52 protein-coding genes and 1 pseudogene (2 of these 53 running past the window's edge) are annotated in these 56342 nt (G+C 71.9%); 28 read left to right on the plus strand and 25 right to left on the minus strand.

The genetic code is table 11. From position 1 onward, the window contains the following. Positions 1 to 1066, plus strand: the 3' portion of a protein-coding gene (locus K2F47_RS10630; RefSeq protein ID WP_242902704.1) for a CocE/NonD family hydrolase. Its footprint begins 548 nt before the window's first position; 1066 of the gene's 1614 nt are visible here — the last part of the coding sequence; its start codon lies beyond the left edge, outside the window; the stop codon is at positions 1064 to 1066. On the opposite strand, the gene def is transcribed toward K2F47_RS10630, so the two are convergent. Beyond that, positions 1043 to 1618, minus strand: coding sequence for a peptide deformylase (gene def, locus K2F47_RS10635; RefSeq protein ID WP_242902705.1), 576 nt, complete (start codon positions 1616 to 1618; stop codon positions 1043 to 1045). The genes K2F47_RS10630 and def overlap by 24 nt on opposite strands. A gap of 583 nt (positions 1619 to 2201) precedes the next feature. Here def and K2F47_RS10640 point away from each other — a divergent pair. From K2F47_RS10640 to K2F47_RS10650, 3 genes are all read left to right on the plus strand, one after another. Beyond that, entirely contained in the window at positions 2202 to 3125 is a 924-nt protein-coding gene (locus K2F47_RS10640; RefSeq protein ID WP_242902706.1) for an alpha/beta hydrolase family protein, read from the plus strand. A gap of 114 nt (positions 3126 to 3239) precedes the next feature. Continuing rightward, positions 3240 to 3503 (plus strand): hypothetical protein, encoded by a 264-nt coding sequence (locus K2F47_RS10645; protein WP_242902707.1) that lies wholly within the window; start codon positions 3240 to 3242, stop codon positions 3501 to 3503. Between the two features lie 10 nt (positions 3504 to 3513). Then, a complete protein-coding gene (locus K2F47_RS10650; protein WP_242902708.1) occupies positions 3514 to 4308 on the plus strand; it encodes a hypothetical protein in 795 nt (264 codons plus the stop codon). Between the two features lie 51 nt (positions 4309 to 4359). Here K2F47_RS10650 and K2F47_RS10655 read toward each other — a convergent pair whose 3' ends face one another. Beyond that, complete coding sequence (locus K2F47_RS10655) at positions 4360 to 4548, minus strand: hypothetical protein (RefSeq protein ID WP_242902709.1); 189 nt, start codon at positions 4546 to 4548, stop codon at positions 4360 to 4362. A 76-nt stretch (positions 4549 to 4624) separates the two neighbouring features. On the opposite strand from K2F47_RS10655, the gene K2F47_RS10660 reads away from it, so the two are divergent. Both K2F47_RS10660 and K2F47_RS10665 read left to right on the plus strand, forming a co-directional pair. After that, a complete protein-coding gene (locus tag K2F47_RS10660; RefSeq protein ID WP_242902710.1) occupies positions 4625 to 4849 on the plus strand; it encodes a hypothetical protein in 225 nt (74 codons plus the stop codon). A 7-nt stretch (positions 4850 to 4856) separates the two neighbouring features. Next, entirely contained in the window at positions 4857 to 5210 is a 354-nt protein-coding gene (locus K2F47_RS10665; RefSeq protein WP_242902711.1) for a DUF488 domain-containing protein, read from the plus strand. Between the two features lie 78 nt (positions 5211 to 5288). On the opposite strand, the gene K2F47_RS10670 is transcribed toward K2F47_RS10665, so the two are convergent. Both K2F47_RS10670 and K2F47_RS10675 read right to left on the minus strand, forming a co-directional pair. Next, positions 5289 to 5723 carry a protein-tyrosine phosphatase family protein gene (locus tag K2F47_RS10670; RefSeq protein WP_242902712.1) on the minus strand — a complete coding sequence of 145 codons (435 nt, stop codon included), beginning with the start codon at positions 5721 to 5723 and terminating at the stop codon, positions 5289 to 5291. Beyond that, on the minus strand, positions 5720 to 6301 hold the full coding sequence (locus K2F47_RS10675; RefSeq protein WP_242902713.1) for a CGNR zinc finger domain-containing protein: 582 nt from the start codon (positions 6299 to 6301) through the stop codon (positions 5720 to 5722). Before K2F47_RS10675 ends, K2F47_RS10670 begins: the two co-directional genes overlap by 4 nt. Before the next feature lie 188 nt (positions 6302 to 6489). Between K2F47_RS10675 and K2F47_RS10680 the strand changes: the two genes are divergently transcribed. Continuing rightward, positions 6490 to 9357: a helix-turn-helix transcriptional regulator gene (locus K2F47_RS10680; RefSeq protein WP_272496873.1), complete on the plus strand. Its 2868-nt coding sequence runs from the start codon at positions 6490 to 6492 to the stop codon at positions 9355 to 9357. A 168-nt stretch (positions 9358 to 9525) separates the two neighbouring features. Continuing rightward, on the plus strand, positions 9526 to 10230 hold the full coding sequence (locus K2F47_RS10690; protein ID WP_242902714.1) for a helix-turn-helix transcriptional regulator: 705 nt from the start codon (positions 9526 to 9528) through the stop codon (positions 10228 to 10230). Positions 10231 to 10411: 181 nt separating this feature from the next. Here K2F47_RS10690 and K2F47_RS10695 read toward each other — a convergent pair whose 3' ends face one another. Continuing rightward, complete coding sequence (locus tag K2F47_RS10695; protein ID WP_242902715.1) at positions 10412 to 11902, minus strand: serine/threonine-protein kinase; 1491 nt, start codon at positions 11900 to 11902, stop codon at positions 10412 to 10414. 106 nt (positions 11903 to 12008) lie between these two features. Beyond that, positions 12009 to 12380, minus strand: coding sequence for a DUF4267 domain-containing protein (locus K2F47_RS10700; protein WP_242902716.1), 372 nt, complete (start codon positions 12378 to 12380; stop codon positions 12009 to 12011). Positions 12381 to 12469: 89 nt separating this feature from the next. Between K2F47_RS10700 and K2F47_RS10705 the strand changes: the two genes are divergently transcribed. Next, the gene (locus tag K2F47_RS10705; RefSeq protein WP_242902717.1) at positions 12470 to 13039 is read left to right on the plus strand and encodes a TetR/AcrR family transcriptional regulator; all 570 of its coding nucleotides are present in this window, start codon (positions 12470 to 12472) and stop codon (positions 13037 to 13039) included. On the opposite strand, the gene K2F47_RS10710 is transcribed toward K2F47_RS10705, so the two are convergent. Then, positions 13026 to 13733 carry a DUF5825 family protein gene (locus tag K2F47_RS10710; RefSeq protein WP_242902718.1) on the minus strand — a complete coding sequence of 236 codons (708 nt, stop codon included), beginning with the start codon at positions 13731 to 13733 and terminating at the stop codon, positions 13026 to 13028. The two genes, K2F47_RS10705 and K2F47_RS10710, sit on opposite strands and share 14 nt — an antisense overlap. Before the next feature lie 46 nt (positions 13734 to 13779). Beyond that, positions 13780 to 15750 (minus strand): RiPP maturation radical SAM C-methyltransferase, encoded by a 1971-nt coding sequence (locus K2F47_RS10715; RefSeq protein ID WP_308198393.1) that lies wholly within the window; start codon positions 15748 to 15750, stop codon positions 13780 to 13782. Positions 15751 to 15991: 241 nt separating this feature from the next. Between K2F47_RS10715 and K2F47_RS10720 the strand changes: the two genes are divergently transcribed. Then, the gene (locus K2F47_RS10720) at positions 15992 to 17242 is read left to right on the plus strand and encodes an MFS transporter (protein ID WP_242902720.1); all 1251 of its coding nucleotides are present in this window, start codon (positions 15992 to 15994) and stop codon (positions 17240 to 17242) included. Between the two features lie 48 nt (positions 17243 to 17290). Here the strand turns inward: K2F47_RS10720 and gdhA are convergent, their stop codons facing one another. Next, positions 17291 to 18667: an NADP-specific glutamate dehydrogenase gene (gene gdhA / locus K2F47_RS10725; protein ID WP_242902721.1), complete on the minus strand. Its 1377-nt coding sequence runs from the start codon at positions 18665 to 18667 to the stop codon at positions 17291 to 17293. A gap of 210 nt (positions 18668 to 18877) precedes the next feature. Between gdhA and K2F47_RS10730 the strand changes: the two genes are divergently transcribed. The 3 genes and pseudogenes from K2F47_RS10730 to K2F47_RS10740 form a co-directional block, all read left to right on the plus strand. Next, positions 18878 to 20104 carry an acyltransferase family protein gene (locus K2F47_RS10730; protein ID WP_242902722.1) on the plus strand — a complete coding sequence of 409 codons (1227 nt, stop codon included), beginning with the start codon at positions 18878 to 18880 and terminating at the stop codon, positions 20102 to 20104. Positions 20105 to 20278: 174 nt separating this feature from the next. Continuing rightward, the gene (locus tag K2F47_RS10735) at positions 20279 to 22345 is read left to right on the plus strand and encodes a bacteriocin-associated integral membrane family protein (RefSeq protein ID WP_242902723.1); all 2067 of its coding nucleotides are present in this window, start codon (positions 20279 to 20281) and stop codon (positions 22343 to 22345) included. A gap of 18 nt (positions 22346 to 22363) precedes the next feature. Further along, positions 22364 to 22972: pseudogene (locus K2F47_RS10740) on the plus strand (ABC transporter ATP-binding protein); the annotation flags it as partial. 18 nt (positions 22973 to 22990) lie between these two features. On the opposite strand, the gene K2F47_RS10745 reads toward K2F47_RS10740, so the two are convergent. Then, on the minus strand, positions 22991 to 24190 hold the full coding sequence (locus K2F47_RS10745) for an MFS transporter (RefSeq protein WP_242902724.1): 1200 nt from the start codon (positions 24188 to 24190) through the stop codon (positions 22991 to 22993). A 228-nt stretch (positions 24191 to 24418) separates the two neighbouring features. Between K2F47_RS10745 and K2F47_RS10750 the strand changes: the two genes are divergently transcribed. Beyond that, positions 24419 to 27172: a hypothetical protein gene (locus K2F47_RS10750; RefSeq protein WP_242902725.1), complete on the plus strand. Its 2754-nt coding sequence runs from the start codon at positions 24419 to 24421 to the stop codon at positions 27170 to 27172. Continuing rightward, entirely contained in the window at positions 27169 to 28947 is a 1779-nt protein-coding gene (locus tag K2F47_RS10755; RefSeq protein ID WP_242902726.1) for a hypothetical protein, read from the plus strand. Before K2F47_RS10750 ends, K2F47_RS10755 begins: the two co-directional genes overlap by 4 nt. Positions 28948 to 28952: 5 nt before the next feature. Here the strand turns inward: K2F47_RS10755 and K2F47_RS10760 are convergent, their stop codons facing one another. Further along, positions 28953 to 30149 (minus strand): FAD-dependent monooxygenase, encoded by a 1197-nt coding sequence (locus K2F47_RS10760; protein ID WP_242902727.1) that lies wholly within the window; start codon positions 30147 to 30149, stop codon positions 28953 to 28955. 93 nt (positions 30150 to 30242) lie between these two features. Between K2F47_RS10760 and K2F47_RS10765 the strand changes: the two genes are divergently transcribed. Beyond that, entirely contained in the window at positions 30243 to 30755 is a 513-nt protein-coding gene (locus tag K2F47_RS10765; protein WP_242902728.1) for a MarR family winged helix-turn-helix transcriptional regulator, read from the plus strand. Between the two features lie 16 nt (positions 30756 to 30771). Here the strand turns inward: K2F47_RS10765 and K2F47_RS10770 are convergent, their stop codons facing one another. After that, positions 30772 to 31536 (minus strand): SDR family oxidoreductase, encoded by a 765-nt coding sequence (locus tag K2F47_RS10770; protein ID WP_242902729.1) that lies wholly within the window; start codon positions 31534 to 31536, stop codon positions 30772 to 30774. A 100-nt stretch (positions 31537 to 31636) separates the two neighbouring features. Between K2F47_RS10770 and K2F47_RS10775 the strand changes: the two genes are divergently transcribed. Then, complete coding sequence (locus K2F47_RS10775) at positions 31637 to 32503, plus strand: helix-turn-helix transcriptional regulator (RefSeq protein ID WP_242902730.1); 867 nt, start codon at positions 31637 to 31639, stop codon at positions 32501 to 32503. Positions 32504 to 32516: 13 nt separating this feature from the next. Here the strand turns inward: K2F47_RS10775 and K2F47_RS10780 are convergent, their stop codons facing one another. Next, positions 32517 to 33347: an SAM-dependent methyltransferase gene (locus K2F47_RS10780; protein ID WP_242902731.1), complete on the minus strand. Its 831-nt coding sequence runs from the start codon at positions 33345 to 33347 to the stop codon at positions 32517 to 32519. 68 nt (positions 33348 to 33415) lie between these two features. Next, positions 33416 to 34417, minus strand: a complete 1002-nt coding sequence (locus K2F47_RS10785; RefSeq protein ID WP_242902732.1) for a DUF5753 domain-containing protein — start codon at positions 34415 to 34417, stop codon at positions 33416 to 33418. Positions 34418 to 34710: 293 nt separating this feature from the next. Here K2F47_RS10785 and K2F47_RS10790 point away from each other — a divergent pair, with 293 nt between their 5' ends. After that, positions 34711 to 35478 (plus strand): hypothetical protein, encoded by a 768-nt coding sequence (locus tag K2F47_RS10790; RefSeq protein ID WP_242902733.1) that lies wholly within the window; start codon positions 34711 to 34713, stop codon positions 35476 to 35478. Here K2F47_RS10790 and K2F47_RS10795 read toward each other — a convergent pair whose 3' ends face one another. The 3 genes from K2F47_RS10795 to K2F47_RS10805 all read right to left on the minus strand — a co-directional run bounded on the left by K2F47_RS10795 (position 35479) and on the right by K2F47_RS10805 (position 39582). Next, a complete protein-coding gene (locus K2F47_RS10795) occupies positions 35479 to 37509 on the minus strand; it encodes a SpoIIE family protein phosphatase (RefSeq protein WP_242902734.1) in 2031 nt (676 codons plus the stop codon). A gap of 70 nt (positions 37510 to 37579) precedes the next feature. Continuing rightward, a complete protein-coding gene (locus K2F47_RS10800) occupies positions 37580 to 38752 on the minus strand; it encodes a cytochrome P450 (RefSeq protein WP_242902735.1) in 1173 nt (390 codons plus the stop codon). Beyond that, positions 38749 to 39582 carry an SAM-dependent methyltransferase gene (locus K2F47_RS10805; RefSeq protein ID WP_242902736.1) on the minus strand — a complete coding sequence of 278 codons (834 nt, stop codon included), beginning with the start codon at positions 39580 to 39582 and terminating at the stop codon, positions 38749 to 38751. The genes K2F47_RS10800 and K2F47_RS10805 overlap by 4 nt, the downstream gene beginning before the upstream one ends. A 325-nt stretch (positions 39583 to 39907) precedes the next feature. On the opposite strand from K2F47_RS10805, the gene K2F47_RS10810 reads away from it, so the two are divergent. After that, on the plus strand, positions 39908 to 40399 hold the full coding sequence (locus K2F47_RS10810; RefSeq protein ID WP_242902737.1) for a DUF2975 domain-containing protein: 492 nt from the start codon (positions 39908 to 39910) through the stop codon (positions 40397 to 40399). Next, a complete protein-coding gene (locus K2F47_RS10815; RefSeq protein WP_242902738.1) occupies positions 40399 to 40620 on the plus strand; it encodes a helix-turn-helix domain-containing protein in 222 nt (73 codons plus the stop codon). The genes K2F47_RS10810 and K2F47_RS10815 overlap by 1 nt, the downstream gene beginning before the upstream one ends. 57 nt (positions 40621 to 40677) lie before the next feature. Here the strand turns inward: K2F47_RS10815 and K2F47_RS10820 are convergent, their stop codons facing one another. After that, positions 40678 to 41055, minus strand: a complete 378-nt coding sequence (locus K2F47_RS10820; protein WP_242902739.1) for a RidA family protein — start codon at positions 41053 to 41055, stop codon at positions 40678 to 40680. Positions 41056 to 41390: 335 nt separating this feature from the next. Here K2F47_RS10820 and K2F47_RS10825 point away from each other — a divergent pair, with 335 nt between their 5' ends. The 4 genes from K2F47_RS10825 (at position 41391) to K2F47_RS10840 (ending at position 43925) form a co-directional block, all read left to right on the plus strand. Continuing rightward, positions 41391 to 41717 (plus strand): hypothetical protein, encoded by a 327-nt coding sequence (locus tag K2F47_RS10825; RefSeq protein WP_242902740.1) that lies wholly within the window; start codon positions 41391 to 41393, stop codon positions 41715 to 41717. 19 nt (positions 41718 to 41736) lie between these two features. Further along, a complete protein-coding gene (locus K2F47_RS10830) occupies positions 41737 to 42648 on the plus strand; it encodes a DUF6895 family protein (RefSeq protein WP_372490842.1) in 912 nt (303 codons plus the stop codon). 197 nt (positions 42649 to 42845) lie between these two features. Beyond that, on the plus strand, positions 42846 to 43217 hold the full coding sequence (locus K2F47_RS10835; RefSeq protein WP_242902742.1) for a hypothetical protein: 372 nt from the start codon (positions 42846 to 42848) through the stop codon (positions 43215 to 43217). Between the two features lie 138 nt (positions 43218 to 43355). Continuing rightward, a complete protein-coding gene (locus tag K2F47_RS10840) occupies positions 43356 to 43925 on the plus strand; it encodes a MauE/DoxX family redox-associated membrane protein (RefSeq protein ID WP_242902743.1) in 570 nt (189 codons plus the stop codon). A 68-nt stretch (positions 43926 to 43993) separates the two neighbouring features. Here K2F47_RS10840 and K2F47_RS10845 read toward each other — a convergent pair whose 3' ends face one another. Then, complete coding sequence (locus K2F47_RS10845; RefSeq protein ID WP_242902744.1) at positions 43994 to 44533, minus strand: 4Fe-4S cluster-binding domain-containing protein; 540 nt, start codon at positions 44531 to 44533, stop codon at positions 43994 to 43996. A gap of 91 nt (positions 44534 to 44624) precedes the next feature. On the opposite strand from K2F47_RS10845, the gene K2F47_RS10850 reads away from it, so the two are divergent. The 3 genes from K2F47_RS10850 to K2F47_RS10860 all read left to right on the plus strand — a co-directional run bounded on the left by K2F47_RS10850 (position 44625) and on the right by K2F47_RS10860 (position 48969). Continuing rightward, complete coding sequence (locus K2F47_RS10850; RefSeq protein ID WP_242902745.1) at positions 44625 to 46664, plus strand: protein kinase domain-containing protein; 2040 nt, start codon at positions 44625 to 44627, stop codon at positions 46662 to 46664. A gap of 21 nt (positions 46665 to 46685) precedes the next feature. After that, entirely contained in the window at positions 46686 to 48056 is a 1371-nt protein-coding gene (locus tag K2F47_RS10855) for a serine/threonine-protein kinase (RefSeq protein WP_242902746.1), read from the plus strand. Positions 48057 to 48138: 82 nt separating this feature from the next. Then, positions 48139 to 48969, plus strand: coding sequence for an FHA domain-containing protein (locus K2F47_RS10860; protein WP_242902747.1), 831 nt, complete (start codon positions 48139 to 48141; stop codon positions 48967 to 48969). Positions 48970 to 48982: 13 nt separating this feature from the next. On the opposite strand, the gene K2F47_RS10865 is transcribed toward K2F47_RS10860, so the two are convergent. Then, positions 48983 to 50911, minus strand: a complete 1929-nt coding sequence (locus K2F47_RS10865; protein ID WP_242902748.1) for a serine/threonine-protein kinase — start codon at positions 50909 to 50911, stop codon at positions 48983 to 48985. Positions 50912 to 51892: 981 nt separating this feature from the next. On the opposite strand from K2F47_RS10865, the gene K2F47_RS10870 reads away from it, so the two are divergent. Next, positions 51893 to 53446, plus strand: coding sequence for an acyl-CoA dehydrogenase family protein (locus tag K2F47_RS10870; protein ID WP_242902749.1), 1554 nt, complete (start codon positions 51893 to 51895; stop codon positions 53444 to 53446). Between the two features lie 27 nt (positions 53447 to 53473). Here K2F47_RS10870 and K2F47_RS10875 read toward each other — a convergent pair whose 3' ends face one another. The 5 genes in view from K2F47_RS10875 to K2F47_RS10895 are tightly spaced (at most 25 nt apart) and all read right to left on the minus strand, a layout consistent with a single transcriptional unit that may run on beyond the window. Beyond that, positions 53474 to 54049 (minus strand): GAF domain-containing protein, encoded by a 576-nt coding sequence (locus tag K2F47_RS10875; RefSeq protein ID WP_242902750.1) that lies wholly within the window; start codon positions 54047 to 54049, stop codon positions 53474 to 53476. 25 nt (positions 54050 to 54074) lie between these two features. After that, positions 54075 to 54662 (minus strand): GTP-binding protein, encoded by a 588-nt coding sequence (locus tag K2F47_RS10880; protein ID WP_242902751.1) that lies wholly within the window; start codon positions 54660 to 54662, stop codon positions 54075 to 54077. Next, positions 54643 to 55032 (minus strand): DUF742 domain-containing protein, encoded by a 390-nt coding sequence (locus tag K2F47_RS10885; protein WP_242902752.1) that lies wholly within the window; start codon positions 55030 to 55032, stop codon positions 54643 to 54645. The genes K2F47_RS10880 and K2F47_RS10885 overlap by 20 nt, the downstream gene beginning before the upstream one ends. Next, positions 55029 to 55487 carry a roadblock/LC7 domain-containing protein gene (locus K2F47_RS10890; protein WP_272496874.1) on the minus strand — a complete coding sequence of 153 codons (459 nt, stop codon included), beginning with the start codon at positions 55485 to 55487 and terminating at the stop codon, positions 55029 to 55031. Before K2F47_RS10890 ends, K2F47_RS10885 begins: the two co-directional genes overlap by 4 nt. Positions 55488 to 55493: 6 nt before the next feature. Then, a protein-coding gene (locus K2F47_RS10895; protein ID WP_242902754.1) for a sensor histidine kinase crosses the window boundary here: on the minus strand, positions 55494 to 56342 show its 3' portion. Its footprint extends 741 nt past the window's final position; 849 of the gene's 1590 nt are visible here — the last part of the coding sequence; its start codon lies beyond the right edge, outside the window; the stop codon is at positions 55494 to 55496.

Consider the following 56342-nt stretch of genomic DNA (forward strand, 5'->3'; position numbering starts at 1 on the left):
GTGGTCGTCGCTGATGGCGACGGGCGACGGGCGGCGGCCGGCGCATGCGAGGCGGGTCAGGCGCGCGATGCGGCACCTTCCGGTCGGCGAGGCCGACACCGCCGCGATCGGACGTCCCGAGCCGTTCTTCCGCGAAGTCACCGCGAACGCCGAGCGGCCCGGATTCTGGGACGCGACCGACCACAGCGCGGCCGTCGCCGCGACGACCGCGCCCGTCAGCATGGTCGCGGGCTGGTGGGACCTGTTCCTGCGCGGGCAGCTCCGCGACTTCGCGGCGTTGCAGGCCGCCGGACGGCAGGCCCGCATCACGATCGGGCCGTGGGGGCACGACCTGAAGGCCCTCCGCGCCGTCCTGCTCGACCAGGTCTCCTGGCTGGAGGCGCACCTGCACGGCGACGCCGCCGCGCTCCGCCGCGCACCCGTCCGGCTGTACCTCCAGGGCGCGGGACGCTGGCTGGACTTCGAACGCTGGCCGCCGCCCGGCACCGAGCCGACCCCGCTGCACCTGTCCCGCGTCCTGACCTGGGGCGATCCGTCCGGCACCGAGCCCGTCGCGTTCACCTACGACGCCCTCGACCCCACGCCCAGCGTCGGCGGCCCGCTCCTCGCGCCGGGACGCGGCGGCCAGCGCGACAACACCCGCCTGGAGCGGCGGCCCGACGTGGCCGTGCTCACGGGTGCCGTCCTCGACCGCCACCTCGACCTGATCGGGCCCGTGTCGGCGACGGTCCACGTCCGGGCGAGCACCGGGCACGGGGACCTGGTCGTCCGGCTCTGCGACGTCGACCCGCGCGGCGTCTCCCGCAACGTCACCGACGGCGTGGTGCGGATCGGCGCGCCGGGCATCGTGCGCGCCGAGGTCGAGATGTCGCCGACCGCGTACCGGTTCCGGCGCGGGCACCGGCTCCGCGTCGTGCTCGCGGGCGGCGCGTTCCCCCGTTTCGCGCGCAACCTCGGCAGGGGCGAGGCGGCGGGGCGGGCCGTCGCGTCCAGGCGCGTCCGGTTCGAGGTGCACCGGGACGCGGACCACCCGTCGTCGCTGCTACTGCCCGTCTGGCGCGGCTGACTCCTCGGCCTCCGCCGCTTCGGCTTCGGCGGCTTCGGCGCGGAGGCGTTCGTACTCCTTCAGCACCTTCTTGCGGGAGCGCGTGGACAGCCGGTCGATGTAGACCTTGCCCTCCAGGTGGTCGGTCTCGTGCTGGAGGCAGCGCGCCAGCAGTCCCGTCCCCTCCACGGTGACGGGGTTGCCCTTGAGGTCGAAGCCGTGCACGGTCGCGCGGTCGGGACGGGCCAGCTTCGCATACGGGCCGGGCACCGACAGGCAGCCCTCGTCGCTGTCGTCCAGGCGCCGCTCGTCCAGCGCGGGAAGCTCCAGGACGGGGTTCACCACGACGCCCTTGTGCGCGACCTCCTCCTTGTCGGGGCAGTCGTAGACGAAGATCCGCAGATCGACCCCGATCTGGTTCCCGGCCAGCCCGACGCCCTTAGCCGCGTACATGCTCGCGAACATGTCGTCGGCCAGCTCCGCCAGCGCCGCGTCGAACTCCTCCACCGGACGGCACGCCTGGTGGAGGACCGGAGTTCCCACCAGCGTGATCGCCCGCACCCGCCCCGCCATGACCCGTTCTCCTCCAGCCCGGCGCACACTCGGCTACCGCGACACCACGATTTTTCCATCTCTGGAGACATCGCCGGTATCCCTGGCACCATCCGCCCGCGCGGAGGAGCGCGGGGCGCGACTCGGGCCCACCCCCCTTACGGTCCGAGGGCACGCCCCGCACATCCGTACCAGAACGCTACGTCGGGCCGCTTACACAGCGCTTACACCGCCGGGACGGTATGAGCCGGACGTCGCGCGCCACCAGGCCGGGCGGCAGCCCGGACGCGCATCGTGTTCCGTTCGTCGCAGACCGTGAACCGTTCGCCGACGCCGGCCCGCGAACCCTCGAACCGGCCGCGCCGGGCTCGCTACGTTCGTCTTGTCCGCCGGATGAACGGCGCGGCCGCTCCCAGCGGAGCGGGCCGCTTCGGGGGGAGCGGCAGGCCACGGCAGAGGGCCCGCGGCCGACCCGGCGGAACGGGGGGTAGAGGGGTCACTTCTTGGGGGGAGTGGCCCCTCCGTCTTTCCCGGGCATGAATGCTGGAGAACCCACGATTCCCTGCCTCTTGACGGAATCGGTCAATGAAGGGCATTCCCCCCAATGAACCACAATTCTGTGAACGCGCTGATAGCGCTGCCCGTGGCGGCCGTCCTCGCCGGATGCGGCGGCAGCACTCCCGCCGCTCCCGCCTCGCAGGCCGCGGCCGCGCCGAACGACCGTCCGGCCCGCCCCGTCCCGGTGGCGCACATGTTCGAGCGCGGCCCCGCGCCGACGGAGCAGAGCGTCACCGCGAAGCGCGGCCCGTTCGACGTCGAGAAGATCGAGGTGCCCGCGGGCAGCGGGCCCGGCTTCAACAGGGGCACGATCTACGCGCCGACCGACACGCGCCAGGGCACGTTCGGCGCCGTCGTCATGTCGCCCGGCTTCGCGTCCCCGCACACCTGGATCGACTGGTACGGGCCGCGCCTCGCGTCCCAGGGCTTCGTCGTCATGATGCTGGAGACCAACACGCTGTTCGACGTCCCGCTGCTGCGCGGACGGCAGATCATCGCGGCGCTCGACTACCTCACCGCCAAGAGCGTCGTGCGGGCGCGGATCGACCCGTCCCGAACCGCCGTGATGGGGCACTCCATGGGCGGCGGCGGGACGCTGGAGGCCGCGCGGCGGCGGCCCGCGCTGAAGGCGGCCATCCCGCTCGCGCCGTGGAACCCCGACTACAACTGGAGCCGGGTCACCGTGCCCACAATGATCATGGGTGCGCAGCGCGACGTGATCGCTCCGGCGGCGTTAATGTCCGAGGCGTACTACAACAGGCTCGCCTCGGCCCCGGAAAAGGCCTACCTGGTGCTCCGGGGCGCCACTCACCTGACGTTCATGTCGCCGAACGCCACCATCGCGAAATACGTCATCGTCTGGATGAAGCGATTCGTCGACAATGACGCCCGCTACGACCGGTTCCTGTGCCCGCCGCCGAAACCGCGCGGCCCGCTCACGATCTACCGGGGAACCTGCCCCACCGGCTGACTTCCCTCCGTTCTTGGGCCGTTATCGGCGGACTGCCGGAGTTCGTTTTCGATCTCTGAAAACTTGACGCGGCGGACGTCGACTTGACCCGCCCGCTGCGCCATGGTCGTCCGCATGGATTCACGAACCGGAGCCGCGCTCACCGGGCCGGCGGGCTGGCTGATCACCTTTCTCGGCGCCCGCGAACGCGGGCTGCGCACGCATCGCGGCCTCGCCGCCGGACCCGCGGAATGGCTGCTGGCCTTCCTCGAGGTCGAGAACGCCGAACTGGAGATCCTGCGCCCGCCCGCGCGGGACCGGCAGCGTCCGACCATGCTCGCGCGGCGCGGCCGGGTCGAGGAGTCCCCCTTCGTGCGGCGACCCGCCCGCAGCGCCTAGAACGGAAATCATGATCATCGAAATGCTGCTCGCCGCCCTGATCGGCGGTGCGATCGGGGTCGCCGAGCTCCTCGCGCGCTACCGCGACAAGCCCGCCGCGGCGCTGCTGTCCCCGGGCGGCCTGCTGTTCGTCTTCATCAACGTCGGCGCGTCGGTCCTCGCGCTGATCGCGGTGACCGCGGCGGGCTGGCGGTTCGGCCTGCCCGCGACGATGCCGGAGCCGAGCCTCGTGGTCGTCCGCGTGCTGGTGGCCGGGATCGGCTCGGCGGCGCTGCTGCGCATGGCGTTCGCGCCAGCCCAGAGCGGTGCGGTCGGCGCCGGGCCGGTCGCCCTGCTCAACGGCGTGCTGCGGCTCGCCGACAGCGAGCTGGAGCGCAAGCGCGCGCTCAGCCGACTGTCGCACAACGACCTGTCCGGCCTGTCGTTCGAGCGCGACCACGCGGCCCTCGCCGAGCTGTGCTGCCACCTGATGCGCGAGTTCGACCTCGCCGAGGCCGAGCGGCTCGGCGGCCTGGCCGCCGACCTCGGCCACCGCGACGACCTCACCGACGCCGACAAGCTGGACTGCTGGGGCCTGGAGCTGACCCGGCTGGTCGGCGAGCGCGCGCTGGGCCAAGCCGCCCGGCGCCTGCGGGACCGGCTGCGCGAGGAGCCGCGCCCCGCCGTCCCGGCCGCCGAGCGTCCCGCGGCCCCGGCCGAGGGGTCGCCCGCCGAGCCCGCGTCGGGCCCGCTGCGCCCGCCCGCCGCCAAGCCGTCCCGCCTCGTCGGCGGCCGGACCGAGCGCACGACCTTCAGCGACGCCTGAGCACGCGTGAGATACCGGTGCGCCGCCCGGCGCGCCGGTTATTTCAGCCGCTCACGATTTCAGGCGGTGGGGCAAGGCGGCCTCGTCCCTTTCTTCGAGGGCAGCCGCGATGCGGTGCAATGCCTCCGCCATCGACACCAGCGCCTGCACCTGGGCGGCCGCCATGAGATTTCCCGGGGACGGATCTGCCGCCTGCGCCTCCGCTGCCGCCTCGCACGCCTGCTGGCTCCACCAATGCACCCGGCGATCCTAGGGGAACCGGCCAATCCATTACCCGCCGCCGCGCGGAAAACACCCCAAAGAAAGGCTGGAGATCGTGAATCCATGGCCGCGGGACGGGCATCCCCGCTGGGCGCTGAAACCGCTGTACGGGCTCACCACGGGAGAACTCGCCGAGGCCCTGGAGTACCTTGAGAAACACCATCCCGACGACGAGGTCCTCGGCCGCGCGCTCGCCGGCGAGTTCGCCCGCCGCACCGCCGCCGAGAGCCGTCCGGCGCGACCTCCGGCCAAGCACGCCCGTCCCGCGTACGAGAGTTAGGGGCACGATGACCGATGTGCGACTGCGCCGCGTGTACGACGACCCCGAGCCGGGCGACGGCGCCCGCGTCCTGGTCGACCGCGTGTGGCCGCGCGGGCTGAGCAAGCAGGACGCCCGGCTGGACGACTGGGAGAAGGACGTCGCGCCGTCCACCGATCTGCGCAAGTGGTACGGCCACGACCCCGAGAGGTTCGAGGAGTTCCGCCGCCGCTACGAGGCCGAGCTGGACGACCCGTCCCGCGCCGCCGCCCTCGACCGCCTCCGCTCCCGCGCGGCCGAGGGGACGCTGACCCTCCTCACCGCCACCAAGGACGCCGAGCGGAGCCAGGCCGCCGTCCTCGCCGGTCTCCTGAACGCCTGAAGGCCTTTCGGCGACGCCGCCGTCAATGGCCGCCGGGCGGGCCATTCGGCGCGGCGGTCATTTCCATTTGAACCGAATTCAGGCGGGAAATCGGACGACCCATCGGCGTTGCCACGGTGTCTCGACGGCGCGGCGGTGATGGTGTTCGCGCGTCCAGGCGACGGCGTCCTTCGGGGGCAGCCCCGACAGGATCGCCAGGCACGCGATGACCGTGCCGGTGCGGCCGACGCCGCCTCCGCAGGCCACCTCGACGGCCTCCCCGGAACGGGCCCGTTCGTGCAGGTCACGGACGCGGCGGACGGCCAGCTCCGAATCGCGCGGCAGCAGGAAGTCGGGCCAGTCGATCCACTCGTGCGGCCAGCTCAGCACCCCCTCGTGCCGGCGGCGGAGGCGGCCCGACCCGAGGTAGAGGCCGAAGCCCGGCGGCGGGCCGTCCGGCGCCGGGTCGCGCAGGCCGCGGCCGCGCACCGGCGTGCCGTCGGGGAGCCGGAGCGCACCGGTCAGCGTGCTCATCGGGTCACGCTCCCGGCCTGGCGGCGGGCCCGGTGGTTGGCGACGTTCAGCCGGTTGCCGCACAGGTCGGGCATGCAGTAGCGGCGGCGTCCGGCGCGGCTGGTGTCGGCGAACACGCCCCGGCAGCCGGGCGCGGCGCAGGCGCGGAACCGCTCGTGGCCGAGCGTCTTCACGGTGCCGAGCAGGCCGATCCCGATCAGCGCGGCCAGCTCGTCGGCGAGGGGTGCGCCCGGAACCGTCGGGACGAACCACTGCCATCCGCCGCCGTCCCGGCGCAGCACCGGGCCCCGGCCCGCGCGTCCGGCCAGGACGGTGCCGCCCGCGACGGCCTGCTCCTCGGTCTCGGTCTCCAGCACGCCGCGCACTTCCCGCCGTAGCAGATGCACCTGGAAGACGTCGGTCTCGTCCGCGCCACCTGCGGCGGCGTCGAGCCGGACGTCGCGCTCCGCCAGGAAGCGGGTCAGCTCGTCCGGGCCCGGGATCGCGTCCCCGGCGGCGCCCCGGACGGTGGGCGACGTGCCGACGAGGTCGTTGCCGACCGCCGCCCCGACCGCGTAGTCGACGATGGGGATCTCCACGCTCCGCCCTCCTCTGTAACCGATGTAGCGAGAGTACAACACTTACCGACGATATCGCGAATACTCCTCGTTTTCCGGGCAATGGGGCGAATTCGGCGAGCGGGAACACTAATGTGAGAGGTCCTCCCACCGATCACGAACCCGCCGAGGAGCGTTCGCGCTCCGTGATGCCGCCCGAAGGGCATTCCATGGACGAATTCGCCGCTCGTTCGACCTCGCTCGTGGGACGCCGGGAAGAACTGCGGGTCCTCGACGAGGCGATCGCGACGGCGGCCGCGGGCGACTTCCGCTTCCTCGCGCTGACCGGGGAACCCGGCGTGGGCAAGACCCGGCTGCTGAACGAGCTGGCCGCGCGCGCCGCTCCGGCGGGGTTCCTCGTGCTCGCGGGGCGGGCCTCGGAGTACGAGCGCGAGGTGCCGTTCGGGGTCCTGGTCGACGCGCTCGGCGACCACGTCCCCGACGTCCTGCCGAAGCTGCCGCCGCGGGTCGGCCCGGCGGCGGTGGCGCGGCTGTCGGGGATCTTCCCCACCGTCGCGGACCGCTGCGAACCGGACCCGGCGACGGCCGAGCCCGGCGCGGAGCTGAACCCCGTCGCCGCACGCCACCGGTTGCACGGGACGCTGCGGCTGGTCGTCCAGACCTTCGCCAAGTCGCGGCCGCTCGCGCTCCTGCTGGACGGGCTGCACTGGGGCGACTCCGCCTCACTCGGCTTCCTCGACTACCTCGTCCGCAACCCGCCGCGCGCGGGGGTGCTGGTCGCGACGGCGTTCCACTACCGTCCGGACGTCCCGAGCCTGGCCCGGCTGATCCAGGCCGACGACGGCCGCCACCTCGACGTCAAGTGCTTCGACCTTGACGAGACGGCGGAGTACCTCGGCCCCGGGTTCAGCCGGGCGCGCCAGCGCGAGCTGCACCGCGTCAGCGGCGGCAACCCGTTCTACCTGGACGCGCTGTCGCGGATGGACGGCGTCGCGTCCCGCGACCCCCAGGCGGAGGTGCCGCTCAGCGTGCAGGCCGCCATCCAGCTCGAACTCGGCGGCCTGTCGGAGTCGGCGCTGCTCGTCGCGCGCGCCGCCGCCGTCGCGGCGGACGCGTTCGAGCCCGGCCTGATCGCCGTCGCGGCCGGCGTGCCCGAGGCCGACGTCGTCGCCGCGCTGGACGAGCTGGTCGTCAGCGGCGTCGTCCAGCCGTCGGGCACGGGACGGTTCCGGTTCCGGCATCCGCTCGTCCGCAACACCGTCTACAGCACCGCCGCCGCGGGCTGGAGGCACGCCGTGCACGCGCGGATCGCCCGCCACCTGGAGCAGGCGGGCGCGCCCGCGACCCTGCTCGCGCACCACGTCGAGAACTCCGCCCGCTACGGCGACGCCGCCGCGATCGACATCCTGCTCCGGGCCGCGCGGGCCGTCGAGTCGCACGCGCCGAGCGCCGCCGCGTTCTGGTTCTCCGGCGCGCTGCGGCGGATGCCCGAGGACCATCCCGAGCGCGTGGCGGTGATGCTGAAGGTGAGCCGCCTGCACGTCGTCGCGGGCGAGCTGGAGCAGGGCGAGCGGGCCGCCGACGAGGTCATGCGGCTGCTGCCGCGCGGCGAGGGCAGCGACCGCGCGCGGGCGGCCCGGTTCAGTGCGATGACCAGGCGGCTGCTCGGGCGGGTGGAGGAGAGCCGCGCCGTCATCATGGACGAGCTGCGCGGGATGCCCGACCGCGAGTCCCCGGCCGCCGTCCACCTGCGGCTGCGGCTGGTCGCCGAGAACCTGCTGCGGATGGACCAGGACGCCGCCCGCGCCCTCCTGGACGACATCCCCGAGCACAGCCCGGCCTGGGACGCGGCGTGCACGATGGCGGTCGCGGCGCTGCGTCCGATGTGCAGCTACGCCGACGGCCAGATCGACCGGGCGCTCGGCGAGCTGGACGCCGCGGGCCACCTCCTCGCGATCACCCCGGACGCGCAGCTCGCCGAGTCGGTGGACTCCCTCACCTGGCTCTGCTGGTCGGAACTGCTGATGGGCCGGCCCGCGGACGCCCTGCGCCACTTCGAGCGGGTGCTGGCCGTGACCCGCGCGACCGGGCAGCACTTCATCGTCTCGGTGGCGATGTGCGGGCTCGCGCGGGCCGAGACCGCCCTCGGCCGGCTCGCCCAGGCCGCCGTGACGGCCGACGAGGCGGTCGAGCTGGCCGAGATGCTGAACGCGCGGCAGCAGATCGTGTTCGGCCTCGCGCAGCGGTCCGTCGTCGAGTACTGGAGGGGCAACGCCGCGGACGCGGTCGACTTCGGGCAGCGGGCCGTGGAGGCGGCGGGCGACCAGGGCGAGTGGTGGAGCAAGCAGGCCGAGCTGGCGCTCGGCCTGGCGCTGGTGGAGACGGGGCAGGCCGAGGCCGGGGGCCGGCGCCTGCTGGAGGCCGCCAACGGGTTCGCCCGCCCCGGGTCCGACATCGTCACGCTCGTCCAGGTCTCCGAGCGGCTCGCCGAGCTGGAGGCCGCGCAGAACCGGCACGGCCCGGCCACCGAGTGGGCGGCCGAGGCGGACCGGCACGCCCACCCGAGCCTGCCCGTCTCGACCGGCCTGGCCGCGCTCGCCCGCGCGCACTCCCTGCTCGGCACCGACCCGGGCGCCGCCGCCGACCACGCCAGGGGCGCCGCCGACGTGCTGGCGAGCAACGAGTTCCCGCTGGACGCCGGGCGGGCGCTGCTCACCGCCGCGACCGGCGCCGCGCGCGCGTCCCACCGCGACACCGCCAAGGCCGACCTGCAACGCGCGGCGGAGGTGTTCGGCGCCTGCGGCGCGGCCTCGTTCCTGCGGCGCGTGGTGCGCGAGCAGCGGCGGCTCGGGATCTACGTCCCGGTGCGCGGCCGCTCCTCCGGCCCGCACGACCTGTCGCGCCGCGAGCTGGAGGTGGCCGAGCTGGTCTCGGCCGGACGCACCAACCAGCAGATCGCCGAGGCGCTGTTCATCAGCGCCCGCACGGTCGAGAGCCACCTCGCGCACATCTTCGCCAAGCTCGGCGTCTCGTCCCGCGCGGGCGTCGTCAGCGCGCTCAAGACCCCCTCCTCCTGAGCCTCCTGGGCCTCCCGGGTTCACGGGACTCGCGCACTACGTAGGACGGGGAATCGGCAATATCAGTGATTCTCCGGATGTGCGTCCGTAACCCCATCGGCGAGCATCGCCGCAGAGGTGATCGGGAGTCGGGAGTCCCGCTCGCCGAGGCGCCGGGAGGTGAGGGACGTGACGTCGATACTGCTGAGCTCAGCCAACGCCGACTGCCGCGACCGGGTGGCGGGCGTCCTCGGTCGGACGCTCGGAGCCCAGGTCAGGCTTGTCGTGCCGGACGGGAGGTCGGTGGCCTCCGCGCTCGTCGCCACCGCGACCGACCTGCTCGTAGTCGACCTGACCCCCTGGCGCGCCGGGCATCGGGAACTGGTCCGGTCGGTGTGCCGGGAGGGGAGCGTGCTCCGCGTCCCGGTCGTGCTGCTCGTGGACCACACCGCGCGGTTCGACGAGCCGGCTGGACGGCCCGAGCTGCTGGGCGCGTTGTGGGCCGGTGTCGCGAGCATCGCCGACCGGCGGGGGCCGGTCGCCGAGGTGACCGCCGCCGCCCGGACGGCCGCCGCCGGTGGCCGCTACCTCTCGCCCGCGTTCGCCCGCTGCCTGCTGGACGACCCCGTCGACGGGCCCGCGCTGCTGGACGAGCTGTTCGAGGCCGACCCGCACCGTCCCGGCGTGCTGACGCCGCGGGAACGGGAGGTGCTGGCCCTGCTGGCGTCCCGGCCGTCCAACGCCTGGATCGCCGAGCGGCTCGCGCTGAGCGAGAAGACCGTGAAGTACCACGTGTCGAACGTCCTCGGGAAGCTCGGGCTGCGCGACCGGGGCGAGGCCGCCGAGCTGGCCGCGGCCATGTCGCCCGACCACTGCGGGACGCTGGCCTCCTAGCTGGTTCATTGAAGTCCCGGCCCACGTCCCTCGCCTGGCGGCTCGGGACGTGACCGTGCCTTTGCGGGCGCGGAATCGCTTCGCGATCTTCGCGGTGGGGCCTCGCCTTCGGCGTCGGCCCCACCGCTCAGCTACGCGCCCGCGTGACGGCTGAGGTCGCTGCGGAGGGCGTCCTAGCCTGTCAGGCGTGGCCGCCCCACCGGGGGCCCGCGTACCGGGCGACGATCTTCTCCATCTCCCGCCGCGAGGTCCGCAGCCGGATCAGCGGGGCGATCACGACCCAGCCGGTGTCCGGTTCGGTGTAGCAGAGCGGGGTGCGCGGGCTCAGGTAGTCGGGCTGCGCGCTCCCGGGGGTCAGGGACACGCACAGCGCTCGCTTCTTCTTGTCGTCGATGCGGCGGAGCACGACCCGTCCGATCTCGTGCCACCCGTAGTAGACGCGGCGTCCGCCGTGCCGCAGGCTGAGCCCGCCGGGACCGATCTCGAACGTCACGGGCCGCGCCAGCGCGATGGCCTGCCAGACGGCGCGCGGAATCGCCCTGAGGCAGTTCACCGCGCCGACTATGGCCACGACGACGCCGATCAGCGTGGCGACGCTGTCTCTGTCGGACGAGGTGCCGCCGAGGGCGAGCCCGGCGCCGAGCAGAAAGATCGCGAGCCAGATTAGCGAGTAGAGGACGGCCGCGGTGAGCGCGATCGCGGCGGGCGTGATCCGCCCGTCGATCCGCACGGCCTGCGGCGCGGGCGGTGCGGTCTGCGCGGGCGGGGCGGTCTGCGGAGGCGGGAGGTGGCGCGTCGGCGTGGGGGCGGGCGCGGGCGGGTGCGCGGTGGGGAAGCGGGTGACCATCTCCTGGACGGGCGGTGGCAGCCAGGCGCCCGCGTCCCCACCCAGGGTCAGGGCGCCGAGCAGGTCGGACGGCGCCGGACGGGCCGCCGGGTCCTTGGCGAGGCAGGCCGCGACCAGGGGGCCGAGCGGCTCCGGCACGCCGCCGAGGTCGGGCTCCCGGTGGACGACCCGGTAGGTCAGCGCCTCCGAGGGCCCCTCGCCGAACGGCCGCACTCCGACCGCGAAGGCGAGCACGGCGCCGAGCGCGAACACGTCGCAGGCGGGGGTGCTCGCCCCGTCCGTGATCAGTTCGGGGGCCATGAAGCCGGGCGTCCCGGCGCGGGTGGTGATCCCGGACGCGTCGACCGCGCGGGCGATGCCGAAGTCGATGACGCGCGGTCCGTCGGCGGCGATCAGCACGTTGGACGGCTTGAGGTCGCGGTGCACGACCCCCGCCCCGTGGACGGCCTCCAGCGCCTCGGCCAGCCCGGCGCCGAGCACCCGGGCCGAAGCCGGGGGGAAGGGCCCGTGCTGGGCGATCGCCGTGGCGAGCGAGGGCCCGGGGACGTAGGCGGTGACCAGCCAGGGCGTGTCAGCGTCGGGGTCGGCGTCCACGACCGGGGCGGTGTGGAAGCCGCCGACCCGCCGGGCCGCCTCCACCTCCCGCTTGAACCGGCGCCGGAACTCGGCGTCGGCGGCGAAACCGGCGTGGACGAGCTTGACGGCGACGGGCCGCCCGCCGGGCGATGACCCGAGGTAGACCTGGCCCATCCCGCCCGCTCCGAGGCGGGCCGTCAGCGTGTACCGGCCGACGGTACGGGGGTCCTCGGGTCGCAGATCGTCCACAGCCGCTCCTTCAGTTGGGACCCTCCGCACAAGATTCAAGCGGTGTGGGGAAGTTTCGGAAAGCCCCTGGACGGCGGCGATCGGGCCGCGCGCAGGCCGCGATCGGTCAGACGGCGAACAGCAGCGCGGCGCTGAGCAGGACGACCAGCGCGGTCGCGAAGTGGATGCCGAACGCGGCGGCCCTCGTCCCGCCGTTGCGGAGCACGATCACGGTGTCGCCGAGCGGGGCGAGCGCGACGACGAGCATGAACCAGGCGGCGGCGTTGGCGTCGGCGAAGGCGAGCAGGGCCAGGCCCAGCAGCCCGTAGCAGGCGTCGCGCACGCCCTTGACGCTCAGGTAGGCGCTGTCGCCGTCCGGCTTGGCGCGGACGCCGTAGCCGTCCGCCGCCAGGCGCGGCTGGAACAGGAACCGCATGCCGATGAACAGGACGAACAGGCTGAGCAGGACGGCCAGGCCGTAGGCGATCGGTGCGAGCATGACGACTCCCGTGGAGCTAGCAGTGCTAGGAACACGATCGACGTTAGCAGAGCATTGGCAGCATGGCTAGCGATGCTAGAATCCGGGGCATGTCGATACAGGCGCGCCGGGAGCGCGAGCGGGCGGAACGGGAGCGGGCGATCGTCACGGCCGCGCGGGAGCTGGCCGAGGCCGAAGGATGGGACGCGGTGACGACGCGGCGGCTCGCGGCCGAGATCGAGTACAGCCAGCCCGTCCTCTACAGCCACTTCTCCGGCAAGGACGCGATCATGGCGGCGGTCGCGCTGGAGGGGTTCGCCGCCCTGACCGCCGAGCTGCGCGCGGCCCGTCCGGACGGCGTGGCGGCGGTCGCGGCGGCCTACGCCGACTTCGGCGAGCGGCGGCCCGCGCTGTACGACGCGATGTTCACGCTCGCCGTCGACCTGGAGTTCGCGAGCCCCGACTCCCCGGCACCGTTGAAGGAGGGGTTCGGCGAACTGCGCGAGACCATGCGCCCCTACGCGAGCGGCGACGACCTGGAGCTGCTCACCGAGACGTTCTGGAGCGGGCTGCACGGCCTGCTCATGCTGATGCGTCACGGCCGCCTGCGCCGCGCCGAGCACGAACGGCGGCTCGCGCTGCTGATCGGGCGGTTCTCGTCCCCGGTCAGAAGTCGATGACGGGCGCGGGCCAGCGGCGCAGCCGGTAGGGGAGCCGCACCGCCACGCCGTCGAGATCGACGGCGAGCCGCGCGTCCAGCAGGTCGCCCAGGTGGGCGCGGTCGTCGTCGCCGAGGTCCGCGACGGCGACCGGGTCGGCGAGGCGGTGGAAGAGCGCGAGCAGGCCCGGTTCGTGGATGACGAAGTGGGCGCCCGGCTGCTCGCGCAGATCCTGGACGGCCACGAACCCGTGGCCGCGCCGCCAGTAGCACTGGCCGTAGCGGTGCGCGGCGCGCCACTTGCCCGCGACCTCGTCGCCGAACGCCGGGGGCGTCAGGTGGAACAGCAGCCCGCACGGCAGGTCCGCGACCGGGCCGCCCCACTCCAGCGGCAGCTGGAACGACGTCACCCGGACGAGGAACGCGATCAGCCAGGGCGCGGGCGGCAGGGCCGGGACGTCCAGCGTCAGGCCGATGACCCCGGCGGCGGGCAGGGCGCCGAGCGCCTCGTCACCGGGCCATACCTCGTCGTCGAGTTCACCCGGCGCCGGGCGGACGCGCAGCCACGTCAGCGGCTCCTGTTTCCCGTGCGGGATCGTCGTGCCGGACGCCAGCTCGGCGAGCGACACCTCCAGCACGCGGACGTCGGCGCGGTCCCGCGCGGCGGCGACCCCGGCGGCGCTGGTCAGGTCGACCGGCGGCAGATCGCGGATCATCGTGCTCCACAGGTGGTCGTGTATCCGCCGGTCGTGTGCCGGCCGGTCATGTGCCCGCGCCGACCATGGCGGGGGTGGGGATGGCCGTGCCGCGGACCGCGGTCGCGTCGTGCCCGGTGGACAGCGTCACCGCGCGTCCCGACTCGCGGTAGACGAGCCCGAGCGCGGCGAGGTCGGCGATGAACGTCGAGGTCCAGGCGGCGTCGACCGGCCATCCATCGGCGGCGAGGTGCCGCGCGAGGCTCTCGGCCGAACGCCCGCGCCCGAGCGCGGTGTAGGCGGCGACCTCGGCCGGGTCGTCCAGGACGTGGTCGGCGGCGCGCCGCCCGGCCCGCCGGTCGTACAGGTGCAGCCGCCCGGCGACGGCCCGGTGGGTGAGCGCCGAGGTCGCGTACGCCTCGCGCCAGGCGTCGAACGCCGCCTTCAGCCCGGCCAGCGTGGCGCCGCCGACGCCCTGGTCGGGCGTCTCGAAGAGGTAGGCGACGTCGTTCAGGTCCGGCTCGCTCAGGTCGGGGAACACGCCCCGGTACCAGGATCGCGGACGGCGCTCGGCAAATCCCAGGCCAGGGTCGTCGAAGTACGGATTGAAACGTTCGAGTGCGATCCGGTGCGCGCCGAGCGGCGGCTGGAGATGGTAGAGGAGGGGGATCTGGTCGATCACCTCGCGATAGCACTCGTCGGTCTCCCCGGGGAAGCCGACGAGATAGTTCCAGAGCACGGTGAGGCTCTGCTCCTGGAGCTCCCGAAGCGTCGCGACGTTGTTCGTACCGGTGACGCCCTTGCGCATCAGCTTCAGCGGCAGCGAATGGAGGTTCTCGATTCCCGGCTGCACTTGGATGACCCCCGCGCCGCGCAACGCGCGGGCCTGCTCCGGCGTGATGTTCGACTTGATCTCATACATCACCCGCAGATCGAGATCGCTCTTCTCCAGGGCCGGGAAAACCGTTTCATAGTAGTTCTTGTCAACGATGTTGTCGGTGGTGAGCACATCGAGCACCTGATGCCTCTCGATGCCCGCGACAAGCTCATCGACGACCCGGTCGGGCGCCTTCGAACGAAACGGCAGAATGAGGTCGGAGAGCCCGCAGAAAGTGCAGTGGTGCCGCTCGCCCCACCAGCATCCGCGCGCCGACTCCATCATCAGCGCGGGCTGGATGTAGTCGGCGACCGGCGATTCCTCCAGCCGGTCGAAATAGGCGGTCTGGTCCATCGGAGGGAAGTCGGCGCCGCCGGGCAGCGCCGCGCCCTCGGGGTTCGCGCGGGACGTCCCGTCCGCGTCGCGCCAGCACAGCCCGGGAATCGCGGCCAGCCGCGCGGTGTCGTCGGCGTCGTCGGCGGCCAGGGCCGCCAGCAAGGAGCGCAGCGGCGCCTCGCCCTCCCGCCGCACCACGAAATCGATCTCTGAGAAGCAGCGGTGCAGCGCGGCGCCCATCGTGTCGTCGCAGTTGGAGCCGCCGAAGACGATCGTGATGCCCGGGTCGAGCGCGCGCAGCCGCCGCGCCACCGCGAGCGCCGGAATGGTCTGCGAGAACGTCGTGGTGAACCCCACGACCTCCGGCCGGCCCGCGACGATCTCCCGCGCGGCCGCGTCGGCGAACGCGGGGGCGAGCGCGAAGATCTGCTCGGCGACGTCCGGGTCGAAGCCGATCGCCTCGCAGGCGGCGGACGCCTCGTCCGGGAACTGTTCATGCCCGTAGAGCGCGCCCGTGAAAAGCCATTCACCTATTCCGCCGGTGAATCCCTCTTCGGCGACGTACATGTACGCCTCGGGCAGCAACCGTGCCCGCGCGGTGCCAGGCTCTGCCTTTTCGGCCTCGCCGAGCATCTGCTCGGCGAAGGAAATGCTGCCGTAGTACGTGGTGACCTCGTGGTCCGGCGCGAGGGCCGCCGCCAGGACGCCGGCCGCGCCGTTCGGCGCGGTCATGAGGTGCCAGGGCATGACCGCGAGGGTCACCCGCACGTGTCGACCTCCGGTGATGGATGGGAAACGAGCACCTGACGAAAACGCGGCGCGCACCCGGAAAGGGGCCCGGCCGCGCTCGGGAGCCGTCAGAACTCGTGCCGCTGGCTGGCCGTCTGCTGCTTACGGATTACCTTTCGCTTCATGCCGACCTCCCTTCTGGGCTGGAAGTTTCACGCACCTTTTCTACCCGCCGCGAGGAGGGCCATCGCACCGCAGTGGCCGATGTCGGCCAAGATCAGGCACTTTTCCGCCAAGCCGTGTGCGGACCGTGCTTACCTGGGTGCTGGAGGTGAAAATGACGGGGCCGGACCGGGGGACGGGAAGCAGCAACTCCTATCGCGCCCTGCTCGCCATTCCGGGCACCGCGCGGCTGTATTTCGGATATCTGCTCGCCCGGATGCCGGTCGGCGTCATCGGGCTCTCCCTGCTGCTGCTCGGCCAGGACACCGGCGGCACCGCCCGCTCCGGGCTGCTGGTCGGCGCGTTCTCCGCCGCGCTCATGATCGCGACGCCGCTGCTCGGCCGCGCGCTCGACACCTATCCCGCCGGTCGGGTGCTGTCGATGGCGGCGAGCGTCCAGTGCGCGGCCCTCTTCCTTCTCGCGCTCTGCTGGTCGGCGCCCCGACCGCCGACCGGCCTGCTCCTCGCGGGCGCCCTGCTCGCGGGCGCGTCGCTGCCCCCGGCCGGGCCGGCGCTGCGGGTCGCGCTCCCGGTCTTCGTCCCCGACGACCTGCTGACCACCGGGTTCACCGCCGAGGCCGTGATCCTGGAGACCGTCTACGTGATCGGCCCGCTGCTGGTCGGCGGGCTCGGCGCGGTCGCGGGCTGGCTGCCGCTCGCGGCGGCGGGCGGCTGCACCGCCGCCGGGGTCGCGGTGATGCTGTCGAGCGGACGGCTCGCCGGCCCCTGCGCCGGCGCCGACACCGCCCCCGCCCGCGCGCTGTGGACGCTGGGCCCGCTCGCCGACGGCGGCGTCCGGCGGCTGCTGCTCGGCGCGTTCCTCTTCCTCCCCGCCCTCGCGGTCGTCGAGGTCGCCGTCGCCGCCGTCGCGGGGGAGCGCGACCGTCCCGAACTGCTCGGCGTCGTGATGGCGTGCTCCGCCGTCGCGAGCCTGGCGGGCGGCCTGCTGTTCGGCATGCGCCGCTGGCCCGGTTCGCCGGCCTCCCACGTGGCGGTGCTCGCGGGCTGGTTCGCGGTGGCGTCCGTCCTCGGCGCGCTGGCCCCCGGGCCCTGGCCGGTCGGCGCGGCGGTCGCCCTGGGCAGCCTCGTCGTCGCCCCCGCGCTCGCGCTGCTGGGCCGGATCGGCGGTGTCGTCGCCCCCGAGGGCCGCGCCGCCGAAACCCATACCTGGCTGTCCACCATGAACAACTGCGGTCAGGCGGCGACGCTCCCGCTGGCCGGGTTCCTCGCCGAGCGGACGGGCCCCGAGGGCGCGTTCCTGCTGGCTGCGGGCCTGGCCGGCGCCGCGGCGCTGTTCCTGCTGAACAACCGCCGCCACCTCACGCCCACCGCCACGTCCCGCCCCAGACAACCCGTGGGAACCTGATCCCACGACGGGACGGGACGCGGCTCGGCTCCTAGATGAGCCCCCGTGCTAGATGAGCCCCTGGGCGAGCATCGCCTCGGCGACGCGCTCGAACCCGGCGATGTTGGCGCCGACGACGTAGTCGCCGGGCGCGCCGTACCGCTCGGCGGTCTCGAAGCACGTGTCGTGGATCGACGTCATGATCGCCGACAGCTCGGACTCGACCCGCTCGAACGTCCAGGAGTCGCGGCCCGCGTTCTGCCGCATCTCCAGCGCGCTCACCGCGACCCCGCCCGCGTTGGCGGCCTTGCCCGGCCCGAACGCGACGCCCGCGTCCTGGAACACGTGCACCGCGCCGGGCGTCGCCGGCATGTTCGCGCCCTCCGACACGGCCTTGACGCCGTTGCGGACGAGCACCGCCGCCGCGTTCTCGTCCAGCTCGTTCTGCGTCGCGGACGGGAGCGCGATGTCGGCGGGCACGTCCCAGACGCTGCCCCCCGCCACGTACCGCGCCGAGGCGCCGCGCTGCTCGGCGTAGTCGGACACCCGGCCCCGGTCGATCTCCTTGACCTTCTTGAGCAGGTCGAGGTCGATGCCCTTCTCGTCCACTACGTAGCCGCCGGAGTCGGAGACCGTGACGACGTTCGCGCCGAGCGCCTGCGCCTTCTCGATCGTGTAGATCGCCACGTTGCCCGAGCCGGACACGACGACCTGCTGGCCGTCGAGGTCCTCCCCGCGCCGCCGCAGCATCTCGGCGGTGAACATGACGTTGCCGTAGCCGGTGGCCTCCGTCCGGCCCGCGGACCCGCCCCACGGCAGCCCCTTGCCGGTCAGCACGCCCGCCTCCCAGCGGTTCGTGACCCGCCGGTACTGCCCGAACAGGTAGCCGATCTCGCGCCCGCCGACCCCGATGTCGCCCGCCGGGACGTCGGTGTGGTCGCCGATGTGCCGTTGCAGCTCGGTCATGAACGACTGGCAGAACCGCATGACCTCGGCGTCGGAGCGGCCGTGCGGGTCGAAGTCGCTGCCGCCCTTGCCGCCGCCGATGCCGAGCCCGGTCAGCGCGTTCTTGAAGATCTGCTCGAAGCCGAGGAACTTCACCACGCCGAGGTTCACGGTCGGGTGGAACCGCAGCCCGCCCTTGTACGGCCCGAGCGCGCTGTTGAACTCGACCCGGAACCCGCGGTTCACGTGGATCTCGCCCGCGTCGTCCTGCCACGGGACGCGGAAGACGATCTGCCGCTCCGGCTCGATGACCCGCTCCACCATCTTCGCCGCCGCGAGCCCGGGACGCGCGGCCAGCACGGGCGGGAGTGACTCCAGCACCTCGTGGACGGCCTGGTGGAACTCAGGCTCGCCCGGGTCGCGGCGCAGGACCCGCTCGTAGGACTCCTCCAGCAGGGCCAGGGTCTCCGGCGCCGCCGGGAGGCGGGGGGACAAGGGCATGGGTGATTCCTTTCGCAGAACAACGACCTTTGTACCTGCCCGGGAGAACCATCCTCGCACCCTGCGATCATCCGCGCGGGCCGAACGCCGCCCCGCCCGCCCTTGACCGCATGATCTGACAACCCGCTCACCCCGCGGCCCAGCGCGCCCTACTCTGTCGGGATGATCCCCAATGCGGTTGAGTCCTCCGCAATCGCCCGACTTGGCTGGTTGGACGCGCTGCGGGGATGGGCGGCGCTCACGGTCGCGCTCCATCACGCGAGCTATGTCTACGTTCCGGACGTGCAGAAGTGGATGGCGGAACACTTCGACCCCGGCCGCTACGGAGTCCTGGTGTTCTTCCTGGTCAGCGGCTATATCGTACCGGCGTCCCTGGAGCGGCGCGGCAGTGTCCGCGGGTTCTGGATCGGACGGTTCTTCCGCATCTACCCCATGCTCGCGCTGTGCTGCCTGGCGGCGGTGCTCCCCTTCCTCTTCGGCGTCCTCGGGCTGCGCGCGGGACTGGAGCGCTACGACCCGGTGACGGCCGTCCTGGCGCATCTGACCATGTTGCAGGATCTGCTCGCCGTCCCCAATGCCATCAACGTCCTGTGGACGCTCACCTACGAGATGGCCTTCTACCTCCTGATCGTCGCGCTGTTCGTCGTCGGGGGGCACCGCCGCTCCGCGCCGGTCGCCTCCGGTTTCGCCCTGGCCGCGCTGCTGGTGGGCGGCCTCATCCCGTCCACGCTCCTGTCCCGCACCGCGGGCGTCGGCCCGCTGGTCATCGCGATCACGCTCGGGCTCGTCATCGCGATCTCCGCCGCCGTGTCGGACCGTCCCGGGCTGCGCGTCTTCGGCGGCGTCCTCGGCGGCCTGCTCGCCCTCGCGCTGGTCGCCGCCAACAGCCGCGTCTACGCCTGGGAGGGCCTGACCTACCCCGCGATCATGTTCACCGGGACGGCGTTCTACCGCGCCGAGCACCGCCAGATCGGCCGCCGCGCCGCCGCCCTCGCGATCGCCGTCGTCCTCACCGGCGTGATCGCCGCCGGGACTGTCCACGCGGGGACGGCCGCCCAGGCCCGGCAGAACCAGCTGACCTGGACGCTTCCGATCGTGCTGGCCTTCGTGACCTTCTTCGGCGCGTGGCTGCTCCGCCGCCGCGGCTTCCCTCGCTGGGCCCTCACGCTCGGTGCCGCCAGCTACTCGGTCTACCTCCTGCACCCGATCCTGCTGATGGTCGACACCCAGTTCATCGGCGCCACCGGCCATCAGAACGAACTGGGCCTGGCCGCCTTCGTCGCCGTCCTCGTCACCGCGAGCTGGGCCTGCCACCGCTGGATCGAACTCCCGGCCCAACGCCTGGGCCGCCACCTGACCCGCCGCCTCCTCCGCCCGGCCGCCCCTCCGCCGACCACGCCCCCTACGGACTCGGCCTCCCACGCCCTGACTCCCTGACGCGCTCCCAGAAATCGGCTGCGCGTTTAGGTGCCGAGGCGGGCGATTATTTCCACGCCAATAATCGGGTCGTCGATAAAAGCCATGACGGAGATCAACGGACTTGTTATGGTCTGGCCCGGGGACAACGGAACCGTTGTATCCGCAGGCCGGTCATCGCGTCCTGGAGGGTCGATGCGCCACCTCGGCGTGCAGATCGTCCACGCCGCCGTGCTCGCGGCGTCGGTGCTGCTCGCGTTCCTCGTGATGCAGGATCTCGACACCGAACCGCCGCCGGGAGCGGCGGGGACGATCTCGATTCAGGACGCTCGCAAAGGCGCGGACGGAACGCGCGCCGTCCGATTAGTGGACGCGTACGCGCGCGACCATCACGTGTCGGTCGTGCGAGAGGTCTGGGACCTCCGTCAACCCGACCGGCTCCGGCGCTTCTACATCGCCACGGGCGACCCCGGCTCGGCCCCCGCGTCCTGGCTGGAGCGAGGGTTTCCGTCCTTCGGCCACCGCGTCCGCACCGAGACCCTTCCCTTTGCGCAGGCCGCGTCCGTCGATCCGAAGGGCGAGTACCAGGTCTACGGCCCCGAGCGCGCGATCGTGGAACTGCGCGCCGCGCTCGCCGACTCCGGCTTCGACGGAGAAATCGTCCGGCCCACCGGCCCCAAAAAGTACCTTCAGCGGTACGCCCATGAATCGCTGGGCGCGGCCTATCTCGCCGCGGCGCTCAGTGTGGTGCTGACCGTGGGGGCGAGCGTGCTGCTGGGCGCGAAGGACTACGGCGTCCTGCTCCTGCAAGGCATGTCATTCCTGGAAATCCTGTGGCGGGATCTCCGGAGACTCCTGCCCTTCTGGCTGGTCACCGCCGTGACGATCGCGGTCGCGGCGACGGCCTGTCTCGACCACTACAACGGGCTTATCCGCTTCGGGCTGTTCGCGCTGGTCGCGGGCGCCCTCGCGGGAACCCTGGTCGCGCTTTCCCTGGTCACCCGGGCCGGGGCGCTCGCGCTGGTGTTCCACGGCGGCGTGCTCCGGGCGCTGAAGGGGCAGGTGACGCCGCGCCCCGCGCTGGCGGGCGTGTACCTGGTGCGGATCGGCGCCGTGCTGCTCGTTCTGTCCGTCGGGGCCACCGCGGTCGCGTCCGCGCGCGAGTACGCCGACCGGCGCGCGAGCCGGGAGCGGTTCGCCGCGCTCGGCCAGGCGACCTCCATCGTGCTTTCGCGCGAAAGGACGGAGGAGCCCCTTGCGAGGTCCCACCGCGTCGGCTCCTGGCTGCGCAGGGCCGACGCGCGCGGCCGGGTCGTCGCGGTCCACCGGTGGCGGCTCCGGGAGTTCGGCGGTGTGCCGCTTCCCGACGGGGAGGTGCTGGCCGTCAACGACACCTTCCTCGCCGAACAGCCGATCCTGGACGAGGCGGGCCGCCGCTACGGCCCCGATCCCCGGCATCGGGTGCGCGTCATCGTCCCGGAGCGCCTGCGCGACCACGCGAACACCGTGTACGCGAACGTGCCCGGCGTCATTCACCCGGAGCAGCGCGGTAAGCCGGTGGATGAGGCCGGGGTCGACCAGCTGTGGGCGAAGGACGGCCAGAAGGTCTTCACGTTCGGCGCGCGCAGCAAGCAGCTGGGGAGGACCCTCGTCCGAGACCCCGTGGTCGTCGTCGTCCCCAACGGGTCGCCGCTCATCTCCGACGACGAATTCGCGGCACGCGCCAACCAGAACGGAATCGTCTTCAAGAACCCGTCGGACGTGGTCGCCGCTCTCGGCCGCGACATCCTCAAGGCCGACATCGCGGGCATGCGCCCGGTCGCCCAGGGTGCCGCCGACGACTACACGGCGGCGGTACGCGACCTGCGGATCGAGGCGCTGAGCCTGGTCGCGGCGCTGGTCGCGCTGTTCCTCACCGGGATCGGCGTGTGCGTGGTCCATACCGGCAGGAACGCCCAGGCCGTCTTCGCCAAGCACATCAGCGGCTGGTCGTTCTGGATGATCCACCGCGGCCTCTTCGTCCTGGACGGCCTCGTCGCCACCGGGTTGCTCCTCAAGAGCGTCCGGACCATGTCGGACCGGGCCGAAGCGATCAAGTGGTTCACCGACAGGGACACCCCTCCGCCGCCCCACCTGCCCTCCGCCCATTGGTGGGATCTCACCCCCAGCCTCGGCGTGGCCGTGCTGTCGACGGCCCTACTGGTCGCCGCGCTCGCCCACGCCCACCGACGCGTCGTCGCCGGCCACGCCGCCGACGCCTGAGCCCACCGGAGGCCCGCCATGCTCGCCGTCAGGCGCCTGTCCAAGTCCTTCGGCCGCCGGACGCTCTGGTCGGACCTCGACTTCACCGTCGAGGCGGGCGAGATGCTCGCCGTGACCGGCCCCAGCGGATCGGGCAAGTCGACGCTGCTCAACTGCATCGGCCTGCTGGAGACGCCGTCCGGCGGCCGCATCCTCTACGACCGCACCGACCTGACCCGGCTCGGGCCCCGCGCCGCGCGGCTCTTCCGCCGGGACGTCCTCGGCTACCTGTTCCAGGACTACGCGCTGATCGAGAACGCCACCGTCGCCGACAACCTGGAGGTCGCGGCCAGGGGGCACCGTGGCCGCCACCGCGCCGCGTTGGAGCGGGTCGACCTCTCCCGGCGGGGAGAGGACAAGATCGGTCAGCTCAGCGGCGGCGAGCGGCAGCGCGTCGCGCTGGCCCGCCTGCTGGTCAAGCGGCCGTCCTTGATCCTCGCGGACGAGCCCACCGGTGCCCTCGACGGCGCCAACGCCGCGCTGGTCCTCGACACGCTGCGGCGGATGTGCGACACCGGCTGCACCGTGATCATCGCGACGCACCGCCCGGACGTCCAGGACAGATGCGACACCGTCTTCGCCATCACCCATGGGGAGAGCGCCACCTCAGGCGGGGCGCAGCCGGCGGATCGGGGTCGCCAGCGCCGAGACGGCGACCAGCGTGCAGGCGGTTCCGGCGGCCAGGCAGGCGGCCATGACGCCGTAGCGGGCGGCCGCGCCGGTGAGGAGGGCGACGCCCAGCGGGCCGAGGGTGTTGTGGATCGTCCAGAAGGAGGCGGTGACGCGGCCGAGGAGGTGGTCGGGGGTGACCTCCTGGCGGAAGGACATCGAGCAGATTCCCGCGATTCCGGTGGCGAACAGCTGGACGACCGCGAGGGCGCCGACCAGGAGGACGCCGGGCGCCATTCCCAGAAAGGCGATCGCGGTGCCGCACAGGGCCCAGGAGCCGATCCAGCAGGCGGCGAAGCCGAGGCGGCGGCGAGCGGACGCGACGACCATCGCGGCCAGGAGTGAGCCCAGGGTCGCGGCGGCCAGGACGTAGCCGACGGTCCGGTCGGAATGCCCGAGGTCGTGCTTGAGGTAGTAGATGATGAGGTCGGTCAGCCCGTAGGTGATGAAGATGAGCAGCGCCAGCAGGGCCGTCAGCGTGCGCAGTACGGGGTGGCGCCAGAGGAATTCGGCTCCCGCGAGAAAGTCTCTCCAAGGAGCGTCGTTCGACGGCACGGGGGCCGTCGGCCGGAATTTGACCAGTGCCAGCCCGGCGGCCGAGAGTGCGAAACTGCCCGCGTCGACCGCTATCGCCGTCGCCGGTCCTACCAGGGCGGACACGATTCCGGCGAGCAGCGGCCCGCCGACACCGGCGACGGAGTACGCCGAATAGAGGTGGCCGTTCGCCTCGATTATCTGGTGGTCATCGACCAGGCCGGGCACCACCGTGACGTAGGTGACCTGGAACTGCATCGCGAAGGCCCCGGCGAGGGGTACGACCGCGTAGAGCAGCCATACCTGCGGCGAGAAGAGCCAGACCAGCGGGATCAGCCCGTAGAGAAGGCAGCGGGCGAGATCGCAGGTGATCAGGAGCGCGCGCCGGTTCACGCGGTCGGCCAGGTATCCGGCGAACAGGCCGGTCAGAATGGACGACGCGCCGACCAGTGCGGTGACCGCGCCCATCTGGACGAGCGACCCCGTCGTCCGCAGCACCAGCAGCGGAATCGCCACGAACGAGAAGGCGTCGCCGACCGCGGAAAGCGTTTGCGCGGTGAGGAAGATTCGGAAGTCCCTGTTTCTCCACAGCCCCCTGGCCACGATTCGGCTCCCTCGTGATGATCAAGCCGCCCACGGTAAGTGGAGCAAGATCGTGCCGCGTTGTCGAGGGGGTTCTGGCCGGGAGCGGACGCGGCCCCCTGATAAGCGTGATCATCGCGCTACGGTGCGTGCCAGGCGCCCCGGTGGCGGGTCGCGGGAGCGGGCAGGGGGTTCGCGATGGCGTTGGTGGTCACGTTCGCCGGTAAGGCGCCGTTAGGTGTGCCGGGTGTGGATTCGTCCCTCCAGGTGTGGTCGTACACGGTGGCGGGGAGCCCGCCGGACCTGATCCCGGGGCAGCGGATCGCGATCGCGCTCCCCGCGGACGTGGACGTTCGCGACCCCGCGTCCTACCCGACCGTGCCCGCGCTGCGCGGCATGTTCCTGGAGCGCTCCGCCGCGATCAGCAGGCAGTACGCCGGGCGGACGATCGCCCCCGGCGGCGGCCAGCAGACGATCGCGTTCGTCGCGCCGCCCGGCCAGGCCGACCGGGAGCTGTTCGTGGTGACCGCGCAGGGCGGGCGGCCGTGGGCGGTCCAGCCGTTCGCGACGGCCGCCGGGGGGACGCCCGACAACGTCCAGACGATGGCCTCGCCGGCGCGCGCGTCCGGCACGGGGAGCGGCAGGCCGGTCGGGGAGTTCGCCGGGACGCTGCCCTACGCGAGCGAGGTCTTCGGCGTGTACCAGCCGCTGGCCGGGTGGTTCGGCAACGACGCCTCGCTGCGGGTCGCGACCGCGCTCGGCCTCGAACCGCGGATGGAGAGGGCGGCCTTCGCCGGGGACGCCGCGCGCGACCTCACCCATCCGGCGCTCGCGGAGCTGGCCGCGCAGGACCCGCCCACGGACGGCATCCTGTCGCCGGTCGGGCTGGTCAACCTGTTCCGGCAGTACTTCTTCGAGTTCGACACGTTCCTCGGCCCGCCCGCCGGGCACCTGTGGCTCAGCCCGGGCGGGACGGTCGAGGTCGTGGAGACCAGCACCCGCCGCACGCTGGTCGAGCGGACGGCCGAGCAGTCCGAGGAGTCGACCCGCCGGTCCGAGGAGAGCCTGACCTCGCAGGATGATGTGGCCGACGCGGTCAAGGAGGAGAACGCCAACGACACCAAGCTCGGCGCGAGCGTCAGCGCGGGCGGGAAGTTCGCCGGGATCTACCACGCCGACGCGAGCGCGAGCTTCAGCACCGAGAACACCACCAAGCGGTCGTCGGAGGAGACGCACAAGCACACCCGGACGCAGAGCTCCAAGGTCAGCAGCGAGATCAAGCGGAACTTCCGGACGACGTTCAAGACCGTCACCGAGACGACCGACACCACGAGCCGCCGCTATGTCGTCCAGAACACGACGAGCAAGCTGCTCAACTACGAGCTGCGCCGCAAGATGCGCAAGGTCGGGGTGCAGGTCCAGCACATCGGCACGCAGCTGAGCTGGCAGGTGTTCCTCGGCGCGGGCACCGCGAGGCCCCCGGCGCCGGGCGTGCCGCCCCGGGCCGTCGTCGCGCCCGGACGGCTGCTCGGCCTTGGCGAGCTGGTGCACGTCGTCCCGGCCCCGGACCTCACGTCGCTGCGCGAGCCGGTGAAGCCGCCCAGGTTGGAGCGCAAGGAGGTGAACTACACCTGCGTGTTCAACATTCAGATGTTCCCGATCGCCAACAACAACCCGCCGCACAACGACGCCTTCTGGAGCCGCATCGACGAGAACACCGGACGGATGGGACGCGGCGAGGAGGACGAGTACATCGTCGGCAACCTCCAGGTCAAGCCGAGCCCGCCCGCGCCCGGCTACACCCTCGACCCGAACACGGCGCTGATCAGGTTCATCTCGTGCAAGTCCGCGAACGGCTCCGACACGGCGTTCGACGCGCACTACAGCATCGACGGCACCGACCCCGCCGCGATCACGATCAAATGCGACCATGTCAGCTTCGGCGGCACCGGCGCGGTCACGCTCGTCCACTCGCTGACCTGGAACCCGCCCAACGTCGATCCCGCGCAGCGGGAGTACGACGCGGCGAAGAAGCTCTACGACGAGCAGGTCGCCGAGTTGCAGCGCAAGGCGTACGGGGAAGCCGTGCGCACCCGGCTCGGCCTCGTCAGCGGGATCCGGCCGCGGCCCGCCGCCGAGCTGCGCGAGGAGGAGCGGCAGGCGGTGTTCGCGAGCCTCATCAAGCAGCTCCGGCTGATCCCGTCCGACCCGCATCTGGAGTCGGAGATCATCCGGCAGATCTTCGACGTCGACCAGATGCTGTACTTCGTCGCGCCCGACTTCTGGCGGCCCGACTACGTGTCCGACCCGGCCGGGCCCGACACCTCCGGCCGCTACCCGGTGCCCCAGCCGGTCTGGACGACCACCGCCGCCGATCCGCTGGCCGGGGAGACCGTGCTGAGCTGGTACTCCCACACCGGTTTCGACAAGACGCCGCCGTCGGCGCCCCCGCCGCCCGCCCCCGGCGAGCCGCCCACGCCGCCGCCCACGCCCACGCAGCAGAAGGAGTGGCGGGTCAACTACCTGATCACCGAGGGCACCCAGCCCGCGCCGATGGGCAGCTCGCTCGGCTGGCTGATCCAGGCCGACGGCGACGAGCGCCGCAACGAGTTCCTGAACGCGGCGTGGGTGAAGGCGGTGCTGCCGGTCCGGCCGCGGCACGAACTGGAGGCGCTCGCCTGGCTCGCGAAGGCGAACGTCGAGGGGGAGGCGGGGCTCGGCCGCCCCTACCCGTGGCAGACCGGCGACCCGGAGGAGTACCGGGGCAAGAAGGTCGGCGAGGTCCTCACGCTGCTCGCCAAGGAACTGGAGGCCAAGAACCGCGATCTGACGGTGACACTGGCGACGGAAAAGGTCTTCGAGACGGGCTTCGACCCGCTCGACGGCGGTTTCCGTCCCGCGCTGCCGTACCAGGTCTTCGACCAGTGGATCGAGGTGCTGCCCACCGACCAGGTCGTCGCGGTCGAGGTCGAGTACGACCCGAAGACCGGCCAGCAGCTGTGAGGCTGCGGGTGGCGTGGGCCGACAAGGCGCACTTCCTCCTCGACCGCCGCGCGCCCGCCGGAAAGCCAGACGGGGCGGTTTCGCTGGACGTTTTCAGCGACCTCCCGGCGGGCGTTCCCTGGCACACCCCGGGCAGCGGCCTGCCGTCGCTCGCGGTCGAGTTGGGCGACACGGCGGTGACGTTCGACGTTCCCGCCGATACTCCGCTGCGGCTGGAATTCACCATCGACACGGTCGTCAACGGCAAGCAGTGCCGGTCGCTGGAAGTCGTGCAGTTGTTGCGCGTCTCGCCTAATGGGGCCGTCGCGTTCGTCGAGCATGCGCTGACCCGGTTCCATGTGGATCTGCGCCCGTCCGGCGGGCCGGGGACGGTACCGGGGCGCAAGCCGTTCGTGCACGCCGGCGGGACGTCGCTGTTCACCGGCCGCCACCCGCTGCTGACCACCGACGGACGCGGGCAGCCGCGCGTCCGCGCCGACTTCCTCGACGTCACCGCGCTCTGGTGGGACCTGCATTTCCAGGACACCACCGTGCCGCCCGGGAAAGGCGTTTCCAGCTGGGACTTCTGTCCCTGGTACCTCGATCCCGCCTGCGCCGGACGCCCGGACGGCCTGCGCGTTCTGGCCAGCACCTGGGGCGCGCCGCTGGTGTGGTTCGCCGTCGTCCCGCCGTCGGCGGGAAAGGAGCTGCCGCCGCAGACGAGGCTGGGCGGCGCGGTTCTGTTCCGTCCGGTGGCCAGCGCCTATGACTATTCGTCCACCGACAAGTCCGGGCTCAGCGACAAGACCCACGCCAAGCGCGGAATGGAGCAGCTCGCGCATTACCTGTTGCGCGGACGCAACCGGCAGCAGGCCGCGAGCATCGTCCACTACAGCCCGCGTTCACCCGAGCTGTACGACTTCGCCTCGGCCTTCCACAAACCCGGGGAACCGTTTCCGAGACCCAGCGACCGGCTTCCCTCGCTCCCGATCGGCGTGGAGGACAACCTCGCGCGGTCGGCGGCCAGGCTGCTGACCGAGGCAAAGGAACAGCGCGTGCTGTTCCTGCCATGGCCCACCGCGCGCGGGCTCGACCCGGCGTACGCCGCCGCGCTCGCGCCCGGTCTGTCCGCGCGCGTCGAGCAGGCGCTGCACCTGCTCGCGGCGCGCGGCGCGGTCGGCGGCCGGAACCAGGCGATGGCCGGACGCGGCGGCATCGCGCCCATGTCGCTCGGCGGCGCGTCGCTCGGCGGCGCGTCGCCCGCGTTCGCCCTCGACCCGCTGCTGTGGATCGCCGGGTACAGCCTGGGCGGCGCGGCCGCGAGCAAGGCGGTCGCGGCCAACCCCGCCGACGTGGCCCGGATGGTCTCCCTCGACGACGGACGGCTCGCCGGGCACGAGAAGGGGCTGGTCAACGCGGCGCGCCAGGCCGCCCGGGCGGGACGCCGGATGCGGGCGATGATCGTGCACTCGCCCTACACCGGCGGCCCGCCGCAGGCGACGATGGCCGCGCTGCGCGCCGCCGGTGCCGAGGTGACGATGCTGCCGCGCGGTGACTATGCCGATTTCTGGGCAGCGCCGCCGTTCAGCAGACCGTCCTGGCGCCAGTACGTGCTCGCCGAGTGGGACCAGGAACCCGACGTCGTCCGCAAGGACGTCCGCGAGCAGGCCGCGAAGGAGGACAACCGCTACGCGGCCTGGCAGCACGAGGTCGCCGCCTACGGCGGGGACGTGTTCGCGGTGGAGCCGCAGAACCCGGGCAGTCGCGCGTTCCTGGAGGAATGCCTCGGCCCCTGACCTCCCTACTGAACGGGCACGGGGTAGTCGGGGAGGACGTAGGAGTCGTTCGCGCCGCGCACCGCCGCGCCCGACGGGATGCTCGACGGGTCGCGCAAGGTCTGGTCGCGGCGCGCCAACTCCTCCTCGGTCGCGGGGTTGAGGAACGGGCGGGAGACGTCGGCGACCTTCTGGTTCGTCTCCACGAACGTCCGGAGCCCGCTCTCGTACGCCTCGAACGCCTCGACATGGGAAGCCCGCGTGGCCAGCTCGTGCGCGAGGACGTACGCGCCGATCAGTGCGATGCCGGTGCCCTGCCCGGAGAGGAACGAGGGCGCGTAGGCGGCGTCGCCGACCAGCGCGACGCGTCCGCTGGACCAGCGCGGCATGTGGATCTGGCCGACGGAGTCGTAGAACAGGTCGTCGGCCGCGTGCATGGCCTCGATCAGCCCCGGGACGCGCCAGCCGTGACCGGCGAACGTGTCGGCGACGAGGCGCCGCTGCGCGTCCGGCTCCCGATGGGCGACGGGCGAGGGCGAGCTGAAGCCGAGGATCACGAACACGCGGTCGCCGTCGCCGGGCGCGTAGAGCCCGGCCATCCGGCCCGGCGTGTTCCAGACCACGCTCTCGTGGGCGAGGCCGAGTTCGTTGGACGAGCTGAAACCGGCGAACGACCAGCCGAGATGCCGGTGGAACCGCTCCTCGGGCCCGAACGCCAGCCGCCGCGTGTGGGAGTGGATGCCGTCGGCGCCGATGACGACGTCGAACGTGCGCCGCGTCCCGCCGGTGAACGTCACGTTGACGCCGCCGTCGTGGTCGTCCAGGGCGGCGATGGAGTCGCCGAAGATCAGCTCGACGCCGTCGGGGATCGCGTCGTGCAGGATGGCGGCCAGCGCGCCCCGGGGGATCTCAAGGTCGCGGCCGCGCACGTCGCCGACGACGTCGCTCATGTCGACGGTGGCGATCGTCCGTCCGTCCGCGTCCAGGAAGGTGCCCTGGCGGGCGTCGACCTGGACGGCCTCCAGCCGTTCGAGCAGCCCCATCCGCCGGACGACGTCCAGCGCGGGCCCCCGGATGTCGACGGGGTAGCCGCCGTCGCGGATCGTCGGGGCCTTCTCCACGACCGTGACGGCCCAGCCGTGGCGGGCGAGCCAGTGGGCGATCACGGGTCCGGCGATGCTGGCCCCGGACACGAGGGCCCTGCGGCGTGCGGTCGAGTTCATCGGGGGTGCCTCCTCGTACTAGATACCTACCTTAGGTATCTTTATGCGGTCGGGGCTACCATATACCTAACTTAGGTATGTATGGGAGTGACGATGGACACCCGGGACCCCGAGGCGGGAGGCGACGGCGCCGGACATGACCTCTACCTGCGCGAACTCATCCCGCGCCTGGCCCAGCTCAGCAACGCGCTCAACCGCGGACGGCTGACCGAGCGCGCGATCGAGGCCGCGGGGATCGCGGTGGACCGTCCGGCGATGACGGCGCTGCTCGTCCTGCATGTGGCGGACGCGCCGCTGCGCATCGGGGAGATCGCCGCGCGTATGCAGGTCGTCGGGCCGCACGTCACGCGGCAGGTGAACGAGCTGGAGCGGCGCGGGCTCGTCCGCCGCGTCACCGACCCCGACGACCAGCGCGCCCGCCTGGTCGAGCCGACCGCGCAGGGCCAGGAGCTGACCGACCGCTACCTGCGCGCCGTCTTCGGCTGGTTCGGGGAGGCGCTCGCGGGCTGGCCGGAGGAGGACCGCCGCGCCTTCGAACGCCTCCTCGGACGGTTCGTCGACGACCTCACCGTCCACCTGGCGACGCTCGACGACGACGCGACCTGACCGACGCCGCCTGACGCTACTTGCCGTGCGGGTCGGCCGCGTTGAGCGCGGCGACCACGTGGTCGTAGTCGCCGCGCGCCTCGCCGTAGCGCAGGAACTTCACCCGCTCGACCTGGATCTCCTTCGCGTCGGGACGCGTCCGCAGCAGCGTCATGACCTCCGCCACGAACTCCTCCAGCGGCATCGCGAAGTCGCTGGTCTCCTGGCCGGGCAGCAGCCCGGTCCGGACGGACGGCGGCACCAGCTCGACCACCTTCACGGAGGTGCCCGCGAGTTGCAGCCGCAGCGACTCGCTCAGCATGTGGATCGCGGCCTTGGACGCGTTGTAGCTGGGCGTCGCCCGGAGCGGCGCGAACGCCAGGCCCGAGGAGACGGTGACGATCGTCGCGTCCGGACGCGTCTGAAGATGCTCGACGAACGCGCCGATGAGCCTGATCGGGCCGAGCACGTTGGTGGTCACGACGGCCTCGGCGTCGGCGAGGAACCCCGCGGGGGAGCGCCAGTCCTCGACGCGCATGATCCCCGCCATCGCGACCAGGACGTTCAGGTCCGGGTGCCGCGCGAGCACGTGCTTCGCGGCGGCCTCGACGCTCGCCGCGTCCGCCGTGTCGATCTGGACGGTGTCGATGCCGGGATGGTCGGCGGCGATCCGCTCCAGCGCGGCGGCGCGGCGTCCGCCGACGATGACGGTGTTGCCCGCCGCGTGCAGTTCGAGGGCGAGCGCGAGGCCGATCCCGCTGGTGGAGCCGGGGACGAAGACGGTGTTTCCGGAGATGTCCATGGGGCGAGTCTCGCCACGGGCCGGTGGTGGAGGCAGAGAGCGCTCATCGGGGGATTCGCGCTCCCTGGTTCAGCCGGGAGGCCCGCGGATAATGGATCGCATGGACCGAGCAGCGATGGCCGACTTCCTGCGGCGGCGCCGGGAGGCGCTGCGTCCCGAGGACGTCGGGTTCAACCCGGGCCCGCGCCGCCGCACCCAGGGACTGCGGCGCGAGGAGGTCGCGTCCCTCGCCGTGATGTCGACCGACTACTACACGCGGCTCGAACAGCGGCGCGGCCCGCAACCGAGCGAGCAGATGCTCGCCTCGCTGGCCCGCGCGCTGCGGCTGACCGGCGACGAGCGCGACTACCTGTTCCGGGTGGCGGGGCACAGCGCGCCCGACGCGGTGACGGCCGCGACGCACGTCGCGCCCGGGCTGCTGCGGGTGATGGACCGCCTCGACGACACCCCGGCGCTCATCCTGTCGAACCTCGGGGAGGCGCTCGTCCAGAACCGGCTGGCCGACGCGCTGTTCGGCGACCGGCCGTCGCGCAAGGGCCTCGCCCGCAGCTCGACCTACCTCTGGTTCACCGACCCCGCGTCGCGGCGGGTCTACCCCGAGCGCGACCACGACCGGCACAGCCGCTCGCAGGTCGCGAACCTGCGGGTCGCCTACGGGTCGATGGGGGCGCGGTCGCGGGCGGGTGATCTCGTCCGCGCGTTGCAGAAGGAGAGCGCGGAGTTCTCCGACCTGTGGGAGCGGCACGAGGTCGCCAAGCGGTTCGAGGCGCGCAAGACGCTCGTCCACCCCGAACTGGGGGAGATCGAGCTGGACTGCCAGTCGCTGTTCACCGAGGACCAGTCGCAGATCCTGCTCGTGCTCACCGCCCCGCCGCGCAGCGAGGGCCACGAGAAGCTGCGGCTGCTCTCGGTGCTGGGCCGGAACCGTTTCGCGGACGGCCCCGCCGCCCCCCAGGAAACGCACTAGCCGTTTTTGCGCGTCAGCCGTTCTTGCGTGCGATTCCCACCAGCGGCTGGACGGTGGGCGGTTCCGCCACGGGGGCGACCTCGGGACGCCATTCCAGGCACGGGACGAGCCCGGGTTCCACCAGCTCCAGCCCCGAGAAGAACCGGCGGACCTGGTCGGCCGACCGCAGTTTGTAGGGGACGGAGCCGCCCTCGTCATAGTCGTGCTGCGCCCTGGAGAACTCGGTGGAGATGTTGTTGGAACCGTCCGCGATGGCGAGGTGGCTTCCGGGGGCGAGGCCGTCCATCAGCCGCGCGACAATCGATGCGGCCTCGTCGTCGTTCCAGATATGGCCGAGGACGCCCATCAGCGTCAGCCCCAAGGGCCGCGTCAGGTCGAGGGTGCGTTCGGCGCCCTCCAGGATCGCGTCCGGGCTGTGCATGTCGGCCTCGACGTAGTCGGTGGCCCCCTCCGGCGTGCCGGTGAGCAGGATGTGCGCGTGCAGCAGCACGAGCGGGTCGTTGTCGACGTAGACGACGCGGGCGCCCGGCACCAGCCGCTGGGCCACCTCGTGGGTGTTGTCGACGCTGGGCAGTCCGGTGCCGACGTCGAGGAACTGGTCGAGCTCCGCGTCGTCCGCCATGAAGGCGATCGCGCGTTTAAGGAAGTAACGGGTGAGACGCGCGATATCGATGATGCCGGGGAAAGTCTGGACGTACTGGTCCCCCGCCGCGCGGTCGACGGGGAAATTGTCCTTGCCGCCGAGCCAGTAGTTCCATATCCGCGCCGAGTGCGGGACGGAGGTGTCGATACCGGCGGCGTGCTCCTCCGCCGCCTTGCTGAAGAACTCTTCTTCGCTGTCCACGTTTCCTCCCCGGGTCACCGTCCATAGTGAGTTTTCCCGGGGACGCGGGCAACTCCCGCCCCGAGTGTTCAGATGTCGTTCTCGATACCGCGCAGCAGCGCCTTGGACGGTTCGGGCCGCAGCGCCGCGAGGCCCAGTTTGTTGACCGCCTTCTGGTAGTAGGCGCGGTCCTCCTCGTCCGAGGGATACAGCGCGCCGTCGTCCTCCTCGAGGAAGACGAGGTCGCCGAGCTTGAGGGAGGCGAAGCGCAGGATGGTGATCGGCCCGTCGGCCGCGTCGTGCGCGGGGTGGGAGGCGGGCAGGATCTGCACGCTGACATGCGGCCCGAGCCGGAGCAGGTGCCGGATCTGCCCCCGTATCGTCGCCGGTCGGACCGGCGCGTCCCGCAGCGCGCCCTCGTTGATGATCGCCCACATGTGCGGCCGCCCGTCGCCGCGCTCCAGGTGCCGCTGCCGCCGCATCCGCAGCTCGACGCGCCGGTCGAGCCGCTCCTCGGGCTCGTGCCCGTGGGTGAGCGCGATGATCTCGGCCGCGTACCGGCGCGTCTGGAGCAAGCCGGGCACGTAGAGCGGCTCGTAGCAGGTGATCCGGTCGGACAGGAACTCGTGGTTCAGATAGCCCTCGAACCAGCGCGGGACGATATCGGCGTAGGGCTGCCACCAGGTCGGCGGGTCGCCGGGGAGGCAGCCCCGGGTGAGCGCCGGAACTACCGGGACCGGCGCCGCGGCCAGGCGGTACTCGTTCATGGCCGCCTCGTGGCGGGCCTTCCATTCGGCCAGCGTCCCGATCATCTCGGCGGGGATGCCCCGGTCGACCGCCGCGGCTTGGAACACGCGCACGAGCAGGGAGACCTTGTCCCAGGACGGGATGCGCTCGCGCCTGCCCTGGAGTATCGCCCACGCGGACGTGCGGCTCAGATGGGTCCTGCGCCTGGCGGCGCCGGCGTCGGCCGCCCCGATCTCCTCCAGCTTCTTCGCCAGCTCGTCGTAACTGCCTATGGCGGCCCTGTGGTAAGCCGCGTCCAGCTTGCGGGAAAACGCTTCGACGACGCGCTTTCGCTCATCCGGCATTGGCGCCTCTTTCTGACGATCTCGACGACCGGGGCGTGGCGCTACAGTACAGCGTGATCGCATAGAGCGGGCAACTGTGGATAAATCGACACAAAGTGCTGTGGCGGGTGGCTTCGTCCGGAGTTACCCGAATGTGGCTCGGTTTATGACTATTAAGTCATGATCCAATTTGGCCTCGCGGCCCGTATCGCGTTCTTCTTTGTCCGAGGTTGCTCCAGACGCCCCCATACGCTCGTTCGTATGAGGAGGATCGGACGAGTAAGGCCGATCCGCCCGGAGGGGAATATCGACCGATGCCGCGTTCACTACCGATCTTCGACGAGGACGACCCCCTGTGGCGTGAGGCGGCGCGGGCGCTGTTCGTGGTCTGGGCGGCCCGGACCGGACGGAGGCTGCGGCACGTTCCCGTCGAGCGGCTCAGCGCGCGGGAGCTGGAGGACTTCTGGGCCGACGACCAGCTCGACGAGGACTCCCTCCCGCAGGCGCGTCCCACGCACCAAGCGCTGGTCGCCGTCGACATCGTCGCGTTCGGCGCCCCCGGACGCGACACCCGCGTCCAGATCAGGCTGCGCGAGACCATGTACACGCAGGTCGAACGCGCCCTCGGCGGCACCGGCCTCGCGCTGTCGGACTGCCACCACGAGGACCGCGGCGACGGCGCGTTCATCGTCGCCCCCGGCGACGCCGACCCCTGCGACCTGCTGGACCCCTTCGCCCACGACCTGGCCGCCCACCTGCGGAGCGTGAACCGGCACGCAGACCCCGGCCTGCGGCTGCGGCTGCGCGCCGCCGTCCACTACGGGCACGTCGACCACGACGCGCACGGCGTCGTCGGGCGCGCGCCGGTCGACCTGTTCCGCCACCTGGAGGCCCCCGCGTTCCGGCGCGCGATGGCCGCGACGCCGAGCGCCGACCTCGGCGTGATCGTCAGCGACTCGCTGTTCCGCGAGGCCGGGCACCGGGGCGGACGCCTCGACCACGACGCCTACCGTCCGATCCGGGTCAACGTGAAGGAGACCCGCACCCGCGCCTGGCTCTGGCTCCCGCCGCGCTGCGGCTGATCACGACCCGTCGTCCGGGACGCGGAGGGCGATGGTCGCGATGTCGTCGATGCCGGTGATGGGCAGGCCCTCCAGGATGCCGTCGCAGAACTGCGGCAGCGGTTCGGCGGCGAGCCGGGACGCCTGGCGGGTGAGCCGCTCCAGCCCCCGGTCGAGGTGCTCGCCGGGCTGCTCGATCAGCCCGTCGGTGTAGAGGAACAGCGTGCAGCGGGGCGGCAGCGGCTCGACGGCGCTGCGGTAGGGCTGGTCCACGAACAGGCCGAGCAGCGGATTCCCCGCGTCCTCCAGCAGCCGGACCGCGCCGTCGCCGGTGACCAGCAGCGGAGGCGGATGACCGGCCACCGCGTAGGTGAGGCGCCACCCGTTCGGCTCGGCGCAGTCGACCCGCGCGAGCGCGCAGGTGGCCGTGCTCTCGGGCGCCAGCGTCTCCATCGCTATGCACAGCCGCCGCAGGACGTCCCCCGGCGCCTCCCCGCGGTCGACCGCGAGGGCCCGCAGCATGTTCCTGAGCTGGCTCATCGCGACCGCCGCCGACAGGTCGTGCCCGGCGACGTCGCCGATCGCGAGGGCCGTCCCGCCGCCGGGGAGCAGGAACGAGTCGTACCAGTCGCCGCCCACCTCCGCCGCCGCCGGGCTCGCCCGGTACCGGGCGACGATGTCCAGCCCCGGGACGTCCGGCGGCTCGGCCAGCAGCCCGTGCTGGAGCGCCAGCGCGACCCGCTGCGTCCGGTGGTAGCGCAGGGCGCTGCTCAACGCGTCGTGCGCGTGGTCGAACATCCGCCCGATCAGCACGACGTCCTCCGGGCTGATCGGCGGACGGTCACCGCAGGCCGCGGCGGTCACCACGGCCGCGACCTCCCCGTCCACGGTCACGGGCAGCAGCACGACGCTGTTGGCGCCCGCCCGCGCCAGCCAGCCCGCCGTGCCCTCGGGCACCAGGTCGGCCGGGGGCCGCCCCGGCTCGAACGTCCGGTACACGGGCCGCCGCCGCTCGATCGCCCGAATGAAGCCGCTGTCGGCCGGGAACGACTCCTCGCCGCCCGGCGGCAGCCGCGGCAGCCCCTCCCGCGCCCCGGTCGCGATGCGCTGCGCGATGACCGGGCTGCCCACGGGACGGTCGGTGAAGTCCGGCAGCAGGTGCACGCCGCAGCCGTCGGCGAGCGCCGGGACGAGCACGTCCGCGAGCGCGCGGAGCATGTCCCCGAGGTCGGAGTGCTCGGAGGTCGCGGCGGCGGCCCGGTCGAGCACCTCCCGGCGGTGCCGCTGGAGCCACTTCTGCTCGACGTCGCCGCAGGTGCCGACCCACTCCAGCACCACGCCGTCCTCGTAGACGGGCGCGGCGTTCACCTCGAAGTGCCGGTACTCGCCCTTCGGCGTCCGGAGCCGGTAGACGTGCCGCCACGGCCGCGAGAACCGGCGCGCCTCGGCCCACGACCGCACGGTCGGCTCCTGATCGTCGGGGTGCAGGGCCCGCACCCAGCCCATCCCGCGGAACTCCTCCCAGGTCTGCCCGGTCACCCGCTCCCATCCGGGGCTCGGCTCGATCGGCGTGCCCTCCGGCCCCGTCACCCACACGATCTCCGCGCTCACCCGGACGAGGCTCTGGAACCGGCGCAGCATGCGCCGCTGCGTCTCGGCCGCCTGCCCCGCCCGCATCTCCGTCGTCACCCGCTTGGTGACGTCGATGGTGACGATCAGCACCCCGGGCTCCTCGGTGATCCTGGAGAGGCTGAAGGAGAAGAAGCGCTCCTCGCGTCCGGCGTCCGGATAGGTCAGGCTCAGCGGCATGTCGGCGCGGCTGACCGCCTCCCCGGTGGCGAGCACGCGGTCGAGCAGGTCGAAGTAGTCGCGCTGGAGCAGGTCGTCGAAGGTCTCCCGCATCGGCCGTCCGAGCGGCCGGTCCCCGAAGCTCGCCCGGTACGCCGGGTTCGCGTAGACGAGCCGGTGGTCACCGCCGCTCGTCACCGCCACCCCGACCGGCGCGAGATCGAAGACCTCCAACGTCAGGCCGCCGCCACGGGCGCCCTCCATGCGTCCCCTCCTGACCTGCGGACCCCTGCACTCCGCCTACCCGGGAGGAAACCCAGTATGTGTGGAAAGGTCAGCTCGCGGTCTGCCACCTGAGTGGCAAGGCGTCGAGGCCGAGGACGAGGCTGGCATGCTCCACGGGCCGCTCACCAGGCGTTATGCCGTAGTCGGGAATCCGCGCGTGCCACTCGGTGAGCGCGATCCGCAGTTCCAGCCGGGCGAGGTGCGCGCCGAGGCAGCGGTGCGGGCCCGCGCCGAACGCCAGGTGCGGCGCCGGTGGGCCGTCGATGTCCACGGCCGCGGCGCTCGGGAACGCCCGCGGGTCGCGGGTGGCCATGGAGATCGGCAGCATCACCATGTCCCCGGCCTTCATCGGGCATCCGTGCAGGTCGACGTCCTCGGTGAGCCTGCGCGCGGGGAGCGGCAGCGCGTAGACGCGCAGGAACTCCTCGATCGCGGCCGGGACGACCGTCGGGTCACCGGCGACGCGGGCGCGGTCGGCGTCGTGCGTGGCCAGATGCCAGAACGTGTAGGACAGCTGCGCCGCGACGGTGTCGAGCCCGGCGAGGAACAGCAGCACGCACAGCTGGAGCAGCTCGCCGTCGGTCACGGGCCGCCCGTGCAGGACGAAAGTGGTCGCCGCGCTGACCAGATCGTCGCGCGGGTGCGCGCGGCGGGCCCGGATGAGCTCGGTGAAACAGGCCGTGACCTCCGCCATCGCCTCGGCCCGCCCGGCACCGGACGGCGGCGGATGCAGCACCGCGTCCTCCCAGGCCAGGAACTCCTTCAGCCGCCCGGGCGGCAGCCCGACCAGCTCCAGGAAGATGATCGTCGGGAACAGCCGCGCGAAGTCGGCGACGAAGTCGCACGACCCCTGCCGGGCCAGGCCGTCGACCAGCGCGACGCAGTGCCGGGTGATCCGCTCCCGCATGGCCCCGGCGGACGCGGGCGTGAACAGCGGGCGCAGCAGCCGCCGCCAGGCCGTGTGCAGCGGCGGGTCCAGCATGACGGGAATCCACTGGTAGGACGGGTCGGGATCGATGACCGCGATCGCGCGACTGGAGAACGTTTCCGGGTTCTGGAACGCCGCGAGAATGTCCTCATGCCGGGTGAGAACCCAGAAACCCTGCTGCCCGCTGCTGCGGAACGCCGCGTGGCGCTCGCGCAGCCCGTCCAGCATCGAATGCATATGCCCGGCGCGCCCGCGCTCCGCGAACGGGTCGAAATCGATATGCGGAACACTCACCGCGCGATCATACGCGCGACACCGCAGAGATAGGTGGCCGGAAGCTCGCACATCGAAATCGGCTCCGGAACAGGGTCGGGACGCCAGTCGGGCAGGTTCACCAGCCCCGGCGGCAGCACCTCCCACCCCTGGAAAAGCTCGACGAGCTGTTCCCGCTCCCGGAACGTCATGCTCATGTTGACGCCCAGGTCCTTGTACGTCCGCGCGCCCTTCTCGGCGTTCTGCCGGTACGCCGAAGTCGCTGTCGGACGGGTGATATGCGAGACCGCCAGGTAACTGCCGGGCGCGAGCACGTCGCGGAACCGCCGCACCGACCGCCGCACCAGTTCGTCGTCGGGAACGCAGTGCAGCACCGACAGCATCAGCAGCGCGACCGGCCGCCGCAGATCGAGGACGGACAGCAACTCGGGGTCGAGCAGGATGTCGTCGGGATCGTAGAGATCGCCGCCGATGACGACGGTCCGGGGCTGCGTCGCCAGCAGCGCCCGCGCATGCGCGAGGACCATGGTGTCGTTGTCGACGTACACGACGCTGGCGTCCGGCCGCGCGGCCTGCGCCACCTCGTGCACATTCTGCTGGGTGGGCAGCCCGCAGCCGATGTCGAGAAACTGGTCGATCCCGGCCTCAAGTGCGAGAAAGCGCACAACGCGGGCCAGAAAATGACGATTCGCCCAGGCGGTGGCCCGGGTGGCGGGCGCGGCCCTGATGATCTGCTCCGCCGCCTCACGATCGGCGGCGAAGTTGTCCTTGCCGTTCAGGAAGTAGTCGTAGATCCGCGCGACGTTGGGAGTGCTCACGTCAACGCCGGTCGGCGCGGCTTCCAGTGTCATGCTGCCTCATTCTCGGCGACGGATGACCATGGTGATCCTACGCAGACCCCGGCGCCTCCGACAGGGCTGACCCACCCCGCGCCGCAGCTCCTCCTGCAACACCCGAGAAGCCGCCATATCGCTTTCAAGGAACCCGCCCTTCTACTAGCAATGACGAACGATGAATTCGAACCATCGACCCCCGCACCGACACAGATGAAAGCCGCACCCCTCCAGCTCCGCTCAGCAGCACCCCCCGAACCGTCTGACGGAGGCGCCCCCGCCCCCTTGCTCAACCCATCGAAATTCGATAGATTTCCATCGTGATTCGATGGAAGGAGGGGTTATGGGCAACCTGGCAGTGCGCGCGCTGCGCGCCGTGCTCGCGGTCGTGCTCACCGGCACCGTGTTCGTCCAGGCAGTGATGGTGTGGACGTTGGTCAGCGGGAACGACCCGGAGGACGGGACGCTCCCGCTGAACGCGCTGCGCGTGATCACGATCCTGGGACTCGGGACGGTTCAGGTCACCCTGGTCTGCATCTGGCGGCTGGTGGCGATGGTGCGCCGCGGAACCGTGTTCTCCGACGCCGCCTTCCGCTACGTGGACGTCATCATCGGCGCGATCGTGGCGGCCGCCCTCGTGTGGTTCACGGTCACGGCCGTCAACGCCCCGGACCAGCGCGACGACCCCGGCGTCACCGTCATCATGGCCGGTGTCGGGGTGGCCATCCTGGGAGGCGCGCTCCTCGTGCTCGTACTGCGGATGCTGCTCGTCCAGGCCGTCGCGCGCGACGCCGAGGCGACGCGGATGCGGGCCGAGCTCGACGAGGTGGTCTGATGCCGATCACCGTCGACATCGACGTGATGTTGGCCAAGCGCAAGATGTCCGTGGGCGAACTGGCGGACCGCGTGGGAATCACCCCCGCCAACCTGGCGGTCCTCAAGAACGGCCGCGCCAAGGCCGTCCGCTTCACCACCCTCGCCGCCCTCTGCGAGGCCCTGGAATGCCAACCAGGCGACCTCCTCCGCTGGGCCCCCGAGGACTCCGCAGACCAATAGCGACGGCCGCAGCCAACGCGGCCCCGGTCCAGGCACGGACACCGCCCGGACGGTGGGTCACCCGGCTGCGATGGCTTCGATCTCGACGAGCCAGTCGCTGTCGAGGGTGGTCGCCACGATCGCTGTGGTCGGGATGCGCCTGGCGCCGAGGGCGGCGGCCCGGGCCGTGGCGTTGGCCTCTGCGTAGACCGGGTCCCGCAGGTAGCTGGTCAGCCGGACGATGTTGTCGACGGTCATGCCGGCCGAGGCCAGGATGACCCGGATGTTGGACCAGATGAGCTCGAGTTGCTCTTGTAGCCCGGTACCGGGCTTCCCGGCCGGGTCCAGCCCCATGGTGCCGGAGACGAACAGCAGGCGTCCGGCATCTCGGACCTCCAGGGCGTGCACATAGTCGTCGGTGGCCGGGTAGACGCCCTCGGTCGGGTTGTGCGGCACGAACTCTGGCGCGTGCCATGCCGCGCTCCCAGCGCCCGGCAGCCGGGCAGACCCGCCGCCCGTCCCGGATGACGGTCACCACCACCCCGGTTATCCACAGGGCGAGAGGTTGACCTGGGATTTCGAGCGTTGAGGGCGTCTTAGGCAAGCCTGTAATCAGCGCAGGGGTTGTACCGGTATGCGGACGGCGATAACTCGATGCGAGAGGCCGTCCTGGCTTGACGCCCTGGCCCATTGCCGATCGCGGCGAAGCTCGGTCAATATCACTCGGAAAGGCGCCCTTCGTGACTAAATGGACCTTGCCTGTCAATGTGATCAGCAGGTGTGGTGCGGAGGTGAGCGCCCTGACGGTCCGGCACCGCTACGACGATTCTGATAAACCCGATATCAAGGAGTGGCCGACCGCACGCGACGATCAGGTGCTCACCGGATTGACCGTCACGTTCACGGTGCGGCACATGAATTTGGGTGCCAGCTTTTGGTGGATCAAGTTCACCTGTGCGGGCAAGAAGTACACGTGCAAAGAAAACTTCTACTGCTGCCTGACCCCGGACGACGGGAATAGTGGTCGCCCGGTAGTGATCACCTTTGACCGTGGCGACATGAAAGTCGAACCACCGGCTTCTCATTCGTGTCAAGTCGCCGTCTATGAAACGACTTGATGTGTGATCCGATGCACGCATGTTGAGTGACCCCTTGCCGGAAAGCGCAGCCGACGTTCGAGATGCCGTGTGTGCGCTCCGCAGGTGGCTTGCGGTCAGAAGGCACATGTTCCTGCTACCGGATGCCCTGGGGCCCCATTTTCTGGAACAACTGAAGCGGCTGAGTGAGCTGTCACTCGTTCTACTGGCGCTGGCGCGCCCGGCTGATGGCTCGGGCCCGCGTGACGAGCATGCCTCATGGGCTGAGCGTATGGCCGAGGGCCTTGCCGTCGATCTGGGGTCCGTAGAGCCCGCCGTGCGTTCAATGGTCGATCTTCACGCCGCTCCAGGTACCCGCTCTTTGCTGGTCGCGTTTCCAGCGCTCGAGGCGATCACGGGGAGGACCTTTTGTTTCCATCGCCTTGTGACCGAGGCGCTGGACGCCGACACGGGGGCCGACACGTGTGCGGACCTGGCCTTCGCCCGGGACGTGGCTGGTCTCGAGGACTGCCGCGATGTGGTCTCCGCCGAGCTGGCCGAACTCATCCGGGCCCCGGCGCTTGTTCCGGGAACCCTCAAGCGGAGCGATCTTTACGAATTGACCCACCTGTTCTTCTACGCAACGAAAATGGGGCGGCGCGCAAGCGGTTGGGAGAGCCGGGAGTCGTCCTGGATACATGAGCGGTTGGAGATCGACGGGAGGGTCCGCGAATCCCTCGGGGACCTGGATCTGGCGGCCGAGTCCGCCCTGAGCCTGCTGCTGGCGGGTTTCCCGGCAAGCGATCACGTTCGCCGGACGGTGGCGAGGTTGTCGATGTCGGTGCAAAACGATGGCCATGTTTCCTCGTACCCGTGGCTTCCCGACTTGTTGAAAGACGGCACTCCGGCTTGCTACCACCCGACATTGGTCGGGCTGGCGGCGCTCGCGGAGTTCGAAAGGAAGGCTTGTTGAGCCGGTGGCGACTCCTGCGCGGGCGAAGCCGTTTACGAAGCTTTGGGCATAATCATCCCGATTGCAGAGTATTTCGGGTGGAGCAGCGGTAATAGCCAAGTTGGCGATGTCCCTACTGGAGGGGTGTCCCGGGCAGGGGAAAAATCATGGTTGCGGAGCCGTAGCCATCGCCGAGAGACGAAAAGGGGGCCTTCGTTATGGCCGAGTGGACTCTCCCAGTAAAGGTGACCAACAACTGTGGTGCCGAGGTCACGGACCTCAAGGTCGAGCACCGCTACGATACGGACCACTACGACAAGAAGGAATGGTCCGTGGTCGCCGACGGCCAGGTGCTCACCGGGCTGAGCGCAAAGTTCTGGACCGGCTTCCTTAGGACGGGCGTCGATTACTGGTGGCTCAAGTTCACCTGCGAGGGTAAGAAATATACCTGCAAAGGCGACTTCTATTGTTACCTGACCGCCGGCGATGGAGAAAGCGGAGGCCCGGTAATGATCACCTTTAGTAGGGGGAGCATGACGGTCAACCCGCCGAAGTCCTCCTCGTGTCAGGTGACGGTCTACGAGGCCTGACGACCACCGCACAGGAGAAGCGCCAAGGTGACCTAGACGCGGCCACCGGCGCCGGCGTGGCGTGCCCTCCTGGTGAGGGCACGCCACGCTCGCCGGCCCGAGGCCCCGGGCCGGCGCAGAGCCGTCCAGGAGGGCCCCTTGTCGATCGGTTATCAGCTCGCAATTTTCGTCAGATTCTTTTTCGCGGCCCTCTTCGCCACGGCCGTACTGAGCAAGGTTACGCATCCGCGCCGGTTGCAGCAGTTCGTCCAAGCGACGGGGAAAATGATGATGGTGAGCTGGAGGAAGGCCATATACATCGCGATGGCGGCGTTGTGCTGTGAAGCGGGAGCCGTGGTGCTGCTTCTGGCTCCCGGGACCTCGAGGTCGGGGTTTGTACTGGTGAGTGGGCTCCTGCTCGTGTTCAGTGCCGTAATTTCCGGTGCGCTGCGTCGCGATGTATTTTCTCAATGCGGCTGTTTTGGAAGTACGAGCTCGAGGCTCGGCCATCGGCTATTGGCGCGTAATATTCTGTTGCTGGCCGTGGCGCTGTCCTGTGCTGTTTCGCCTCTTCCGGAGCTCCGTCCCATCGCGATCTCCTCCTGGACGGCAGCGGTGACCGGAGCCCTGACCGCACTCGCCTTGATCCGGTATTACGACGCGCTGGCCACGTTGCTCACGCGCAGGAGCAGGCCGCCGAGGGAGATGAGCGCCTCGATCGACAAGTAGCTCGGGCGCGTGCCCGCCGAACGAGGCGGCGAGCCTCGGTGCGGGGGGCGTGGGTTCGGGCAAGCGGCCTAGCTGCCGGCGGGGTCGAGGTCGGCGGGGGTGTAGCGGTCGGTGAGGAGGTGGACGGTCTTGCCGGGCGAGCGCAGGCCCTCGCCGAGGTGGCGGTCCTGGTCGTCCCGGCCGGAGAGGAGCACGTCGACGCGGTCGCGCAGGGCGGTCGCGCCGGGCATGCGGACGAGTTCGGGCCAGGTGTAGCCGGTGAACAGGATGACCGACAGCGACGTCTCGTTCCGGATGCGCGCGAGGAGGCGCAGGACCGGGCGGCGTTGCAGGAGGGGTTCGCCGCCGCGGATCGTGACGCCCTCGATCCAGCCGCTGAGCAGGGCGATGTGCGCGAACATGTCCTCGCCCGTGACCTGGTGGCCGCGGCGGGCGTGGGTTTCCGGGTCGCGGCAGCTGGGGCAGCCCAGCGTGCGACTCTGGAGCCAGATCACCGCGCGGGTGCCGGGGCCGTCGGTCTCGCTGAACGGCTCGAAGGCGTGCACGCGCAGCGGACGCGGCGGACGTGGCGCCCAGGTCAGCTGCCGAGGCCGGAGTTCGTCGCTCACGCCGTGATTACACTCCCGGCGTAGCGGGACCGGTCCCGTGCGATCAGGGGACCATCGTCCGCGCGATCCCGAGGTGCGGAGGGGGACGGACGTGGAGCCGCTTCAGCGGGGCGACCCCGAGCGGGTGGGTCCCTACCGCCTGCTCGGGCGTCTCGGGGCGGGCGGGATGGGCGTCGTGTACCTGGGCCGGTCGCGGGCCGGACGGGCGGTCGCGGTCAAGGTCGTCCGGCGGTCGTTCGCGGGTGACGCGAGGTACGCCGAGCGGTTCCGGCGCGAGGTGGCCGCCGCGCGGAGGGTGACCGGGACGTTCACCGCGCCGGTGTTGGACGCCGACCCGGACGCGGTGCCGCCGTGGCTGGTCATCGCCTACCTGCCGGGCCTGTCGCTGCGGGAGGCGGTGCTCGCGTTCGGACCACTGCCGGCGGCGTCGGTCCGTCCGCTGGCAGCGGGGGTGGCGGAGGCGCTCGCGGCGATCCACCGGGCGGGTGTCGTGCACCGCGACCTGAAGCCGGGGAACGTGATGCTCACCGCCGGGGGACCCCGCGTGATCGACTTCGGGGTCGCGCGGCCCGAGGACGCCGTCACGATCACGCGGACGGGGGCGCACATCGGGACGCCCGGGTTCATGGCGCCCGAGCAGCTGCGCGGCGACCGGGCCGGGCCGGCGGCGGACGTCTTCGCGATGGGCGCGACGCTGGCCTACGCGGCGACGGGCACGGAGCCGTTCGGGGCGGGGGCGCCCAGGTCGCGGGACCTACGGGCGATGACGGCGCGGGCGGATCTGGACGCGATCACCGAGCCATGGCTGCGCGAGGTCGTGGGCGCGTGTCTGCGGGCGGAGCCTGCGGATCGTCCGTCCGCCGTCGAGGTTCTGGAGATGGTGGGCGAGGACATTCCCTCGCTGTTCGCGGCCGGGTGGTTTCCGGCGCCGATCGCGGACGAGATCGAACGTCGGGCGGCTGACACGTCCGCCGTGACCGAGGTGCCGGTGGAACAGCTGCACGCTGCCACCGCCCCACCGGACGCGACCCGGCCGGGCGGACGCCGGGCGTTCCTCCTCGGCGCCGGGGCCGTCGCGGGCGCCTTGGCGGTGGGCGGGGCCGGGCTGCGGGCGTGGCCGTCCGGCGGCCCGCGCACGCCCGGGTTCCCCGGGCCTTCCCCAGCCCCGGAGCCGAGCGAGCGCTGGACGCGGCGCGTGGCCGACGCGCTCCCGAAGATCAAGGCTGCCGACGGTGTGGTGCTGGCCAGCGGGGCGATCGACGACGGAGGTGAGAGGTCAACGGTCGGAGCGATCGACTCGCGTACCGGAAGCATCCTGTGGGATCGGTACGGCGGGTTGTCCGGGTTGCTGCACGGCGGCGTCGCGTACCTGAGCCTGGGCGGTGCCCTCGGCGCCGTTCGGGCCAGGACGGGGCAGGACTTGTGGCACTACGAGACGCCCTCCGGGGAGTCCCCCGCCTTGGAGATGGCGATCGTCGGGTCCGTGCTCTGCTACGGCTCCGATCCAGTCGCCGGGCTGGACCTGGCCGACAGGCGCCGGGGCTGGAAGTCCGAGATCGTAGGCGAAGTCGTGCTGCTTGCGGCGGATGGGCTGCTCATCGCGCTCTCGACCGAGGCCATGATCGGAATGGACCCTCGCACGGGCAGGAGCCGGTGGACCCGTCCGATCGACGACGGGAACGACCCGGTCGGGGCGGACGGGCTTGTCTTCTCCTGGGACCGGTTCGGGACGTTGCACGCCGTCCGCACCGATTCGGGCGCGCTCGCCTGGAAGCGGGAGCACCTCACCGGATTCAGCATGCAGGCCGGCGGCGGGCGCGTCTACGCCGAGGGGCGGGACGGGGAGGTGCTCGCCCTGGAAACCCGCACCGGAAGGCCTGTCTGGTCGCGGACGGTGGCGCGGCTCCAGGACGACCCGGCCGCGCAGGCGACCGCGTGCTGCCTGTCCGGCGCCACGCTCTACGTCGCGTGCGCGAACGAGAACCTCTACGCGCTGGACGTGGCCGACGGTCGCGTCCAGTGGTCCTACCGCGCGGGCGCGACCGCGCGGATCGCGCCCGTGAGCGCGGACGGGCTGGTCTTCGTCGGCATGGAGGACGGCCGTGTCCGCGCCCTCGCGCCACCCCCCTAGTAGACGCGGAAGGAAACTCCCATGCGACCCCTTGAGCACGACGACCCCCGCCAGGTCGAGACCGCTGGACGGAGCTACCGCCTGCTGGCCCGCATCGGGTCCGGCGGCATGGGCGTGGTCTACCTCGGCCGCTCCACCGCCGGACGCGCCGTCGCGGTCAAGATGGCGCACCGCGAGTTCGCCGCCGACACCGAGTTCCGGGACCGGTTCGAGCGGGAGGTGAACGTCGCGCGGTCGGTCGGCGGCGGGTTCACGGCGACCGTGGTCGACGCCGACCCGCAGGCGGAAATCCCGTGGCTGGTGACCGAGTTCCTGCCGTCGGTGTCGCTGCGCGACGCGGTCCGCGCGTCCGGGCCGCTCGCGACCGAAACCGTGTGGGCGTTGGCGGCGGGCGTCGCGGAGGCGCTCGTGTCGATCCACGCGGCGGGCGTCGTGCACCGCGACCTGAAGCCGTCGAACGTCCTGCTGACCGCCGACGGGCCGCGCGTAATCGACTTCGGCATCGCCCGGGCGGTGGACGCCGCGTCGGTCTCGCGCCCCGGGGCGCGGACCGGCTCGCCCGGGTTCATGTCGCCCGAGCAGGCCGCCGGGGCCACGGTCGGCCCGGCGGGCGACGTCTTCTCGTTCGGCGCGACGCTGGCGTTCGCGTGCACCGGCGAGGAACCGTTCGGGCCGGGGCCGTGGCATGCGCAGATGCTCCGGATCCAGTCGGAGGCGCCCCGGCTGGACGGTATCGCCGACCCCGAGCTGCGGGCGCTGATCGAGGAGTGCATGCGGCGGGACCCGGCGCACCGTCCCACGGCCGTGCAGCTGGCCGAGCGCCTCGCCGGACGCGGCGTCCTGTCGCTGACGCAGCCCGTCGCGGACGGGATCGCCCGAAGCCGCGCCGAGGCGGAGAACCCCCCGTCCGCTAAGGCGGCCGGACGTCGCGGAGCCCTGTGGGCCGGTGCTGTGGGCGCCACCGTCCTCGTCAGCGCGGCGGCCCTGTTCGCCGTCTGGCATGGCACGAGGGACGGCACCGAGGCGGCGCCGTCCGCGACCCGGTCAGCGGCACCGGCCGCGCCGTCCGCCTCGTCCACCGCTTCGTCCACCGCCTCGGGGAGGAAGGGCTCGCCCAGCCCGACGGGCAAGAGGGGCGACATCCGCTTCTCACTCGCGGGTGAGGGCAGGGTCATTTGGCTGAGGTACACGATAAACGGGAAGACCACGAAGCTCACAAACGTGAAGCTGCCTTGGCGGAAGACGCTGCCGATGCTCGCCTACTCGCCGAAGATCTCCTGGAGGTTCGACTACAAGGCCACGGACGACGGCATCCGGGTCGCCGTCACGATGAACGGGCAGGCCATCTCGGAGGGCTCCGGCAACGGGATTGTGGTGTCCGGGTTCCAGTGAGGCGGTACAACCTGGCGGACGGGACCCCTCCCGCCGCGGGATGGTTACGGTGAGCGCGTGCGTGGCCGAGAGGACGGTGCACATGGCTTCGACGATGCGGAAGCCGCCCGGCAAGGTCGACATCCTGCCGAAGGAGATCGGCAGCCTGGCGACCGGGCTGCCCCCGGCGCAGCCGGGCACGCTGTTCGTCATGGGCGCGAACGGCGGGATGCGGGTGTCGCCCGACGCGGGGTTCGACGTCGTGTTCGGACGCTGCGAGCCCGACGTCCACGTCTGCGTGGGCCCGTCCGACCCCCGCGTCAGCAGGCAGCACGGGTACATCACCCGCGAGCACTCGCGCTGGGTGCTCTACAACCTCGGCAGGCTCGCGATCCGCTTCCCCGGCTCGCGGCTCGTGCTCGGCGGGCACCGCGCCGAGCTGCCGGTGGCCTACACGCCGCTGTTCATCGTCGCGCCGGGGCAGGAGCACCTGCTGGAGGCGCGGATCGCCGCCGGGCCCGCCGCGCCGGGCCCGGTCGATCTGCACGAGGTCCCGACCTATGATCCCGACAGCACCGAGCATCCCGACAACCGGCGGCCGGGCGCCGACCGGTGGCAGCTGAACGCGCTGGAGAAGCTCGTGCTGGTCTGCCTCGCCCAGCGCTACCTGCGGCAGGAGCCGTGGCCGCAGCCGCTCACCTGGGCGCAGGTCGCCGACGAGCTCGGCCGCCTGCGGCCCGACGAGAAATGGAACGAGCGCCGCGCCGCCCGCATCGTCACCGGCGTGCGGATGCGGCTCAGCGCCGAGGTCCCCGGCCTGCTGGAGGAGCAGATCCCGCCGCCGATCGGCAACGCGCTCAACCACAACCTGATCAGTGCGCTGCTCGTCCACACCAAGCTCCGCACCGCGGACCTGGCCCTCCTCGGCGGCTGAGCCGGACCGCGCGTCAGGGGGGCGGTAGTTGCGCGGCCGCCGCGTCGGCCAGCGACGTCGCCATCGAGCAGAGCTGCTTGGTGGGCGGGTCGCCTTCCAGCTTGAGGTAGAGCATCTCGATCGCCTCCTTGCCCTGCTGGTCGGGGTACTTGCGGTGGACGACCCGCACCACGCACGTCCCGTCGCCGTCCCCGTTCGGGTCGACGAACGCCTGATGGTTCCGGAGCCGGGTGGGGTTGCCGTCCCGCGGGCCGAGCGGCTGGCCGCGGTCGAAGCGCAGCTTGACGAAGATGCGCCGGGTGGTGCTGCGCCAGTTGCAGTCCCAGCCGCCGAACCCGGACTTCGGGTCGCCGGCGTCGATCCCCGGGATGATGTCGAGCGCCCGCGCGCCGAGCAGCACGCAGGCGTTCCGGTTCGCCAGCGACGCCGCCGGGAACGGTGCCCTCCGGCGCGGGACCGGGCCGTGGTTCAGCACGGCGACCGCCTTGGCGACGGCGGCGTCGGCGACCGCGCACAGGGGGCCGGTCTTATCGTCGGTGTGCTGCGCGTCGACCAGGATCGTGGTGCCGACGTCGGGGGAGGGCAGCAGCAGCTTCCGCCCGCAGTGGTCGTCCTCCTCCGGGTCTTGGACGACCTGGACGCGCCCCATCGTCTTCAGCGGCCCGGCCGTCTCCGGCGCGGCCTCGGCCTCCAGGTCGACCTCGACGTCGACCTCGCCGCCGTCGCCGTTCCCGCCCATCGTCACCAGGACGTCGCACCGGTCGAAGTTGCCGTAGTCGACGTCGAGTTCGGTGCCGCCGAACCGGCCGAGCACGGCGGGGTCCAGCAGGGCGCACGGGTCGACCGTGTGCGGGTCGCCGATCAGGGACGCCGGGGTCGTGCGCTCGGGGGTGGCGTCGCCGTCCCTGTTGAGCGGCGTGAACGGGAACGCGATCAGCGCGGCGACGAGGACCGCGCCCGCCGCGAGCAGGCGCGGGTGCCGCCGGATGAGCACGGCCGACCGCGTCCACGCCGACGGCCGCTCGCCCGGCTCGCCGGGGACCGGGCCGAACCCGCCCGACCCGCCGGAGGGGGCGGAGGAGTCGGGAGGCCAGGTCTCCTTGGCGTAGTCGGGCGGCTCCAGCTGCGCCTCGCCGGCGATCTCGTCCAGCATGCGCTGCGCCTCGTCCGGGGTGGGGCGGTCGGGCGGGGCGGCTTGCAGCATCGCCGCCAGCACCTCGCCCAGCGGCCCCGCCGCGACGGCCAGGACCTCCTCCGACACGCCCTCGGCCGGTGGCGCGTCCGCCCGCGTCTCGGCGGTGAGCTCGTCGCCGGTGTTCGGGCCGGGCGGTGTTCCGGTGACCAGGGCGTAGACGGTGGCGCCGAGGGAGTACACGTCGGAGGCCGGTTCGGGCAGCCCCCGGACGACCTCCGGCGCGGCGTAGGCGGGCGTGTGGCTGACCGGGCCGTTCTGGGTGATCGTCTCCAGGCCCGCGAGCCGGTAGGCGGCGCCGAAGTCGGCGAGCTTGACCGTGCGCTTCTCGGTCATGACGATGTTGCCGGGCTTGACGTCGCAGTGCACGATGCCCGCCGCGTGCAGGGAGCCGAGCGCGTCCGCGATCTCCGCGCCGATCCGCGCCGCGATCTGCGGGGGAGCGGGCGGCCACGCGTCCAGGCTGCCGCCGGGCACGTACTCCAGGACGAGCCAGGACGTGCTGCGCCAGAACTGCCGTACCTGGATGGCGTCGTACAGCGTGACGACGTGCGGATGGGTGAACCTCGCCAGCGCGCGCGCTTCGGCGCGGAGCTGCTTGAAGGCGTGCGGCCCGCTGCCGCCGAACTTGGGCCGTTTGAGCACGACATGGCGCCGCAGCTCCAGGTCGTCGGCCAGCCACACCTCGCCCGTTCCCCCGCGAATGGGCCCTTTGATCAGCCGGTACCGTCCGGCGATCACCGCTCCCATGCGCACCGTGACTCCTCTCACCGGAACGCTCACAAGCCGCGCTAGATCAAACCTACTGGGTGACAGTCCGGGCACACACTGTTTCGCCGCTACTGGTCGTTGACCCCGGGCGACCGGTGTCCTAATGATCACCGGTTGGGGTTTCGTGTCCTGGACTCCGCGCCGTCCGGGCCCGCCGTTTCTCCTAAAGCGACTTCCCGTTGGACGTTGGACGCCGCCCGCCGCGCGACCCCGTCCACGGACGGCCCAAAAGGGCCCCTACCAGATCATGACGGTGCATGCAATCTCCTCCGCAATGGCGGCTCGACCGGCCGCCGTTTGGACGGTCCAAACGGCAATCAGTGCCGCGAGCAGGGGCTTTCACCCTCGTGCCGGCGGCCTCCTGAGCAAACCATGCGGGCCGGGGGCCTTACCCCGGATTTTGCGGGCATCGAGAGAATTGGTTTGGGCGGAGGCGGGTGACCATAACCCTTGCGCACACCAACGGCCCGCGAGGCGCCGGCGGGCCGGTTCGCCGCATCGGCCTTCATCATGTCATCGCAGGTCAGAGCCGCTTCAACGGCCTCCGGAAACGCCGCCGGAGAGGGTCGGGCCGCCATCCATAGGGGGCCCACCGGCCCTTGATGGGACAGGCCGTTGATCTGACTACGAGGCTGGAATTTCTCTACTTTTAGTGTCAGGGCGGCGAATCGCGGTGGTACTGTAACCGTCGCGGTTCCCGGACCGGTCCGGAAAGCGACCGTCGCGCGGCGAGAACGCGCAGGTCGCGGTAGGTGAAACGGTTTTGCGGGCCGGTCGCGGTAAGCCAGATGTTCCTTGCGGATGGTGATCGACCCGATTAAACATGTCGATGTCCAAGATTGGACGATTCGGGAGGTGCTTCGTAGTCTGCCGTAGCACAGTGAAACGGATGTGCTCTTGATTGCCGGTACCTGACGCTTCCCCACGCACTGAACAGGCCGACCCGTGAGAGCGGACACCATGTTGCATGAGCTACTCCCTCTGTCGACGAACGAGTTCATCGCCGGGATCGAGGCGGTCGCGCCCCGCTTCGATTCCGCGACCTACCCCCAGCGGAACCTGCCCGCCGACGACTGGACCCTGCTGACCAAGGCGGGCGTGCTCCTCCCGACATTGCCCAAGGAGTTCGGCGGGCGCGACAGCCATATCGAGATGTGCCGGGTAGTGGAGACCCTGTCCGAATGGAACCTTCCGCTGGGCATGTACGTGACGATCGTGAGCGCGGTCGCGTTGCGCCCGATCGTGCTGTGGGCGGGTGAGCAGGCCCGCCAGGAGGTGCTGCCGCACTACGCGGGCGGCGATCCGATGATCGCCGGGTTCGCCTCGACCGAACCCGGCTGCGGCTCGGCCATGTCCGCGATGACGACCACGTTCGAGGAGGTGCCCGGCGGGTACCGCATCCGCGGCCGCAAGCACTGGCAGGCGTTCAGCCTCAGCGCGCAGTGGTGGCTGGTCAGCGCCAAGAACGACGGCCACGGCAGGCGCGAGTACGGCTACTTCATCGTCAAGCGCAGCGAGGGGTTCCGCACCCTCCAGACCTACGAGCCGCTCGGCCTGAAGATCATCGACTACGGCCTCAACGAGATCGACGCGGTCGTCCCCCGGCACCGGCGGATCGCGGCCGACGGCGGGTCGCTGCGTCCGATGGCGGAGATGCTGATGGCCTCGCGGTCGATGATGGCCGCGATGGGCACGGGGTTCCTGCGCCGCGTCAGCCGCGAGGCGCACGCCTACGCGGCGCGCCGCCGGATCGGGCCGGGGCCGCAGTCGGCGATCCGGTTCGTCCAGTACCGGCTGGCGGCGATCGACGCGTCCTACGCGATCTGCGCCGCCCTCAACCACCACCTCCAGACCGACCTGGACATGAAGGGCGCGATGCTCGGCGCGTTCCCGGCCGTCCACGCGATCAAGACCGTCGCGACCGAGCGGATGCTGAGCGCCGCGCACCACTACCAGCAGCTCGTCGGCGGCGAGGGGTACCGCGCGGGCTCCCCCACCAACATCTCCGCGCAGGCGTTCCTCGACGCCCGCGTCTACACGATCTTCGACGGCACCAACGACCTGCTCAGCCAGCAGCTCACCGAATGGTGCCTCGCCCGGACGGCCGGACGCCCGCTCAGCCGGTTCCTGGCCGAGTGGCCGCCCACCGCGTCCGCCGTCCGCGCCTGCCGGCTCGACCTCGGCTTCCTCGACCAGCCCCTCGGCCAGGAGCACCTCGTCCTCGCCGGCCGCGCGATCGCCTACCTGTTCACGGCCGGCCAGGTCATGCGGTGGACCACCGAGACCGGCGCCGACCCGGTCCGGTCCCGCGCGGCGATCGAGTTCCTCAAGGCCGACATCACCTGCGTCCAGACCGAGTTCGGGCTGCTCGCGGCCGGTGTGCTGCGTCCCGTGGACGGGCTCGACCACGGACGCGGGGAGGGGACCGAGGACGGAGGTGCCGCACCCGGCGCCGCGCCGTCTGCGGCCGGTGTGCTGTTCTCCCGCTCCGTCCCCGTCACCACCGAAGCCTGACCCCGCCGAGCCTGACGGCGGGGAGTCTCAGATGCCCTCGCGGCGGCGGATCAGCTCGACCAGGTCCGCCGCCCGCTCCTTGATGAGGTTGAGCCCGGGATGCCCCCACGGCTTCGGGTCGCGGTCGACGATGCAGACCGTTCCGAGGACCGTGCCAGTGTGGTCGATGAGCGGGGCGCCCGCGTAGGTGCGGATGCCGAGCCGGTCGACCACCGGGTTGCCCGCGAAGCGCGGGTAGTCGCACACGTCGTCCAGCACGAGGGCCTTGCGCCGCATCACGACGTGCGGGCAGTACCCGTGGTCGAGCGGGACGTCCCGGCCGAGCTCCACCGCGCCCGTCGCGTCCGCCCCCGGGACGGGCGGCGCGTACAGCCCGCTCAGGTACTGCCGGTCGGTCACGAAGTTCACCATCGCGAACGGCGGATGCTCGGAGCCGACGAGCCGGCCCGCGGTCTCGGCGAGGTCGCGGGCGAGCGCGTCGAACTCGGCGTCGGGGCCCTGCCCGAGGCCGAGCTCGCGCAACCGCGCGACCCGCTGGGGGACCTCCGGGTCGACGGGGGTGAGGAGATGGCCGGGCGGGTCGTAGAGCGGCTCATGGGTCACGGGGTTCTCCCTGAGTTATGGAATGTCAGTTGGGTGTGGCGGGCGCGGGCGCGGCGGCCAGCAGGTGCAGGATCAGCTCCCGCAGCACCGAGGTCGCGGACGGCCGGTCCCGCGCGTCGCACGGGACGACCGGCACCGCCGGGTCGAGGCCGAGCGCCGAGCGCACCTCGTCGGGGCCGTAGCGGAACGCCGAGTCGAACTCGTTCACCGCGACGAGGAACCGGGTGCCCCGGCTCTCGAAGAAGTCGACGGCCTCGAAGGAGTCCTGGAGGCGGCGGGTGTCGGCGAGCACGATCGCGCCGAGCGCCCCGGCCGACAGCTCGTTCCACATGAACCAGAACCGCCGCTGCCCGGGCGTCCCGAACAGGTAGAGCACGATGCCGTGCTGCTCGATCGTGATCCGGCCGAAGTCGAGCGCCACGGTTGTGGTGGACTTGGCCTCCACCCCGCCGAGGTCGTCGACGCCGACACTGGCCGCGGTGATCAGCTCCTCGGTGCTCAGCGGCTCGATCTCGCTGACCGCGCCGACGAACGTCGTCTTCCCGACGCCGAAGCCGCCCGCGACGAGGATCTTGACCTGGGTGGGGGGTTCCTCAGGCGCGTTGTAGGCCATCGAGCAGCTTCTCCAAGAGGGCTCGGTCGGTCGGATCGGCGGCGATGTAGGTCGCCTGCGTGGTCATCGCCCGGCGATCCAGCAGGTCGGACAGCACGACCTTGGTGACCACCACGGGCAGTTGTAAGTGCGCGGCGACCTCGGCGACGGAGGTCGGCCTGCGGCACAGGTCGAGGGCGCGGGCGTACTCGGGATCGGCCGTGGGCGGCGGCCGGTCGGCCGCCACCACCAGCGAGAGCAGGCTCAGCTCGACGGACGGGCGGGTGCGGCCCGCGGTCACCGTGTAGGGGCGGACGAGCCGTCCGGCGTCGTCGTCGAGCCACACCTCGTCGTCGGCGGGATCACCGCCGGGCACCGGCCCGGCCGTCATGCCGGACGGCGCGGATCGGCGGCCGCGGCGGGCGGTCGCGCCGCGGTGTGCAGGAACGGGCGGACGGCCCTGATCAACCGGGCCATCTCGAAACCGACGACGCCCGGATCGGCGTCGCCCCGGGCCAGCACCGCCAGCACCGAGTTGAAACCGGCCCAGGAGATGAACAGCTGGCTCGACTGGAGTTCGGCCACCACCTGCCGGACCTCGTTGCTGTTGTCGAACTTCGTGCCGGTGCTCCGCGCGATGGAGAACAACCCCGACGCGAGCGCGGCGAGATGCTCCGCGCTGGCCCGGTCGAAACCGTCGGATGCCTTCAGCATGCCGTCGGAGGACAGCAACACGCTCCCGCGTATCACCGGAACCTCCTCGCCCAGCCCCCGCAACAGCCAAGCGAGATCTTGCGCCTGGTTCGGGGAGACAGCACTCAATGGACGCTCCTTATCGTTGGTCATGTCTCGTCAGTTCGCGCCGCCGGAGCCGTCCGGCGCGCCGTCGGTCTCCTCGGCGCTGCGGACGCCCCGCTTGAACGCGGCCATCAACCCGGGGTTGTGCTCGATCTCCGCCTCGTCGTCGGGGGGCGCGGCCACATCGACCTGCTGGGCCAGCTCGGGCGCGATGTGGGTCTGGGCCTGGCGGCGCGGCAGGGGCGGCCGCTCACCGGCGCTCCCGGACGGCGCGGGCGCGGCCGCCGGTGCGGGCGGCGGGCCGGGCACCGGGGCGGTCGGCGGGGGACTCGGCCGGGTGGACGGCTGGGCCGGTGCCGCCGCCGCGACCGGAACCGGAGCGGGCGCCGGTGCGGGAGTCGGTGCGGGCGCCGGTGCGGGAGCCGGGACGGGTGCGGGCGCCTGGGCGTGTGCGGGCGCGGGTGCGGGCTGCGGCGGCGCGGCGTGCCGGGGACCCGACGGCTTGGGCTGCGCCGGAGCCGGGGCAGGTGCCTGAGCGGGGGCCTGCGCCTGGACCGGGACCTGCGGTTGCGGTTGAGACTGCGGCCCGGACTCGTCCGGGCCGCGGCCGTCCAGCTCCTTGGGCACGACGACCACGGCCTGGGTGCCGCCGTACACGTTTCCCTGGAGTTGCACGCGGACCTTGTGGCGGCGCGCGAGCGCGGACACGACCAGCAGCCCGATCCGGCCGTCCTTCAGCAGCTCCTCGGTGTCGGCGCGCTCGTGGTCGGCGAGCAGGTCGTTGAGCCGCCGCTGGTCGCCGCGCGGGATGCCGAGCCCGCGGTCCTCGACCTCGATCGCGAGGCCCGCGCTGACGGTCTCGACGCGAATGTGCACCTGCGTGCTCGGCGGCGAGAACTTCGT

The organism is Actinomadura terrae, from assembly GCF_022751215.1.
GTDB classification, from domain to species: domain Bacteria; phylum Actinomycetota; class Actinomycetes; order Streptosporangiales; family Streptosporangiaceae; genus Spirillospora; species Spirillospora terrae.

Coding starts and splice junctions, on each gene's coding strand:
- K2F47_RS10865 (WP_242902748.1), bottom strand. CDS start 50,911: ATGGGAGCGGTGATCGCCGGACGGTACCGGCTGATCAAAGGGCCCATT.
- K2F47_RS10710 (WP_242902718.1), bottom strand. CDS start 13,733: ATGATCCGCGATCTGCCGCCGGTCGACCTGACCAGCGCCGCCGGGGTC.
- K2F47_RS10790 (WP_242902733.1), top strand. CDS start 34,711: ATGCCGCGTTCACTACCGATCTTCGACGAGGACGACCCCCTGTGGCGT.
- K2F47_RS10830 (WP_372490842.1), top strand. CDS start 41,737: ATGTTGAGTGACCCCTTGCCGGAAAGCGCAGCCGACGTTCGAGATGCC.
- K2F47_RS10810 (WP_242902737.1), top strand. CDS start 39,908: ATGGGCAACCTGGCAGTGCGCGCGCTGCGCGCCGTGCTCGCGGTCGTG.
- gdhA (WP_242902721.1), bottom strand. CDS start 18,667: ATGCCCTTGTCCCCCCGCCTCCCGGCGGCGCCGGAGACCCTGGCCCTG.
- K2F47_RS10805 (WP_242902736.1), bottom strand. CDS start 39,582: ATGACACTGGAAGCCGCGCCGACCGGCGTTGACGTGAGCACTCCCAAC.
- K2F47_RS10795 (WP_242902734.1), bottom strand. CDS start 37,509: ATGGAGGGCGCCCGTGGCGGCGGCCTGACGTTGGAGGTCTTCGATCTC.
- K2F47_RS10640 (WP_242902706.1), top strand. CDS start 2,202: ATGAACCACAATTCTGTGAACGCGCTGATAGCGCTGCCCGTGGCGGCC.
- K2F47_RS10870 (WP_242902749.1), top strand. CDS start 51,893: ATGTTGCATGAGCTACTCCCTCTGTCGACGAACGAGTTCATCGCCGGG.
- K2F47_RS10720 (WP_242902720.1), top strand. CDS start 15,992: ATGACGGGGCCGGACCGGGGGACGGGAAGCAGCAACTCCTATCGCGCC.
- K2F47_RS10705 (WP_242902717.1), top strand. CDS start 12,470: ATGTCGATACAGGCGCGCCGGGAGCGCGAGCGGGCGGAACGGGAGCGG.
- K2F47_RS10835 (WP_242902742.1), top strand. CDS start 42,846: ATGGCCGAGTGGACTCTCCCAGTAAAGGTGACCAACAACTGTGGTGCC.
- K2F47_RS10770 (WP_242902729.1), bottom strand. CDS start 31,536: ATGGACATCTCCGGAAACACCGTCTTCGTCCCCGGCTCCACCAGCGGG.
- K2F47_RS10785 (WP_242902732.1), bottom strand. CDS start 34,417: ATGCCGGATGAGCGAAAGCGCGTCGTCGAAGCGTTTTCCCGCAAGCTG.
- K2F47_RS10860 (WP_242902747.1), top strand. CDS start 48,139: ATGGCTTCGACGATGCGGAAGCCGCCCGGCAAGGTCGACATCCTGCCG.
- K2F47_RS10885 (WP_242902752.1), bottom strand. CDS start 55,032: ATGACGGCCGGGCCGGTGCCCGGCGGTGATCCCGCCGACGACGAGGTG.
- K2F47_RS10880 (WP_242902751.1), bottom strand. CDS start 54,662: ATGGCCTACAACGCGCCTGAGGAACCCCCCACCCAGGTCAAGATCCTC.
- K2F47_RS10815 (WP_242902738.1), top strand. CDS start 40,399: ATGCCGATCACCGTCGACATCGACGTGATGTTGGCCAAGCGCAAGATG.
- K2F47_RS10680 (WP_272496873.1), top strand. CDS start 6,490: ATGGACGAATTCGCCGCTCGTTCGACCTCGCTCGTGGGACGCCGGGAA.
- K2F47_RS10735 (WP_242902723.1), top strand. CDS start 20,279: ATGCGCCACCTCGGCGTGCAGATCGTCCACGCCGCCGTGCTCGCGGCG.
- def (WP_242902705.1), bottom strand. CDS start 1,618: ATGGCGGGGCGGGTGCGGGCGATCACGCTGGTGGGAACTCCGGTCCTC.
- K2F47_RS10765 (WP_242902728.1), top strand. CDS start 30,243: ATGGACACCCGGGACCCCGAGGCGGGAGGCGACGGCGCCGGACATGAC.
- K2F47_RS10700 (WP_242902716.1), bottom strand. CDS start 12,380: ATGCTCGCACCGATCGCCTACGGCCTGGCCGTCCTGCTCAGCCTGTTC.
- K2F47_RS10855 (WP_242902746.1), top strand. CDS start 46,686: ATGCGACCCCTTGAGCACGACGACCCCCGCCAGGTCGAGACCGCTGGA.
- K2F47_RS10645 (WP_242902707.1), top strand. CDS start 3,240: ATGGATTCACGAACCGGAGCCGCGCTCACCGGGCCGGCGGGCTGGCTG.
- K2F47_RS10670 (WP_242902712.1), bottom strand. CDS start 5,723: ATGAGCACGCTGACCGGTGCGCTCCGGCTCCCCGACGGCACGCCGGTG.
- K2F47_RS10775 (WP_242902730.1), top strand. CDS start 31,637: ATGGACCGAGCAGCGATGGCCGACTTCCTGCGGCGGCGCCGGGAGGCG.
- K2F47_RS10760 (WP_242902727.1), bottom strand. CDS start 30,149: ATGAACTCGACCGCACGCCGCAGGGCCCTCGTGTCCGGGGCCAGCATC.
- K2F47_RS10890 (WP_272496874.1), bottom strand. CDS start 55,487: ATGACCAACGATAAGGAGCGTCCATTGAGTGCTGTCTCCCCGAACCAG.
- K2F47_RS10650 (WP_242902708.1), top strand. CDS start 3,514: ATGATCATCGAAATGCTGCTCGCCGCCCTGATCGGCGGTGCGATCGGG.
- K2F47_RS10665 (WP_242902711.1), top strand. CDS start 4,857: ATGACCGATGTGCGACTGCGCCGCGTGTACGACGACCCCGAGCCGGGC.